Raw genomic sequence first — 57,671 nt, forward strand, 5'->3', positions numbered from 1 at the left:
TTCTCTCCCGGCAAGGGTGCTCCACAACACGGACGTTTGACAGAACCCCTACCCACCTGACCGGCGCACGCTTGCGGTGCCTGTGGTTTGGCCTCGCGTCGCTCATGATCCCATCGACACGGATCATGGCCGTAGCAGAAATCTGAACCCCGAGCGACGTAGGACACACAGGGCGTCCCGTCCTTACGAACGGTGAGACACATTCTCGGCACGGGCTTCATCGGCTTCTGCGCCCAGGGAATCGCGGCCAGTTGTAGATCATGCGGTCACCATCAGCGCACCGCCGGCTTCAATCACGTGAGCTGGTTGGAGATTGCCGTGTGTGTCGTACTTGCGAATGAGCACCTGAGCACCACCGACCTCGTCCGACGCCAGCTCGATTGCCAACGCACTGTCGTCAACGCACCGCAGCAGAGCCCCCATCGGCACCGAGGGTCCTCCATCCTGCGGGTCAAGCCGATGAAAGATCCATACCTCGGCGCATCGCCCGATCATGTCTTCGTAGATCTGTTGCAGCGTCATCTCTGACATCCCTTTCTGTCCGTGACGTTCTGAATCACGTCCTCATAGAGACATCACCCGCGGAGCCAAACGTAACGCGCCGCTCTGGCGCTCGGGTCTGCTGCATGAATCGGTGACATCTCATCTGGCTTGCTCGAGGAGCGGGCCTGGAAGGATGTTGCTATGCCGAAGCCGTACCCGAAGGAGTTCCGCGACGACGTCGTGAGAGTCGCCCAGAACCGTGAGTCGGGGGTGACGCTCGAGCAGATAGCGAAGGACTTCGGGATCCACCCGATGACCCTGTCGAACTGGCTCTCCCAGACCGCCATCGACGCCGGCACCAAACCCGGCAAGACCACCGCGGACAATGCCGAGTTGCGCGAAGCGAACAAGCGGATCCGTCTGTTGGAGCAAGAGAACGAAGTGCTGCGCCGAGCGGCTGCGTATCTGTCGCAGGCGAACCTGCCGGGAAAAGGATCTACCCGCTCGTGACGGAGCTCGCTGCTGATGGGATCCCCGTCACGGTGACGTGTCGGGTGTTGAAGCTCTGCCGCCAGGACTACTACCGATGGCTCCACGAACCCGTCACCGATGCTCTGCTCGACGAGGCGCACCTCACCAACGCGATCTTCGACGCCCACGTCGACGATCCGGAGTTCGGGTATCGGTTCCTCGCCGACGAGGTCCGCTCAGCCGGCTTTGACGCGTGCGACCGGACGGTGTGGCGGATCTGTCGAGACAACGGCTGGTGGTCGGTGTTCGGCAAGAAGAAGAGCAAAGCGGGCAAGCCGGGCACGCCGGCCCATGACGACCTGGTGAAGCGCGACTTCACCGCAGCGGGTCCTGACGAGTTGTGGCTCACGGACATCGAGCGCCACGAGGCGCTTCCCAACCGTGTGGTGATGAAAGGACACCACCGTGTGCTCGTCGCAGCGGGCGCACCGAAGCTGAGGGCAGCCTGATCCGGGGAACGCCGGGGAGGGTGGACAGCAGCCCTGACAACGACGGAACGGGCCAGCACTGCCAGATGGTCCGGGTCCGGCAAGCAAGACGGAAAGGCGTACGTGAGGAACCAGCGACTGAACGCTCCTCAAGAGAGCCAGCAGCTCGAACCTGGTGGATCTGGGCTGCGTAGCAACGCGCACCCGCACGATGTGCGGGGAACTCTGCGGTCGGGTGATGTCGCCGGCCGGGAGGCCACGATGAAGGCCTGCGGCGTAGTCGTGGCGATGTTGCAGGGGCATAGCTGGACGCCGACCCCGTCGAACGGTTGGAGAGTGAACGTGGGAACCATCCCGCTGGTCCCTCCCCGCTGCCCAGCCAGGGTGGCGGGTGGGAAGGCCCGTTGCCGGTTGATGCCGGTGGGGTGGGGCGGAGGACCCGTAGTAGTCCGAGGCCGGGAAAGCCGGTCACATGGCGAAGGGGTCCAGCGTGTTCGCAGCAGACAAGCGGAGCGTGGAGGTCGCTGGTGAATACCGGCGCGCCGTGGCCGAGCCTCGAAGAGGCCGAGCTGCGGGTACGCGTGATGCAGACGAAGCTGCACCACTGGGCGAAGGCCGATCCTGGCCGTCGCTTCGATGACTTGTTCAACCTCGTGTATGACCCGGCGTTCCTCACCGTGGGGTGGCGTCGGGTGCGGGGCAACAAGGGCGCACGAACCGCCGGGGTCGACGGAATCGCACCGCGATCGGTCGTTCTCGGTGTCGAGGAACTGCTGACGGGCATCAGGGATGACCTGAAGGCCCGTCGGTTCGTTCCTCAACGGGTGCGGGAAAGGACGATCCCGAAGGGCAACGGCAAGGTCCGTGCCCTGGGGATCCCGACGACCGCAGACCGGATCGTGCAGTCCTCGTTGAAGCTGGTGCTCGAACCGATCTTCGAGGCGGACTTCAAGCCCTGTTCGTATGGCTTCCGTCCGAAGCGCCGAGCTCAAGACGCGATCGCCGAGATCCACTACCTCGCGTCACCGACCCGGAACTACGGGTGGGTGTTCGAGGCGGACATCGAGGCGTGCTTCGACCAGATCGACCACGCGGCCCTCATGGACCGGGTGCGGAATCGGGTCGGGGACAAACGCGTGCTGGGGTTGGTGAAGGCGTTCCTGCGAGCCGGTGTCCTCTCCGAGGACGGCGCCTGGCGGGAGACGATCACCGGCACACCCCAAGGCGGGATCCTCTCGCCGCTGCTGGCCAACATCGCGTTGTCCGTGCTGGACGAGCACTTCACCCAGAAATGGGACGCGCTCGGAGGGGAATGGACGCGTGCCAAGCGCCGTCGCGCCGGGGAACCGGTCATGAGACTCGTCCGCTACGCGGACGACTTCGTGGTCATGGTCCACGGCACCCGCGACGACGCCGAAGCACTCCGCGACGAAGTCAGCTCGGTGTTGGCCCCGATGGGCTTGCGCCTATCAGACGCCAAGACGAGGGTCTGCCACATCGACGAGGGGTTCGACTTCCTGGGATGGCGCATCCAGCGTCGCGCCTGGCGAGGCCGGACCGGCAAGACCGCTGTCTACACCTACCCGTCCAAGAAGAGCCTGCGCTCGATCATGGACAAGGTGCGACAGCTCACCCGCCGAGCGAAACATCGAACGCTCGCAGACCTGCTGCGCCGACTGAACCCGGTGCTGCGGGGCTGGTGCAACTACTTCAGGCACGGCGTGTCATCACGCACCTTCGGCTACCTCGACCACTTCGCCTTCTGGCGGATCGTCGGCTGGCTGAAGAAGCGACACCTCGGCTTGAACATGCACACCCTCATCCGGCGCTACGTCCCCAACTGGGAGATGCGCGCCGGCGGGATCGACATGTTCCGACCGGAAGCGGTCGCCATCGAGCGCTACCGATACCGGGGCACGAAGATCCCGACCCCATGGGACAGCGAGACCACAGGATCACCCGCACCAGCGGCATGAACACGTGGAGAGCCGGATGCAGTGGAAGCTGCACGTCCGGTTCGGAGGGCGGGCCGGAGAAACCCACCCACCGAAAGGTGGACAGGGCGCTCCGGTCCGACCCCTACACCGAGCACTGGACGCGGGAGGGCAAGCTCTACATGTGTGCGATCAAAGACGTCTGGTCGAACCGGATTGTTGGCTACTCGATCGACAGCCGCATGAAGGCCCGACTCGCCGTCCAGGCGATCGACAACGCCGCTGCTCGACGCGGCGGTGACGTTGCAGGGTGCATTCTGCATTCGGATCGCGGGTCGCAATTTCGTTCACGAAAGGCGCAGCGAGCGCTGGTCCGCCACGGCATGGTCGGCTCGATGGGCCAGGTCGGCTCCGCAGGCGACAACGCCGCGATGGAATCGTTCTTCTCACTCCTGCAGAAGAACGTCCTCAACCGGCGCGCATGGGCGACTCGTGACGAGCTGCGCATCGAGATCGTCACCTGGATCGAACGCACCTACCACCGCCGGCGACGCCAGCCCCGCCTCGGCCGATTGACCCCGATCGAATACGAGACCATCATGACCCCGACCACCAAAGCCGCCTAACAAACCCCATCTGTCACCGAAACGTGCAGCAGACCCCTCAGTTCCGCCACGACGTCTTAGCGGCGAACAGTCACGGTGAAGCTTCGTTGGGTGTCCGTCATGCCCTGCTGCTGTCACACTCGAAAGGTACCGTTTAAGGCCATGCGGGATGAGGACGAGGCCGAAGGGTCGGCGACGGCCCGGCCGCCGGGATCGCTGATCGATCGTCTGCTGTCGTCCCCTGATCACGTGACGGTCGAGGAGGCGAACCTGCTCGTTTTGCGACTCGCTCGTTCCGTCACGAAGTCACTGCCACCGTTGGCGGGCACGACGTGGAATGTCGCGGCGATTGAGGACCTGGTAAACGAGGTGTGGGCTGAAGACATCGTGTTCCGCTGCGCGCAACGCGCCGGTACCGACAAGGACTTCAAGCGGATGTTGAAGGCAGCGGTTCACAACATGACCGTCGACTCGCTTCGCAAGGAGGACGACCTGCCGATCCGCGAACGAGTGCAGGACGTCTTGGACGAGGGCCCGTTCATCTGCGAGATGGACGCGTACGGACTCGATGGCTTCGAACCAGGCCGGCGCTATCAGGACGACGAACGCGAGCTGGTGCGAGTCGCCAACCTGGAACACCTGCCGCTCATCTACCAACGACCCGACGCCAAGAAGCGGTCGCCGTTCGCGAAACGCGCTGACCTCGAACGCGTGCTCACGAAAGTGCTCACCTTCGCGGCGGCATTCGTGATGCTGAACTCCTTGACGGCCGTGATCAAAGCGCGCCTGAACCGTTCTCGGTCATTCGTGCACGTCGAGTGGACCTTCGACGACGAGGAACGCTCTGACCACGCCGAGCGCGACGACTCACAACCCGAAGCCACGGTCATCGCCACCGAGATCTGGGCGTCGCTCACCAAGGACGAGAAGGTCGCGGTGGCATACATCAACCTCCCGACGCGCGAAGCGGCCGCGAAGATGGGTGTGAAGAGCCCCACCACGGCAAGCAAACGCATCGCGAGCGTCCGCGCCGAGCTCGAAGAACAGCTCACCGGGATGGACGAGCTGCAACCTGCCATCGTTGCCGAGTTGCTCCGCCTGCACGGTGAACATTGGACAGAACCGGCAGATGCTTCGTTGGTTGAAGGTGAGGACACCACCAATGGCTGAGCAACATCTGTCGGAACTCGAACTGCTTGACGTCGCCCTGGGCGACGCCTCGTCCGCCGCGCTCGACCACGTCGAGGCGTGCGGCGAGTGCCGGGCCGCTGCTGCGCAACTCGCTGCCGATCTTGAGCGTTCCGGCCAGGAGCGTGCCGTCGAAGTAGCTGAACGCCGCGCTGTCCACGCGCCCACGTCGCCCCGCGAGCCGGCGGCCGGGGATGTGTGGCGAGCGACGTGGGACGACATCGCGCAACTCGTGCTCGTGATCGCTGTCAACGAGGACGACGACATGGTGAAGGTCGCAGCAGTCGGCGAACTCGACGCTGCCGACAACCAGAGCATTCCGATCGACGAACAGGTACTTGGATGGCCGGCCGTGGCACTGCTAGGCGTTCAGGCGAGGATCCCGACCAGAACGCTCTACATGCTGCACGGACAGTCAGTGCCGCTCGAACCACAAGAGGTCGCCGAACCAGTCGTCAGTGCCACTGACCTGCGCTCACTCGAGCACGCGACCTTCCACGAGAACCTCGCGCATCTCACGGAAGCGACGTGGGTGCCAGCACACGCCACAGGATCACTCGCCGAACAACTCCGAGCGATGTGGTCGAGACCGAGCCAACTGGCTCAAGCGCTCGACATCGGGAACACCGAGGCACGTGAACTCATCCAAGGCAAGCGTGCGCCAACGTCAACCGAGGCGGCAGTGCTGGCTGGACTCGGTGTTGACGCATCCGGGGTCGCGCCCCCGCCGGCGAACGCAATCTGGGCTGTTGACCGGCCGCAGTTCAGGCAGCACTGGCGGGACCTAGCTGACACGTCCGGTGTCAGCGAGGCCGACTACCGGTGGACTGCGTACATCGACGGCCAGTTCGCGCTCGCAGCACGGCAAACCGGGGCTGACACCAACAGCCGCGAGACATGGCTCGGCAGGATCAGCGAGGTGCTCGATGGGCTGGCCTGACCCGATCGCGCTGCGCCATCGCGCCGAGGAACTGGTAAGCACCTTCGACGATGACCTCATCGATCAGCTCCGCCATGATCCGGCCGCGGGGGTCGCGGCGTTAGGCATCACCGTCGTCGACACCGCCACCAGCGGAAGCAGCTGTGACCTGGATGCCAGCTACAACCGCCGCACGAACGTGATCTCCGTCTCGGAGCTCGCATCACCCAGCAGGCGTCGCTTCTCGCTGCTGCATGAACTCGGCCACGAGCGCATCAACAAGTCGGCTGTCGGCGGCGGGGTGGCGGACTGGCTCGATGGCTTCGACCGGAATGCCGACGCCGTCGAGGAACGGATCTGCGATGCGTTCGCCGCTCACATCATGTTCAGCGGCGCCGATGTGTCCCTTCCGTCGAACTTCGGCGCTCGCGCCGTGATCGACCTGTGGGAGGCCGGCACGGCGAGCCGTGAGGCGTGTTGTGTGTTCGCCGCTCAGCATCTTGGCGCGCCCGGGATGGTGGTCCTCGCCCGCGACGGTGTGGTGCTGTTCTCGTCGCCTCACTCGCTGCAGTTCCGGATCAGTCGTGGCGTTGAGCAGGACGAGCGATCGGCGATCGCCCGGGCCGGCAACGAAGGGCTCGCGCGAGCGCACCGCGAGCGGCCGACACTGCGCTCGGGTCCGTCGTACACCGATCTTGATGGCGACGCCCGACTGACCGATGACGGCTACGTGTTCGCGGTTCTGCGCGAATCGCGTCAGCGCACGGATCGCCACGGCACACCTGAGCGCCGCCCCTGGACGTGCTCGACGTGCGGCGACGACATCACCGACGAAGACTGGTGCAACGTGTGCCGCCAGCGGATCTGTCCGGAGTGCGGGTGCCGATGCGCTGGACCGCGGCCCGAGCCGAAGGCTGAGCGCAGGTGCGGCGCATGCGGCATGGCCGCTGCTGCGGCGGTGTCGGAGTGCGAGCTGTGCGGCGCTGAGCTGGGCTGACGGCCGCTGGGCACCTCGAATGGACAGATCGGGGCGATCGTCCGTTGTCGATGGGTGACAAACCAAGTTCCCCTCAACGGAGGATTTCACCCATGACCATCAAGACGACCAGCCAGGCGTTCGACGAACTCGACGAGAACCTGAAGCTCGACCCGCGCGAACGCGCCCGCGCCATCAAGATCCACAACGAGATCACCGCCGCACTCATCAAGGTGCAGTTGGCGATTGCCGCCTTCCTGCAGGGCTCGTTCGCCCGCAAGACGATGCTCGCCCCGCTGCGCGACATCGATAAGGTCCTGATCCTGGCCTGGGACCCCAACGACAAGGGGCCTGGCTCCGCGAGCAGGGCCGCTCACAAGGTCGCCGGAACGCTCCGGGACCTGTACCCGAACCACACGGTGACGATCGGGAAGCACTGCGTCAAGCTCGAACTGGACTCGGACGACTTCACGTTCGACATCGTCCCCGCGGTCGAGACCGACGACGGGACCGGCGACGTGTGGATCATCGACACCGAGCAGGACCGCTGGGAGCGTTCCAACACCCGCACCCTCATCTCGATTATCCAGCAGCGGAACCAGGACTGCGATGGCCGTTGGGTGCGCCAGGTCCGCTTCGTGAAGCTGTTCGTACGCGAACAGCTCGACGGGATCGTGCCGGGACTCCACGTCGAGAAGTACACGTGGGACTCCGTCAAGGACAACATGCCCCACGACGGGGCTGTCGCTGCGATCCTCGCCAAAGGCGCCGAGCTGCTCGCCCCTGGGACCACCTACACCGAGCCGACCGGACGGGATCGCATCGATCACCGTCTGTCCACCGTGGACCGTCAGCGCGCCCACACCGAGTTCACCAGGGCCGCTGCGGCCGCTGCGAAGGCCGTGACCCACGCCCGCAACGGCGAGCACAACGCCGCGATCGCCATCTGGCACTCGCTGTTCGGTGACGACTTCTCCAAGCCCGACGAGCGCTCTGCGATCAAGGCGCTCGATCGTGGCGCCGGGATTGCCGGCACCGTCACGTCGACCGCCCCGGTGAAGGCACCGAAGACCCGGTCGTGGAGGCCCGGCGCCTGATGCCGCTCGACAACGACACCGTCCTCGCCGACCCGTGCGCCGCGATCAGCGTCGTACGGGCGGCGATGCCGAACATCGTCGGGACCGTCATCACCGACGCCGACGCCCATCACGTCTCGATGGAGATGCGCCTCGCCCCATCGCTCGAGTTCAAGCCGCACGGCTACCCGGTCGAGTGGGTTCGGATCGTCGTCCGTCGTGGGACGAACCCGCCGGCCGCGTACCCGTTGCGGGCTGGACTCACCTGGTATCACCGCTACCCGACGATCAAGGGTGAGCGGGTGAGCGGGAAGCTGTGCCTGTGGTACCCGAAGGATCCGGAGCACCTGAAGTGGAGGTGGGCGGACGGGTTCGAGCAGTTCATCATGCTCGTCCACAAGCACCTTCTCGGCGAGGAGTACTTCCGCCGCCACGGCGAATGGCCCTGGGTTGACGCCCCGCATGGCGAACGTGCCGATGGGCGTCCGCATCCTGTGCCCGGGAGGTTGATGAGCGCATGATCGCCCAGACCGCACAGACAGCGGCAGACGACTGGGACTGGTTGAAGAACGCCAGCGTCGTCGGCGCCGCCCTCGGGCTCGTCGGCGTCATCGTGACGATGTGGGTCAACTCGCTCATCGCTCGGCGCCGCCAACGACGGGAGCGCTATGCCGACATGGCCGCAACGCTTGCGGCGTGGATCGAAGTGCCGTTCATGATCCGCCGGCGGACCTCGAACGACAAGGCCACGATCGACCACATCGTCACCCACATCCAGGGCCTCCAGCATCAGCTGACCGTCGACCACGCCGAGCTCCGCTCAGACTGTCGATGGCTCGCGAAGTGTCGTGACAAAGCACAACACGCGATCCAGGCCGCCGCCAAGCCGTACATCGACGAGGCGTGGAACCTGCCGCCGATCTCGTCGACGAGCGAGCTCGTCATCGGAGAATGGGGGCCGACCGACGCCCGCTGCTCGGTGGAAGCGTTCGTCGACCACCTCCGCTGGCGGTTCGGCTGGCGATGGGTGCTCAACCCCGTGCGCCGGCTGACAGCCCGGGTCGTACGGCAGGCACGTCGCCGAACGTCTGGGAGCAGTTGACGTCCCAGCTCGTTTGGCGCAGGTGGTCTGGATGCAAGGTTGATCGCGTAGAGCTCGCCACGTTGGGGCTTGTCGCTGTCGCGCTCGGGTCCGGAGGCGGCGAGGGCTGCGATCTGACGCTCGAGGGTGAGCGGCGCATTGCCGGGCCTGTCGTGTCAGGTCTTCGTGCCCACTACCAGATCTCGGACAACGGTGCCTCGATCGGTGCGATCCCAGTGCTCCTGCTCCGGGATCCCTTGCGCGAATCGAGCGGTGAGTAACCGTCGTCGGCGTTTCACGACCGCGTTTCCAGAATCAACAGGACGAACGACGTCGCCGAGTTCAAGCCCAGGCCGACGAGACAAGCTCTGCCTCTGGGTGACGAACTGTGAGTCCGCCGCGATCCGCCGCTCTCGGACAGTCCGGTGCGGTGGCCCTGCCCCTGAATCCCCTGAATCCCCTGAACGCCGGCCCGGTGGCGCGTTGCCGCACGGCCGTGCTGACGCTGCGGCCGGCCTGCCGGATGTGACACCCCTTTGACATGATTGACGGGCATGGGCGACGCGGATGGTCCAGCGCAACATCGGGTATGGCCAGGGGACGTCTCCTCGACGATCAGCTATCCGGTGGCCGACGACCAGGGAACGCTCGTGTGGGCGGACGACCTTGCCGCCGAGCAGCGGCGCCCGACCACGCTTACCTGTATCGGGTGTGGCGGCCGTCTCGTGCTGCGGGCCGGCCAGCGCAACGCCCCGCACTTCGCGCACTACGACGCGAACCAGTGCATCAACACGGAAACTGCGTTGCACCTGGCAGCGAAACGCGTCATCGCTGACTCCATCAACGCCGCCCGGATCGCGAACGGCAGGTATCCCGCACGTTGGTACTGCGGCGGCTGCGAGGATGACCGGGTCGTCAATCTCGCCACCGACCGCGTCACCGCCGCGGTCGTGGAACAGAACCTCGGCGACGTCCAACCCGACATCGCACTCCTGGACGCTGACAAATCCGTCCGCGTCGTCGTCGAGGTGGTCGTCACCCACTGGCCAGAACCCGCAGCCCTCGACTGGTACCAGGCGAACAGCATCGGTGTGCTGTGCGTCGAACCTGGGTGGGACACGCTCACCGACCTTCGTTCGGAGTTCACCGCAGCAGCCGCGCATCACATGACGTGCCGCGGGTGGCGGCACCCGCACCAGCCCGCAAACCGGACATGTCATTGTGGGCAGCCGCTGCGGTCCCTCCGGTTCGAAATCGCGCACGGCGGCACGTGTTGGAGGGACGGGTGCAAACGGCCGCTTCCCGCCCTCGACGTGATCGAAGTCTTCCCCGACGACAGCCAGCACGCACTGCGAGCGTCCGACCCGACACTCGTCGGCATTGCGCACCAAGCCAGGGCGCTCGGGCTGCAACTGCGAGAGAACTCGTCCAAGACCGAGAACCGCCGGTATCTGATGCATCACTGTCCAGCGTGCGGCGCGAAGGCCGGCGACTACTTCCAATATGAGCACTCCGCCGACATGACCCTCGTCGCAGGCAGCGAAGTCCGACATCTGACCATGTGCGCCGCCGGCCACTGGGAGGTCATGCGTGCGTCCCGCGTACCCGACGTCCCACCAACGCGCATCGTCGGTCCGTTCATCAGCCAGCGGCGTAGCGACGACGGATGGGTCGGAGGGGTCGGCGCCGATACGGCGCCCCGTACGTTCACCGCCCGGGATGCGATTCGGATAATGACACGCGGCACGGGATTCTGAGCATCGTCCGCCGTTCCGGGATCGGTGCGTCAGGGCTCAGTCCACCGGCCGTAGCTACCGGCGGCATGCGACCGGCGCGACCCGCTGGGCTTCCAGCCAGACGTTTACTTCGTCGGGGTCGAACCGGATCAGGTGTCCGCATTTGAGGTAGGGGATGCGTCGTTCAGCGACGAGTCGGCGAACGGTGCGGATGCTGACGCCGAGGTGTTGGGCGAGGCCCTCGACGGTGAGCAGCACCGGCACTGGATCGGTGACGATCGTGGTGGAGTTTCTAGGGATCTGTTGGCGTCTCATGGCCAACGACGGTGAACTCTCGATGTCACGGATTACTACCTGTCTCACTTTCGGACTTTGGTCGTGCCGAGGACCCAATCGGGTCGGGAAGTCAGCACCCGGGTTTACCCGACGTCCACGGTGATTGTGGGCTGAGGCCCGGTCGGCTCCGTCACGACGGGTTCGATGCCGTTGTCGGTGGTGATGGCTCGGGCGACGAGTTCGTCGGCGAGGGAGCGGACGTCTCGGGTGACGAGTTGGCCGTTGTCGTGTTGGCGACGGAGTTCGTCGACTACCCATGCGGGTTGGGTGCTGAGCACGTCGTGGGTGAGGGTGGCGACTCGGGTCGTGCGGGCGGCGTCCCAGGTGGTGGGGGCGTACCGCTCGAAGCTGGTGTCGACGCGGCGGGCGCGGCGGGTATCGCGTAGCTCGACGGTGATCGTGGCCAGCTCGGCACGGACGGCCTCGGCTTCGGTGGGGGAGGCGACGTCGACGAGATGTTGGAAGTGGTCGCGTCGGGCTTCCAGTTGGCGCACTGGGTCGGCTTGGGCCTCGGCGTGGTCGATCTCGGCGAGGGTGCGGTCCTCACGGGCATCCAGCGTCGTGGCGAGCGCCCGAAGCTGGTCGAGCGCTTCTTGCACCTCGGCCGGTTGTGCGGCGGGCCAGTGGGCGAGCGGTGACTGCTGGGTGATCAGGGTGGTGATCTGTTCGAGTTCGACGAGGTGTGGCCAGTTCGTGAGGATCCATTCGCGGCGTGCGTCTTGCACGGCCATCGCGGACGTCAGGTAGCCGTGCATCTCGGTGGGGTCCAATCGTGACGTGACGATGCGGTCGATGAAGCTGCGTTGGTCGGCCGGCGCCGTGGCGAGCAGTTGCTCGAGTTCGTGTTGGCGCTCGATGAGCTGGACCGGGGTCAGGGCGGTGCGCGGGAGCGGTTCGGGTCGGTCGTGGGTGGTGAGCCAGAGGCGGTCTTCGAGGGTGCGGACCATGAGGTGGTGCCACTCGGTGGCGACGATCGGATCGGTGGGGCGAGGTCCGAGTCCTTCAGTGTCCGCCGGGAGGTCTCGGTTGGCGCGGTACTCGGCGATGCGGGTGGTGGCGTCGTCCCATACGGCGGCTGCTGCGGGGGTGGTGGGGCGTGGGCCGAGCCAGGTGGTGAGCCACTCGGGTCGGTCGGCGCAGAGTTGGCGGGCGGCGTTGTCGAGGGCGGCGTGTGTGGCGCGGCGGTAGCGGTCGGCGTCGCCGGGGGCGACTCCCCGTTGGGCGAGCGCGTCGGCCCACGCCTGTTCTGCTCGCTCGACGGCTGCCTGGCGTCGGGCGAGCGTGTCGGTGGCGGCTGGGGTGAGGGTGACGGGTGCGGGGTGGTCGATGACGACGAGGTCGGACCAGTCGAGGGTCTTCACGGCGGTGCGGCCGTCGACGCTTTCGAAGTGGACGACGCACGCTCCGGCGTGGTCGTCGATCGACAGGACTTGGCCGACGTTGTCGCGGTCGACCGCGCGTGCTCGGCGCCCGACGGCGACGTGTTCGCGGGTCTCGACGGCGGCGTCGAGCGCGGCCCGCAGGGTTGCTGGGCTGTCGAGGCCACAGGTGAGTTCGGCGTGGGCGGCGTGACGTGCCCGCGCTGCGAGTTCGGGTACGGGGACGTTGGCGGCGAGATCAGCGATGTGCGGGGCTTCGCGGTCGTCGACGAGGACGAGGGTCTTGGCGCCGGTCGTGTCGAGTCGGGCGCGCAGTTCGGCTTCTGGGTCGGGGTCCGGTTCGGTGGGGAGGGGGATTCCGTCGCGGTGTGCTTCGAGGGTTTCGGCGGCTTGTGCGCTGGTGGCGTACACCCGAGAGACGTGGCGGGCGCGGGACATGCCGACGTAGCCGGCTTCGCGGTAGAGACCGGCGGGGCCGACGAGGAGCACGGAGTCGCACGTGACGCCTTGGGCCTTGTGGACGACTACGGCGTAAGCGTGGTCGACCAAACCTCGCTCGAGGTACTCGTGGTCGAGCGCCACGTGGTCGCCGCCGGTCGTGACGAGGGTCATAAGGTCGGGCGAGACGCTGGTGACAGTGCCACGCATGCCGTTGTCGACGCTGAACGGGTCACCGTCCACGAGATGTTGGTGTCCGTCGTTGCGGCACAGCACGACCCGGTCACCGACGACGAAGCCGCGCCCGGCGAACTCGACCTCGCTGGTGAGGTCGAGCAACCCGTTGGCGGCGAGGATCTGGCGGGCGTGGCGATTGAGGAGGCGGGCTTCGGCTTTGGTGCCCGACAGCAGGAGTGTGTCGTGGCCGGCGACCCAGCTGTGGTGCCAGTCACCGAGCACGAGCGCGTGGAGGTCCTCGATAGTGTCGGCGATCACAACACGACCGTGATCGAGGTAGGCGGCGAACGCCCGAGACACGTCGCCCGAGCGGAGTTCGTCGAGGGCAGTACGTTCCCATTCGTTGACTTGGCGGCGGTTGACCGTCAGCTCCACAGTCCGATCGCCGAGCGTGTCGAGCGCGGCGCGGAACGCGCCACCAGCGGCGACTTCGGGGAGTTGATGATGGTCGCCGACCAGCAGCACCTTGGCTCCGGATCGGGTGGCCTGATCGACTAGCGCGGCGAGATCGCGGGTGCCCGCCATGCCGGCCTCGTCGACGACGATCAGTGTCTGCGAGTCCACCTCGACACGGTTGACTCGGTGCCGGGCGATCGTCACCGACTCAATGCCCGAGCCGTCCTGCAACTCGCGTGCAGCGCGGGCCGAGGGGGCGAGCCCGATCACGTTCCAGCCGACCACCTCGTACGCCTCGCGGACGGCGCCGAGCGTGTGCGTCTTGCCCGTACCCGCTCGCCCGACCAGCACCGCCACGCGGTCGCCGCCAGCAGTCAGCACGCGCAGCGCTTCGGCCTGGTCAGGACCGAGCGTCGAGCGCGCCGCCACGGCCTCGACCACGTCGGCCGGCACCAGACCGACGCCGGCGTCGATGCCCACAGCGAGTTCATCGACCAGTGCTTGCTCGACGGCCAGCAGTGAACGCGCCGTGTACAGCAGCTCCCGATCGTCAGCGACGGTCCGATCCGGGGCGTGCATCTCGCGCCGTTCGGCGTCGTGATCGCCGACCCGGACGACGGCGGGGGAGGCGAGAATTCTGTCGACGGTCCGCTCCACTCGTTCCAGCGACGCGCCGGCCGGCGCGTGAGCGGCGACTGCTTGGGCGAGATGAAAGCGGTCAAAGGTGCCGGTCTTCTCGGTCGCGAACGCGGTCAGCAGCCACTCGGCCCACTCCTCGAACGTCACCTCGACCTCGGTCCTGGTGGGCCGCTCGGGGTGCCACTCCCAACTCGGGATCACCCACCGCTCACCCTCGTCGCTCGGCCCGGCCGCTCCCGCCAGAAGCTCGTCGACGTTGGTCGAACCCCAACCCACAGAGTTGGCGCGTTCGTGCCAGTCGGTCTGGAGGGTGCGGAAGTCCTCGAGGGCGTGCTTGCTAGTGCGGGTCTCAAGCAACGCCTGTCGTTCGGCGTCAGGGCCGGACTGTCCGGTGAGATCGAGCCATTCGGCGATCTGCTCGTGGCGCCGTGAGAACTCGCGCAACAGGCGCCCAGGGATGCCGGCGATCTCGGCCGAGTCGTTGTGGATCGGACCCCACTCGATGCCGAGCCGAGCGGTGAGCTCGCGGCGCATCGCGGTCTGGAACAACACACCGACGGAACGCTTGGCGGCGAACAGAGCGGTGCCGTCGAGAGCGGTCCACCGGTTGTCGATCCCGCGGGCCATGTTGGCGACGAGCACGTGCCAGTGCAGGTGCGGGTCGCCGAGCCGGGACGTACGGTGCGGGAACTGGGCGGCGACGAAGCCCTCGGCGACCATCCGTCGTGTACCGAAGTCGGCAGGGTCGCGGACCAGCTCGCGATTGTTCGTCCCCCGGCGGACGAAGCACGCCTCGCGTTCCAGCCACGCCAACGACTCGTTCATGGCGGCTTCGCAGCCGGCGGTGACTTCGGCCTGCACGAGCGGGTCGGCGAGTGCCCACAGCACTGACACCGACTTGGGTACCGAGAAGGTCAGGTCGTAGCCGGGTACCCGTCGAGGATGCGAGACAACCTCGCCGCCGTTCGGTGTGAGCCCGGTGCCGGGAGCGAGCCCGGCCAACACGGCGCGCAGGTCGTCGCCGGCCACCTGGCCGTCGAGGTCGAGCAGCGCCGAGCCGGTCCCGGTCCACACGCCCGGCGCTTCGCCGGCGCCGGTGTAGTACTCGTCGAGGCCGGACGCGATCTGGGCGAGGTAGTACGACTCGACGCCGACGCGAAGCTTCCACAGGCTCATCACACGTGAGACATGCCTCCTGCGAACGGCGTTCGTGACAGGTACGAGCACCCCCGGTGCATATGTGCAGAAGCTGACTATTTCGCGAGTGGGCGAGTGTGTAGGCGGTGGCCGGGGACGCTGGACCGTCGCGGTCGGGCGGTTGCGTCAGATGCACGATTCGGTCGGTGGACGCACGAGCCGGTACGTGGCGAGGCCGCTGACGGAGCACGCGTCTGTGGCGGCGGGTCGGGTGGCGACGAGCACGCGGCGGTGCTGAGGCATCGGGGCGTGTCCAGGCCGGTGGTGGGTAGCGGGAGCACTCGACTCGTCGAGGCGCCGGTTCACGACAACGAGCGCGTCGAGGCGGTGAGCGGGCATGACAAGGCCCGGGTCCGCCGGCGGCGCCGGCTGCGGACGTTGCGGGCGGATGCGTCGTCAGCTGTGGGTGGTGGTCGGAGCGAGTCGCTCGAGAGCGCGCTGAACCGAGCTCCACCAGCCGTCCTGGTCGTCAGACGGCGGCGTGAGGGTCGTATGGCCGTCGAGGCCGATCTCGAGCCACCGGCCATCGGTGGCGGCGATGAGCGCGGAGTGGAAAGGGTGATGACGGGCAACGGCGAGCGCGGTGGCTGCGGCCAGCGTTGGCTCGACGGTCAAGGCGATCGGATGTTGGTCCGGTGTGAGCACACGGAACCGGACCGGCGTCGACGGCGTGTGAGCGACGAACGGCTGCGTCGGAGAGGTGGATGCGCGGCTCACGACCGATCCGTACCGGCACGGTGCCCATCACTACCCGACCGGGTCGGGCAGTGGGACGGCGGAGCGAGCGGGCGGTAGCCCGACCGAGTCGGGTAGTCGAGCCGAGTGGTCATGCTGCCAGCGGAAGGTCGTCGCGCAAGTAGTCGGGCAACCGCTCCAACCACCGAACCGGCAACTGCGGGACCGACGTCCGTACGGCAATTCCGCTCGAACCGATCAGGGCGAACCCGAACCGCCCCAACCTCGACACCGCCTTCGCCGCTCGATTGCCGACCCCGAGACCGAACGTGGCGGCGAACGGCCCGGGTTCCCACACGGTGGGCCCGGCCGTGGCGTAGCGGGCAAGGCGGTGCAGGATGAGCGTCGCGGACGGCCCGAGCACCGGACACAACAGCACGAGCGCCTCGTCGGAGTCGGTGGGCAACCCACCCTCGCAGACGGGATCGACCCAGGGGGTGACTTCGAACGACGGACGGGAGAGAAGCTCGACGGCGAGCGTGCTGTGATCCATCAGGATCTCCGATCTGGCTTGAGTGGGCGTCGCCGGGTCGGCACGTGGGACCGACTTCCCCGATATGTGGGTGCACCGACCCGGCACCACGACACAATCAAAAACCCTCACCCGACCACAAGTGTTTTTGATCATGTTTGTACGGCGCTTGGCGCACTTGTGCGATCTACTGCCTCAGGCGAGTTGTGACCGGTCTGAAAGGCGTCACCGGCCCGGCGTTATGGGACAGTGAAGTCGCTCAGTATGTGTGCCGTTGACGGCGGATGGGCAGAGCCCTCAACCTTGGCCTTTTGTGTTTTTGAGAGGGCGGGGATCGACAACACTGGAGTCGTGCCGATCGACCCAATCTCGATTGCAGCCGAGTTCGCAGCCACGAACGCATTTGCGAGCATCAGCGGCAAACTCCGCGACGCGCTAAAGCGCCGCGAATGCCGACGGCAGCTCGCCGGCAACACTTGGGCCGAGGTCGTCAAGCGGAGCGATGGCCGGCTTCGACGGGCACAGGGGTACCTCGATCTGGACCTGCTGTGGAGGTGGACGCAACAACCCGAGGTCCACGCAGCGCTCCTATCCGCCGATCCGGCCCAGGTCCGCCAGCACGGAGGGACTCTTCGCGAGGTCTGGCGGACCTCGACATATGACGAGACCAACCCGATGTCCGACGCTGACGCCCAACTGGCCGCCGAGACCGTCTTCTTCCTTCTCGTCGTGGACGTCCTCGCAGGGGACGAGTTGCTCTCGACCTACGCGGCGCGCATCCTCGATGCGATCGACGATGTGCACAACGAGTTGGCGCTCGTCTGCGTGACCCTCACCGAGGCTCACGCCGACGCAACAGATGCGACACGCCGTCGCCTGGCCGCCATCTCAGATGGCGTCCTGCGCGTCGCAGATCGAGGCTTGACCGAACCCGGGGGAGACACCTTTCGGATCCGACGTCAGCGCGCCCAAACTGAGCTCACGGAGGCGATCGAAGGCCTCTCGGCGGGAACAGCCCTGGTGGTTGTCGGGCAGCCCGACGTGGGCAAGTCGCACCTGACTTCGACCGTCCTCCGGCAGATGCGACGCGACCGGGACATCTTCGCACTGGACCTCCGACGGCATCAGAATTCGGTGTCGGATTTCGAGTCGTTGCTCGGAGACAACTTCCCAACAGCGATCGCAGCGCCTGGTGACAGCCTGCCGCCCGTCGTAGCACTCGATGGTGCTGAAGTCATTCAGTCGGTTGGGCCGGAATTGATGCAGGCACTCGTCTCGCAGGCGATCGAAGCGGGTTGCTGCGTCGTGATCATCAGTCGATCTGATGCGTATTCGGACATCCGCCAGGCCCTGGCGGCAAGCGGCGTCTCCACGTCGCAGTTCGAGGTGGCACCCTTAGCTCTCGACGATCTCGATTCCGTTCGCGACATGCTGCCCAACGCACAGGCCCTGATGTCTCTGCCCGTTGGAGCCTGGCTCGCTCGTCGTCCCGGGCTCCTGCAGGCGTGGCTCCTGATCGAACCCGACGTGCCCATCAAGAACGAGGGCCATCTCGTTGATCTACTCCGACACCGCTACATCGACTTCCCGGGTGCTGGTCGGCAGGCACGACTTGACGCAGCCAACGGGCTCGCCCGGGCCGAGTTGGGCGACGACCTCGGCGACATTGACCCTGTAGCGGTCGAAGATCTACGCGGTAGCGGGGTTCTGGCCGGACGCAACAACAGTTGGGAGAATCGACTCGCATTCTCTGACGATCTGTGGCGCGACGCGGCGGTCGCTGGGCTCGTCGCCAGTGACCCTGAAGCGCTCGGAGAGTACTCGGCTATTCGACCTGCGATGCGCGCAGCATCGATTGCCTGCCAACTTCGACTCAACGCAGATCCTGAGTCAGTCCGCTCCCTCGTGGCCTCGTTCGAACGGATCGCTGCGCGAACCAACCAGGTTCGATGGGGCGAGGTCCCCTTCGAAGCGATGTCGTCCCTCGGGGGGTCATCGTCCGACTGGACCGCGCTACTCGACCAGCTCGCAACGGGCGGAATGCTCGAACGCTTCCTGTCCACAGCGAGTCGCACGTCCAACTCGCTGATGAGCGACGCACCTCTCGGTATGGCGGGGCTGATCGACGCACTGCTCGACAACCACTCGGACAATCCCCACGCCCGCCCCGTGTTACGGGCGTGGCTCGAGGCTGCCGCGATTCATGCGCCCACCACGACGTCACCGGCCAGGCAACGCGCCTGCAGATTCCTGGTTGGGAGGCCGCCGGGGGGCTATCCGTCAGACCACGACGTTGCCGAGTGGCTGAACGACATCGCGATGTGCGGCGTGGACCTGACACCAGAGGCAGCGGGGATTCTTCGTCGGACCGTGGCCGAACGGCCGAATCACCTTGATGCGATCTTCCGAAGCTTTCGCACCGGATTCGCTCTTGCCGAAGGTCAGCCCGATCTACTTATCGAACTCTCGGAGTCGTATTACGTCGTGCGCGCAGGCTGGTCGATCGAAGCGCTGCGCTCTCCATACCGCGGAATGGGGCCGCGCTTCGGTGCGCTCCACACGCCGCTTCCGCGACTGCTCCGTGTCCGGCCGCCGGAGGCAATGGCGCTCGTGAGTCGCATCCTCGACGCCGCATGCGAGAGAGGATTCGCCGCGCGTCGTTGGCCCGAAGAGTCTGATCATGAACCCGAAACGACATCTCTCGAGTTGCCCGGACGCGGTGAAGCCAGCCTCGTCGGCGGAGTCGATGCGTGGATGTGGTACCGAGGTGGGCTTGCGAGCCCGGCTTCGGCGGTGAGCCTCCTCCTTGCGACCGAACGCTTTGCGGATCAACTCATCGCGACCGGCCGAACCGTCGACGAGGTCACAGAGTTCGTTCTCCGCGAGACGAGCAGCCTGCCGCTTGTCGGGCTGTGTTTTGGCCTCTGCGTACGCCATCTGGACGTCGATTCCCCTAGTGACGCACTCCTCGCCTTCGCGAGTCAGACCGATGTTTGGCACCTTGAGATCGCCCGATTGGGCCAGGAGACGATCGGCTTCGGGATTCTGGACACGAACGAGGTGGCGAACGAGGAGCGGAGGCAGATCCCGATCACCGCGTTGATGCCCCAGCTGTCCGCCGCGGCGGTCCTGCGCAACGATGAGCTACTGAGCGCGAGGCTTGAAGCGGTCTCCGCCGCGCTCGAAGCTGGTAGCCCGGAGGACCCCGTCGTCAGGATGTGGGCGTGGAGCTTCCGTCCTAGCGCGATGCGGGTTGAGGTTGTTGATGGCACCCGAACGGTTGTGATGGAGGCACCGGATGACCTCGCGGACGCGATTGCGGCGCTGCAGGCTGGCACTGAGTCAAACGAAGCTGATTCCATCGCGATGCGCTACGTGTACCGATCCTCATCTGAACTGCCGGCGGATGAACTCGCGGCCGATGTCGCCCGCTGCCGATCCGAGGCCTCGTCCGGGAACCTCTGGGGAGCCGCCCGGATCAACACTGCAGCGGCGGTGGTGCGGGCCGCAGTCTTTGGCGAGGCCGAGCTGACGGTCGACGACTTGCGATGGGCGGTTTCAGAGATCGTCGGTTTTCCTCTGACGGCGCAGGCGGACCCGTCGGACGAGGAGCAAGGCCTCGGCGACATGTGGCGCCCCATTGCGGCGTTGGCGAGTGCCATTCCCCCGATCAGGGCTTCAGCGTTGCGTGGGACCTGTGGTTTCGAGCATGACCGGGTTCTCGCTCAAGCAGAGGTCGTAGCGCGCAACGTCGCTGACCGTGCTGGGGCCGAAATCCTGTGGATCATGTTCGCCCAAAATGCGTCGTTGTGGCAGAACCCTTGCGATGGCGACGCGGACGCGTGTCCGAATCTCATCGTCAAGGAGTTGTGTCACACGATCCTCGACCGTTCGATAGGTGAGATCGCGCGACCGATCGAGCGAGCATTCGATGATCACGGATCAGTCGGTGACGGGCACGCGCTCGAGACCACCCGGTACATCCAGCCGGACATCCTCCTGGCACCGCTGGCGCTCGCCGCTACCACGCTCGAGTTCTGCACGCACGTGAACCTGGATGATGTCCTCGAGCGCGGACTTCCGCTCCACTCGGAGGCATTTCGCGAGCTCGGTCGGTCAGCGCACACAGATGGAAATCACTTTCCTCGGATGGGTCAGGTGTTGTTCTCACTGGTGCGCCGCGGCCGGGTGGAACTCGTCGGGGGATACATCGAACAGCTCGCGCCGAGCTACCAGGCGCAGGCACTTCAAGGATTTCGACAGGTTGCTGGGGACGATCCGACCCTACGTCCCGTGCTCGGAGAGATCTGGCCCCGGGTGGTCTCGCGTCTGCATCGTGTGCTGTTGCACGACGATCGCTGGACGGATGCGCACGCGGAACTCGTCCCCAGTGTCTTCGTAGACGCCTATTCGATGTCACAGCCCGACGCCTGGAACGAGGCGAGCGCAAACTGGGTCGATCCACGAGCGGTTGAAGCGTCATTGGTTGAGTGGTGTGAGACTGCGGCTGGCTGTGGAAAGTGCACAGGTGCATTGGGATCATTCATGTTCACGGCAGATGCGGACTGGCTACGCGACGTCGGCTTGCCGCTGCTCAGTGAACTCGTCGCAACGGTGGCGACTGATGCGCTTAAGGACCGGTCGGCGGCTTGGCTCGCAGATATTCCCAACGAACCGCGGCTGGCCGACGCGCTCAGAGGAAACGAGCACCTGCTCGCCATTGTCGACCGATATGCGCAAGCCGACGACTACTACGCACTCATGGCGCGGGCCGCGCTCGACCCAGGCAACGGCTAGTACGCCGAACATCTTGGACGCACGTGACGCCGACGTGACGGCGGAATGCGATCCCCGCAGCATCGCTGCACAAGGATCGCTGGAGAGTTCGGAATCGGTGGTGCTGACGGGACTCGGTGGACGGTCGCGAGGCTGCGTGACTGTCACGTCGGTCGATCCGGCCTTCTGCCCGTCTGGATGCGTTCGTGATCACGAAACGATCCCGAACCACGGCCGTCGGGGCAGCTGAGGAGTGGCCACGGCGCAGCCTCGCCCCGGCGTTAGGGGGGCAGCATGGCCTTCAGGTGAGATCGTGCTCGCCTGTGGGAGCGAACGTGCTCAGGTCTTCCGAGCTAGCCTCATTCTCGGTGGTCGAATCAGTGAAGAACACCAGCTAGACAGGGCTGCAGGCCCGGGCAGTTCGCGCCGCGACGAATGGCCACACAATCAGCCGACGCAATTGCGCGACACCCCTCCGGCATGATGAACTACATGGTCGGGATTTGGGTGCTCGTGGCGGCAGGAGCTGTGTTCGCCTCGCTGTGGCTGTTCGACACGTTCGGCGGCTTCGACGACATCGGCATCGTGCACCAGGCGATGCTGTGGTCGAGTCGGCTGATGGTGGTGCTCGTCCTCATGACTCCGGCTGCCTTCGCTCTCGGCTTCGACTGGTTCATCGACTGGAAGACCGACCAGATCCTCGAAGACTGGGGACCCGCGCTCAGCAAGCTCGTCGAGCCGCCGACATCCACGACGACGCTTCCCTGAGACCTCCGGAACTCAGGCGCCCAGCTTCTTGAGGGCCGACCACGACATTGCGGCGTCGGCGACGTCCTGCTCGGACACCAGGAGGTAGTGCCACTTCCCCTCCGTCAACGAGTCGGCATTGACGTAGTTGGCCCAACGCTTCGCCGCCTTGCGCTTCGCCTTGACTTCGTCGTTGTTCATGTCGCGGTCAGCCTTGACCTCAACCACCCACCGGTCTTGGGACTTCTCGACCACGACGAGATCTGCGTTGTACTCGCGATTGTCGGAGCGCCACAGCACCGGCATGTCTCCTGTGAGAAGCCGTACCCAGCACAGCACGTCAGGCGAGTCGTCAACGAGGTTCGCTACTGCTCGCTCGGTCGACGAGTCGAACCAGTCCACTGCGTACATGGACCTCTGCCGACTGTTGTAGGCCACCGACCTCGAGAACGGTTCGTGCGGGTCGAGACTGACCCGCCGTTTGGACTTGCGGGTCCCGAAGATTGGGGTGTGCTCAACCACGGTCTCATAGCTCGGGGCGGCGAGATGCTTGCGGTGCTCGTTGGTGACGAGTTCCACCAGCCGGCCAGCAGCTCGGCCGCCGTATGCGGACAGCAGTTCCTCTGCGTCTGCGCCGAGCCCGTCGAGGAATGCGTCGATGATCGGGCCGACAGAGCGCGCCTCCGCAGCACGTGCCGGCACCACAGGTGCAGCCAGGATCGCGTCAGTGAGCTGCTCTCGCAGTGTGCCGAGCGGAAGGCGCTGCGTGGATGCCAGCAACGTGTCGGCGGCGGAGACGGTGACCATTTGGGTCCGTCGAAGGCCGTCGAGCGAGGTGACGACTTGAGCCGTGACCTTGGTTCGCGTGAACTCTTGCTCGGGCTGGGCGGCGAGGCGACGGCCGAGTTCGCGAAATGGATCAAGGTCGACGATGTCGGCGAGCGAGAAGCGTGCTTCGACGCGCGACATAGCCAGGCGTGGGACGCTGATGGCGGGCAAGTCTGCGTTGGGTCCGTACTCGGTGAACAGCACGAGGTCTTCGGACGCTGCCGTTACTTGCTCGGTGCGATCCTCGACTGATGCAACGGCTGGTCGCCCAGGGTGTTCGATCGGCTCAACCTGCCCGCTCGAGGTGGGTACAGGAAGATCGACGACGCTGGCCCCGACCTCAGTGTTTTCTGACACAACGACTGTCTGGCCTGACGAGTTCTGCCGCAGTACTGCGCGGGTGCGATGGTCCACGAACTTCTCGTTGAGGACACCTTTGGCCTTGAGCAGGTCCTCGTACCGTTCGTGCGCGAGGACCTCAAGCGTGTCGAGCATCTCGTTGCCGGTCAGCTTGCCGAACGGGAGGCGCAGTCCTCGGCCGAGCGTCTGCTCCGTGAGGACCACCGAGACCGATGCGCGCATCGAGGCAATCACGTAGACGTTCTTCGCATCCCAACCCTCCTTCAGCATCCCGACGCTGATCACGATCCGCACCGGCGAGTCGGGTGCCTCGATCTTCGCCAGGTCTTCGAGGGCAGTTTCGAGCTCGGACCCCTTCAGCTTCGAGTGAATGGTCAGGATCGAACCAAGCCATTTGCCACCCTCGAATGAAGAGGATTCGAGGATCTTCCGGAACTCGTTTGCCTCGTCCGTGTCGCCGGCGATGACGAGCATCACCGGGTTGACGGCAGGCAGGTCATTCTCGGTCGTGTACGCGTCGAGGAAGTCGGCCTTGTAGCCCAGCATCGTGACGCCGTCGGTGAGTTTGGTCAGGTCGTCCCGTCGATCGTCGCGGCGCCCGACGATCACGGGTGCCTTGACGTACCCATCGGCGATCGCAGCTGCGAGCGGGTACCGGTAGACGATCTGGTCGTCGGGTGTCTTCTTGTCGGGCGTGGCGGTGAGTCCGACCATCATGTGCGGGGTCAGGTCGGCAATCGCCCGCGAGAACGCCTTACCGAAGTAGGTGTGATGCTCGTCGGCGAGCACTACCAGGTCCTCAAGCTCTGCCAGGTGTTCGTAGAAGCCGGCTCCGAGCCCCTCCTGGAACGTATGGGTCTTGCGGCCCTGCTTCGTCGTTGGCTTCGTGAGCGACTGCACGGTGAACACGTGGAGTTTCGTGACGGTGTCGTCGTCGAGCAGAGCCCGGGTCGCCGGCGTGTTGAAGTTGTCGGCGGTGATGATCGCCGGCCGCGATTCCATGGCGCCGGCGATGCTCTTGGCGTTTCCGGGTGTGAAGTTCGCGATGGTCTTCGTGAGGATTGTCCGGTTCGGGCAGATGACTGCGAAGTTGCGGGTGGCGCGAGCGGCGGCGAAGTATTCGATCAGCCCGGCGATGATGTAGGTCTTGCCCACGCCAGTTGCCGAGTCGACGACGCACTCGAACGTCGCCGGTCGCTGCTCGACGTCGAACCAACGGGCGTGTTCGAACACGACGGACTCGAGGGCTTCACGGTTCGGCTGGCGGAGGTCCAGCCGGGCGGCGACCTCCTCGATTCGGTCGACGTCGATCTGCAGGTCAGTCAAGATGCCCGCTCCTCGGCGCGCATGCCGTCCAACACCGACGCCAGCTGCAATTGAGAACGTCTGGACTGGCGGTACTCGTCAAGCAACGAGTCCGGAACCTTGCGGGCAACGGAACCCGGGCGCAACTCCCGGAGCACGGTCTGAACGGCGGGGTCGAGTGCTGTACTCGCAACACACAACTTCTCGATCGGGTGTAGGGCATCGAGGAGCAGCCTGACGACGGACTCGTTGACGAGTCCGTCGATCACGGCGAGCCGCGATCTGCCCTTGCGCCCGCAGAAGGGCGGGTCGAGTTCGTAGGCGTACTTGAGCTGTGCGGCCGTTGCCTCTGCGAGTGCGCCGTTTGCAGCCCAGTCAGCTAGATACACCCGTCCATCGATCTCTTCGAACATCGACGGCCCGATGTCGAGTACGACGAAACCACCACCGCCAGCCCAGACGACCTCCGACTTGCTCCTCCCCGCGGCCCGCAACGCCTTGACGACGGTCCTGACCGAGACGTCGTCCACGTCGAGCACATCGGCCTTTCGAAGCGACTCCAGTGTGGTCGCGGCTGCCTTGCAATCAGCGAACGTCACGTCGTCGGGGATCTCTGTCGCTGCGACTCGAACGGTTGAGATTCCCCCGTCGTCTTCACCCCGGATGACCTTTTTCAACCGTGGGATCGTGTAGTTAGCGACGGTCTCAGCAGATGACTCGATTGTCACCCACCGCCTCCCCAACTTATGCGAGACCGCCGCCGTGGTACCAGATCCGGCGAAGCAATCGAGCACGATGTCGCCCGGGCTCGTAGCGATGTGGATGATTCGCTGCATCAGTTGTTCGGGCTTCGGCGTCGCGAACGGTTCGAGATCCGGGAACATGCGTCGTAGATGGTCACGCTTGGCGGCCTGATTAGTGCCCACCTCGTCGGCGGTCCACCAGGTTCGCGGCACGAGGCCCTGTTGGACATCGGTCAGGTACCGCTTGATGATTGGCATTCGGTCGCCATCTCGTCCGAACCAGACGCGGCCTTCCGCTCGCGCTTCCGCGAGCTTTCTCTCGGAGAACCTCCAGTAGTTGCCCTTGGGGGGTGTTACCACTCGGCCCGATGGCAGCGTGACCGGGAACCTGGCCGATCCCGAACCACTCTTAGCGGTACCATCAGCGCCCTGCAGCCATGGCCCACGCGGGTCGTCGTCTGGGTTCTGGTAGCGGGCGTTCTGAGCGTCGGTCCGCGGCAGCAGGTTGCGGCTCGCGGCCCACTGATCGGGTTCGACGGCGTACACAAGGATCGTGTCATGAACCGTGGATACGTCCGTGTCGTTTCGGCGGCCCTTGTCCTTCTCCCACACGATCGACGCGATGTGCGAACCTGCGCCGAACAACTCATCAAGTACTGAGCGGGCCCGGTGCACCTCCGTGTCGTCGAGATGCACCCAGACCGATCCGTCCTGAGCGAGAAGCGGCCGGATCTGCGCTAGCCGATCCCGGATCATCGTGAGCCACACCGAGTGCTCGAGCGCATCGTCGTACTGGGCGAACGCCTGACCTGTGTTGAAGGGAGGGTCGATGTACGCGAGCCGCACCTTCCCGACGTACGTCTCCGCGAACTCGGGCAGCTCGTTGAGTGCGCGCAGGCCGTGCAGCGCGTCGCCGCGGATGAGCAGATTCGAGCTGGCGCGGTCGGACGGGACCGAACCGACAGAGTCGACGCTGTGCAGAAGGCGGACCTCGGAGACTCGATGGTCGGTGGGCGCGACCCACTCGTAGCCACCGTCCTCCGTCGTTAGCAACGCCTGATGCTTGTTCGTCCAGGTGAGTTCGAGCCGTCCCTTCACGGCGCCCGATGGTAGGACACGAAGTGGCCTGGGCGGATCACCACGGGGCGGCGCCGCCGCTGGTGCTCGTTCATTACCGACCGACGTAGCCGGAGTGCCCACGGTCGAGCCAGTCCTGGCTCACAGGCCGAGGCCGAAGCGGAGGCCGACGCCGAAGAAGCCGATGATGTCAAGCGGTTGATGCGGTTCGGGATGGCCTCGCGAGCGCCGGGCGGACCTGGCTCAGGAGCTGCTGATCACGCTCCGCTGCGGCAGGACACTGTTCCTCGAACCGGACCGACTGGCTCCAGCGTGCCCCGATGTGTCGTCGCTATTCCCCGAATCTTGGCTGACCGAAACGCTGCGAATCTGCGAGCTATCGGGTCGAGCCGGGCCGCGGACGGATCGGTTCGCCAACCTTGAGGAGCCGGTTCCGAACGGTATTGGGACTCACGTCCAACGCCGAGCCAATCATGGCGAAGCTCTCGCCCTTCCGATACCGCTCGACGATCTCGTCGACTGATGCGGTGTCGGCCCTGGGGCTGGGCCGGCCGCGCGCACGAAGCGCAACGTCCGCATCGAGTAGCCATTGCCGAGCGGTCTCGAAGGCCACACCGAGCTCGGTGGCTACACCGGCGACGCTTCCGTGGCGTTTGTACGCTCTCGCCAGGACGTGTTTGCTCGGCCGACTGGACACGGCAATCAAATTAACCTGACATTGCTGGGCGCGAGACGATTGCGCTCTCCCAGTACGTACTGATCGGAAGAGGAGTCGTGTCGTGGGACGTCTTCCCGTTCGGCGAGCCTGCGCCGAATAGCTGATGGATTTGAGCGGCGCGTGTCACGAGCGCGGGTCGCGGGAGGCATGTCTCCGGTGTGGAGCACGATTCTCGCGCCCGCCGGCGCTACTTCGCCCGTGCCGCCTTCCTTGCTTCGGCCTTCTCGCGGCGGTCGAGCTCTGCTTCGAGTGCGCACGCGAGTAGGTCCTGGAGGCTGATCTCGTCGATCGCGGCTCGGATGCGGGCTCGCTTGATCAGGGACTTGGGGAAGCGCACGGACGTGTGCGCCATCGGTTCCGCCCGAGTCTGGAATGACGGCATACCGTCTCCCCTCAGCCCCTCGTCGATTGAGCGTGCGCGGCGGCAGCGTGTGCCCGAACCGCGAATCCATCGTGCGCGCCGCCGACGCGGGCGGTCAAGGTTGACGTTCACCGAACCACCACTCGGCAATTCGGCATTGACACACGCGGCGATCGGGGACACAGTGGAATCTCCGATCCAGCACTCGTGGAGTTGGGAATCGTCCATGAGCGATCCTCGTTTCGATGTTGGGGCGGGGCCGATGGGCGGCCGGACTCGTCCGGATGATTGCCGTGGTACCTCACGGCCCGTAGCACCTCTCGTAGGAGGCTGTGATGGCCGTGATCACTCCTGAAGCCGATACCGCCGAGCCTGCCGATGCCAGGGCGCGGCGCCCTGCTGCTCGTCGGCGACCGCGCCGGCGCTCGCTGTCCGAACGCATCACGCTGAACGTCGTCGTCGGCGTCGTGGCGGCGCTGCTGGCATTCGTGCTGGCCGCCGCGCTGCTCGCCGATCGACGGGAGATGACGACAGTCGCCGTCGCCCGTGACCGGATCGCTGTGGGCGCGCCGATCACGCCGGGCCTCGTCGTGGCAGAGGATCTGCCGGCCGACACCGAGTTCGCCGGCACGCTCCTGACGATCGAACAGCTCGGGGCCGGCGGGTTGGTTGCGACTCGCACTCTCCAGGCGGGCGAGGCCGTTCCGCTGTCGGCGGTCGGTGATGCCGGGTCGGTCCGGCCGAGCCGGGTGATGTCGATCCCGCTCGACCCCGCGCAGGCGGCGAACGGGGCGATCGAGATCGGCGACCAGGTCGACGTGATCGCCACCTCGCGGGAAGGACAGGCTCGGTACGTGTTGCGGTCGGCGCCGGTGGTCGACCGTTCAGCCGGCTCGTCGGGCGGCGGCCTCGTCGGCGCGGGCCGCGAAGGGGAACTTGTGATCAGCGTCGAGGTCGACGAAACCCAGGCCCTCGAACTGGCAGCAGCGATCGACGCCGGGGCGATCACCGTGGTCCGGTCGACTGGTGTGGAGGCGAGCGGGTGAGTTCGTCGTTCACGATCGGGGTGGTGTTATCGCCGCGGGGCTGGTCCGAGTCGTTGCACGCGTTCGTGGCCGACCACGTCCCGGGCGCCGAGTTGGTGGTCGTGCGCGATCGGCGGGCGGCGATCAGCTCGGGTGCGGACGTACTGGTGCTCGATGCGACGACGCCGTGGTTGACGCCCGCTTTCGTCGTCGAGGCCGAGGCGGCCGGGATCCGGCTGGTCGGCGTGTACGACCGACGCGACGGCGGAGTGTCTCGTGACCGACTGGCCGCGCTCGGCCTGACATACCTGCTCGAGGAAGCGATGCCGCCTGAGGACGTGGTGTTCCTCGTCGAGCGACTCCGTCCGGCGGCAACGAACGGGGACCGGCCGAACCGTCAGCCGCTGTCCGATCCGGTCGACATCGACGGGGCGATCGTGCCGGTCGGCGGCCCGTCGGGGTCAGGCGCACGTGAGTTGGCGATCGGGTTGGCGACCCACTGGGGAGAGTCGGGTCTTGCGACGCTGCTGGTCGACGCCAACGAGACCACGCCCGGTGTTGCTCGCCGTCTCGGGCTCGGGCTCCACCCGCACATCCTCAGTGCCGTTGAGCGGTGCGGCGCTGAGGGGCTCGACGGTGTCGGGTCTGCTCTGGCCGACGCGGTGGCGCCGTTGCCCTTCGACGTCGTCGCCGGACTCGCCACCCCACGCGACTGGGATCGACTCACGCCGCACGACGTCATGTCTTTGTTGTCGACGTGCCGTAGAGCGTGGGATCGGGTCGTTGTCACTACCAGCCCATTGGTCGAGGACCTCACTCGGTGGGGTGATCGGTTCGGGACCTCGCGCCGGGTGCTGAACCATGCCGACCTGGTGGTGGGCGCGGTCGAGCCGACACCGCGCGGTGTCCTGCGGTACCTCGACTGGGTCGTCGACGCGGGACTGCTGCGCGGCGACGTCGTGACGGTACTGAACAAGGTTCCGCTTACGAGGCGGGTCGCGTTCGACGCGGCCGAGCAGCTGCGAGACGTCGGCGGTGATCTGGTGGGTGACGTACTCCAGGTGCCGCTCGACCGTGCGGTCGTCGCTGCGGAGTGGGACGGGACGCTCGTGCACCGCGGTCGGTTCCGCAACGCGGTTGCGTCGATCGCAGCAGAGGTCGACAGCCGGCTGGACGAAGTCGAGGCGGAGGCGTTGGTGTCGTGACCCTGTACGAAGCCGGTGCGTCGGTGAACGGCAACGCCCCGGCGTACGAGTCGGTTCGGTCGGCGGTGCTCGACGAGATCGCCCGCTCGAAGGTCGACGGCCGCGACCGCTCCGCGGTCGCCGGCGTGGCGCGGGCGCACGTCGACGACTACCAGCGCAACGCCGAGGCGGGGGTCGGCCGACGGTTCGCCCGACCGGACGTGATCGTGGACCGGTTGGTCCGTTCGGTGTGTGGTGCTGGGCCGTTCGAGAAGTTCTTCCCGCCGTCGGAACTTGCGGTGGAGGTGCTGTTCAAGGGCGGCGTCATCAGCTATGTCACGCCGGCCGGCACGCTCGGCGTCGATACCGAGCCGACGACGGAGGACGAGCTCGTGGCCGTGTGTCAGCGTCTCTTCGCCGAGGCCGGCGCGGCGTTCGACCTGGAGCACCCGGTCGTCGTGCGCCAGGTGTGGGGCAACCAGGTTCGTGCCTCGGTGTCGATCCCGCCGGTGTCGGACTGTCTCGACGGGACGTTCCGGATCTACCGGCCACACCGAACCGACCTAGTCGACCTGGTCGAACTCGACTCCATGACGAGCGCGGCGGCGAACGTGCTCGCCGCTCTGACGCTGGCTCCGACCGGGATTCTGGTCACCGGTGGGCCGGGCAGCGGCAAGTCGACGATCCTGTCGGCGCTGCTGCGAGCGGTACCGGCGACGACGATCACCCGCATCGTGCAAGCGGTGCGAGAGCTCGACGCGCCGCACCTGCCCGGCGGGCGTTGGTCGCCCGAGGCGGTCGACTGCACGATCCGCTTCCTGGTTCAAAAGGCGCTGCAGTTCGCGCCGCAGCTGCTGGTCGTCGGCGAGACGCTGGGGGAGGAGGCGTTCGAGCTGCTCAAGGCCGCCAACGCCGGGTGCGGGTTCATGACCACCCTGCACGCAAACAGTGCCCAGTTGGGGATGCAGTCGCTCGTGACCGCGGCGCTGATGGCGGGCGACAACGTGCCCGAGGCCGTCGTTCGCAAGTCGTTCGCCCGACTGATCGACCTCGTCGTGCACTGCGAGGCGGAACCGCTTCACCGTGTGCCCGACGGCGGCCGTCGCCGCCGCCAGGTGATGGAGATCTGCGCCGTCCCCGCCCAGATCCACCACGACGAGTTCGTGCTCGAGCCCTTGTTCGTGCGCGAGGACTTCGGCCGTCCGCTGGAGTTCGTCGGCCATCACCTTCCCGGCGATCTCGAACGGCGTCTCGACCGCGTCCTGCCCGACGGCCTCGCGATCCGCGACCTCGCCGAGGGATCGGCGGTGATCTTGTGAGGGCCTTGATAGCGCTCCTCGCCGCTGTCGCCGCGTACTCGCTCGTGAGTGGCGCGTTCGACTGGCGTCGTCCGCGCGAGGCCCGCGCCCCGCGCGATCGGCGTCGTGGCCCTGGCCGTCTGCAACAGCGTCTCGATGCGGTCGACGCCGGGGTTAGCGCCGGCCGCTACCGCCTGACCGTCTGCGGCACTGTGGTCGGCGTCGCCGTCGTCGTGTTCGCGGCGACCGGCACCGCATCGCTGGCGATCCCGCCGGCGGTAGCGATCGGACTGACGCCGCGCCTGTACTTCCAGCGCCGCCACGCCAAGGTGCTCCGCGAACGCAGGGCAGCGTGGCCCGAAGCGATCCGCGACGTGCTCGCGCACCTCGGTGCCGGGCAGACACTCCACCGGTCACTGTGTCTGCTCGGCGAGAACGGGCCGATCCCGTTGCGGGCGACCTGGCAACGCTACGAACGCAACGCCGCCGCGCTCGACGTCGGCACGGCGCTCGAACTGGTCCGTTCCGAGTTGGCCGACCCGGTGTCGGATCGCGTGGTCGAAGCCTTCATCGCCGCTCACGAACACGGCCGTGACGTGATCGTGGGCGTCCTGCGTTCGCTGGCCGACAACGTGACCAAGGACCTCCAGGCGGTGGAGCAGATCACCACCAGCCAAACCGATATCCGCTCCCAGGCCGTCGTTGCCGTGATCCTGCCATTCCTCGTGCTGGCGTTCCTCGTGGCGTCGAACGACGCCTACCGGTCCTTCTACCGGACCGGCACCGGCTGGTTCGTCGTGACGATCGGCGTGGTGATGGCGATCGGCGGCTGGAAGCTGATCACGGTCCTCGGTCGCATCCCCTCCGAGGAGCGGGTGCTCGTCGACGGAGGCAGGCAATGAACCCGCAGGTTGCGGCAATCTCCGCGTGCGCAGCCGTCGCTGCGTGGTGCCTCGCCAGAGCAATCGTCCGCCAACCCAAGCCGTTGGCCTCGCGTGTGCAGCCGTACACGACCGCGCATCGCCGGGCGTTCGGCACCTACCGCGCCGGCCTCCCGGTCGAGACGGCGGGCGGCCGATCGGGTGTGGCGCTCGTGTTCGGCCCGCTGGTGCGCAACCTCGCCAACGGCCTCGCAGCGGTCGTCGACGCGTCGAACTCGACGTCGGCCGAGCTGCGGCTCCGTCAGGCCGGTCTCGACCTGACCGTCGAGCAGTACCGCACCCGACAGCTCGCCTACACCGTCGGGGCTGTCGTCGCAGGGGCGGCGATCGGCGTGGTGCTCGGCGGGTCGGCCGGGATAGTTCTGCTCCTCGCGGTTCTGGGTGGGCTTTGGGGAGCGACCCGCTGGCGGGGCCGGGTCGACCGTCTGATCACGAAGCGCCGCGAGCGGATGCGTTCGGAGCTGTACACCATCTGCCAGCTCCTGGCGATCTACCTCCGCACCGGCGACACGCCCGCGGGTGCGGTCGACCGATTGGTCCGCCGCTCACGCGGTGAGGTCGTGGGCGAGCTCGCAGCAGGGGCCGCGCAGGTTCGCAACGGGGTCCCGGTCGCGGTCGCCTTCGAGCGGCTCACGTCGACGACTCCCGAGCCGGCCGCGGCGCGCCTGTACCGGGCGCTTGCCTCGACGTGGGCCGCAGGCGGCGACGACCAGGCCCTGTTCGCCCTCGCGGAGGACATGCGCGCGTCCGCTCGAGAAGACCTCGCCCGCCAGATGGCCAAGCGCGAGACCGCCATGGCGCTCCCGCTCGTCATGGTCATCGGCCCGATCCTGATCCTGTTCGTTGCAGCAGCCATCCCACACATCGTCTTCGGACGCTGATGAGACAAACCAAGGAGCCCACCATGACCAACGACACCGAACCGGTCGACGACCGAAGTGACCTCGGCGCCGTCACCGTCGAACACCTCGGCTGGGCGGCGATGATGACGGTCGCGATCGTCGCCATCGGCCTCGCCCTGCAAACCCTCGGCCTCGACCTCGTCGATTACATCCGCAGCCAACTCGGCCTCTGACCGGTGACGACGCGGCCCGACGATTCTGCCGCGCCTCGCCCCACTGCGGAGCGAGATCGTGGCATGGCGACCGTGTCGCTCATCGTCGCGTCCGGGGTCGTGCTGTTCGTCCTTGCCGGGATCCTGCAAGTGATCGTCTTCCAGTACGGCAAAGGCACGGTGCGTGCCGCCCTCGACGAGGGCGCCCGGGCCGGCTCACGCTCGGCGGAAGCCGTCGAAGTGTGCCAAGCGCGTGCTGCCGACGTGCTCGGAGGATTGCTCGGCGGGCCGATGGGCGCCGGTGTCTCGGTCGTGTGCAGCGACGCTGGGGACCGGGTGGTGGCGACGGCGACCGTCCACTTCGACGGCTGGTTCGGGCGCTTCACCGACTACGACGCCACGCTCACCGCGAGTGCGGCCAAGGAGGGCCAGTGAGGTCGCCCAGCAAACAGCGCGACGCAGGCTCGACACCGATCGAGTTGCCGCTCGCCGTCGGGCTCCTGCTGCTGCCGATCGCGATCGTCGTCATGATGGTGCCGCAGTGGCCGGAGCGCCAGACTGTCGCCCGCGCCGCGGCCAAGGAAGCCGCGACGCTGTACGCCAACGCACCGTCGGCCGCGGCGGGGCAGGAACTCGCCGAGGCGTCAGTAGCCCAGGCCGCCGCCAACCATGGGCTCCCGACGACAGCGATGACGGTCGCGCTCAGTCCGGACTGGTGCCGGGCGTGCACGGTCACCGCCTCGGTCGTCGTCGACATCCCGGCCTGGAGTGTTCCCGGCATCGGCACGGTCGGAGCGTTCACGTACACGGCGACGTCGAGCGCCCACATCGACGACTACCGCTCGATCTCGGCGGAGGCGACGCCATGAGGCGAGCGACGCTGGACGAGGGCTCCGTCACGGTGTGGACGCTCGGAGTGGTGCTGATCGTCATGTTCGTCGGGGCGATCTCGTTCGACCTGTGGAGCGGGTTCGCCACCCGCCGCGAGTACTCCGGCGCTGCCGACCAGGCCGCACAGGCGGGCGCCAACGCGCTGGACGAGAGTCTGTTCCGGTCGACCGGGCAGCGTAAGCTCGACCCGGCGCGAGCCGAACAGCTCGCTGCCGACAACCTCGCCGCACAGGGCCTCGAACAGATCACCGGTGTCGCGATCGACGCCACCACCGATGAGGTGGTCGTCGAGCTCACCACCGAGGTCGACGTCGGGCTGCTGCGCATCTTCGGGGGAGGCGACCCCCTCGTCGTTCACGTCCGCGCGATCGGACAACCACGAGAGGTCACGCCATGAAGCCCCACTCGCTCGTTCTGTCGATCGGGATCCTCGGCATCGTCGTTGCCTGCAGCAGCGGCGATGACGCCGGCGACCCGTCGACCACCACCACGACCGCACCACCAGCTACCAGTTCGACCGTCGCGACCACGGTTGCGTCGACGAGCACCGCCCCGTCCACCGCTGATCCCACGACGACCGCACCCTCCGCGACCGCACCCGCGACCACCGAGCCAACGACGCCAACGACGCCGGCGACCAGTCCGACGACGACGTCCGGACCGCCGACCTCGTACCCGTTCCCGATCACCGACGAGGGGCAGCCCGACTGGGTGCTCATCGCACAGGAGCTGCTCGTGACCGGTACCGGCCTGAGTCTCGAACCCGACGTCGACCGGATCACCGAGTACTGCCTCGAGAACAGCGACTGCTACGTCGACTGGCTCGCCTACATCGAAAACCTGATCGCCGACGACGCCCATGCCGAAGGCCTCGTTCCCGACCGGGTCGTCTCCGTCGAGATCGGCCAAGCACAGGGTGACCGTGACCCGATCGAGACCGGCGCCGTTGTGCTGACGGCTCAGGTCGAAGTCGTCGGCAACGAGGAGGGTGCGCGCGTCGCCGACAGCAACGGCAACACGTTGTACGTGATCACGCGTGAGGCACAGCCCGGCGACGTCGTGGAGATGTCGTACTTCCTGGGCCTGAACCCCGAGAACGAGTGGCGCGTGGTGCAGGAGTCAACTTCGGAGTCGTGATGAGTCGGGGTGCGCGCTTGCTGGTGGCTGTCATGGTGTCGTCGTTGGTGATCGGCGCGCACGGTGGGTCGGCGAGCGCCCAAGAAGCCGAGTGCGAGCAGGTCGGTGTCCGAGTCGAGTGCTACGTCAAGATCTACGGCCAGCCAGGCGGTCCTCCGCTGGAGTCCCCGCTCGGCGAGCACGTCCCGTTCGTCTGGATTCGGCGCCCGTCGAACGGACTGCCGGGTGCAACGTTCTCCTGCTTCCGCGAGTACCCAGGCGTCGACGAGAACGGCGTCGACGTCACCGTCCAGGAGTGGGGGACCGGCTGGGTCATCGTGGTCATCGACCCGTCCGCGGGCGGCAGCTTCGACGACGTCAACACCTGGATCACGTGGACGTTCGACTGCGAGTTCCCGGGTGAGGATCCACCTGCGCCGCCGCCACCACCGCCCACACCCGACCAGGTGCGCGAAGCCTTCGAGGACGCGGTCGTGGTGCCGCCCGAGCTCAATCCGCCTCCAGCCTGGGGTGGCATCACCGGGCTCGATACCTGGTTCTGGTGCACCTCGCCTGGCCAGGTCACGCTCGATCCACCGCTGGTACTCGGCGGGTACACGGTCGACGCGACGATGACCCCGGTCCTGTACACCTGGACCGTCACGGGGCCCGACACGGGCGGCTTCTCAGGGCCCGACTGCGGCTTTGAGCCAGACGACGAGGGCGGCTCCGGGGCTGCGTGGACGTGGACGCCGCAGGCCCAGGGCGACTACACCGTCACCCTGAGGGTCGACTGGACGATGACGTGGTCGCTCACCTACGACTTCGGCGACGGGCCCGTTCAACTGCCACAGACGCTGTACCCGAACCCGATCCCGGTGTTGGGCGACCCGATCGAGTACCCCGTCACCGAGTACCGGGGGGTTCTGACCGGATGACCGACTGGAGGGTTGGCATGAAGCGACTTATTCGCCCCGCGGTGTTCACCGTCGTGTCGTTGGGGGCGCTCGTAGTGTTCCTGCTCGCCGAGCGATGGAGTGTCGACGCGCTCGACTGGCGCGACCTAAACGCGTGGCTCGAGCGCGTCGAGCCGATCGACGCGCTGGTCGAGGTCGCGCGGTGGCTGGGGATCGTCCTCGCCGCGTACGTCGCCGCCGTCTCGGTAGGGGCGCTGCTTGCCGAGTTGTCGTTCGTGGTCCGGATGCCACGCCTCGGTCATCACCTCCGCCGGCTTGTCGGCGCGGTCGCGTTCCCGGCACTGCGACGCCGGTTGGTCGAGGTGACGACCGCGGTGACGATCACGGCATCGTCCATCAACGCCACCCCCGCCCTCGCAGGTGCCCCGACGCCTGCGGTGGCAGCGGTCGTCGACAGCCCGGTGGACGGCGTCCCGGCCGCGCCGATCCGCGGCCAGTTCCAAGGCTTCGAGGGGGTCGGAGGTGCTCCGTTGCCGGCGTCCGGTGGCGACACGCCTGCCGGGACATACGTGGTGGAGTCGGGAGACACGCTCTGGCAGATTCTCGAACGGCACTACGGCTGGGCTGATGCCAACCTTGTACGCCAAGTCGCCGCGGTGTCACAGATCGCAGAACCGGACCGGATCTGGCCAGGAATGGTCGTGACCCTGCCCGCGGCAACGCCGGACGCCGCGCCCGGCCCGCCGGGCGAAGCTAGCTGGGCGGTCGTGACCGTTCGGCTCGGCGACTCGTTGTGGGAAATCACGTCACGCCACTACGGCGACGCTACATCCGAACTCGTGTGGGCGGTCGTCGATGCAAACCCCTGGATCGACGACCCGGGCTTGATCCTGCCCGGCCAGGTGGTCACTCTGCCGCCGGTCAATGGAGCGACGTCCGAGGTTCCCGGACCGCCGGTGGCGGAACCGGCCCCTGAGGTCGACGACGCGCCACTGCCAGCGCCACCCGAGCCGACAGTGGTGACGCCGCCGGCCACGACGCCTGAGACGGTGCCCGACACGACTCCGCCAACGACGACTCCGGCGACACCCCCGACCACGATTCCGGCGGTGGCCGACGTCGTGCCGATCACGACGCAAGCGCCTCGACCGACACCTCCCACCACGGTCGCGTCCGCGGACGTGGTGCTGGAGGACGGCGCCTCCGACGAGGTGAGGTATCCACCGCTCGCCGCGGTCCTCGGCTGGACCGGAGGGGCGGGGCTCGCCGCGGCGCTGATCACGCTGGCGGCCCGACGTCGGCGTCGGTTGCCGACCGCGCAGCGGCACGCCCGGCCGTCGAAGCGTGGGGTCGAACTCGGGGTCGCGTTGCACGAAACGGAGAACCTTCCGCTGGTCGACTGGGCCTCGCTCGCGTTGCGCCACCTCGGAAGTCGACTCCGGCCGCGCTCAGGCGAACCGACCTCCGTACCGCGGCTGCTCCGCTTGGCCGACGACACCGTGGAGGTTGTGTGGGACACACCGAGCAATCCGGTGATCTCGCCGTGGACGTCCGACGACGGCGGTTGGTCGTGGAACCTCCAACGAGGTGAGCACCTCGAAGCGAGCGACGCCAGCGCGCCTTGCCCCGGCCTCGTAACCGTCGGCCGGCGCGACGGAGCCGACGTGTTGCTCAACCTCGAGAGCTGCGGAGTTGTTGCTCTCACCGGTGACGGCGCGCTCCCGATGGTGCGCGCGATCGCCACCGAGGCGGCCACCGGCGTGTTTGGCGACGCACCGACGGTGCTCACGATCGGGGTGCGCCGGCTTCCTGGCGATCCGGACTTCGCGCGCAGCTGTGACGTCACCGAAGCGGTCGGCTGGCTGCGCGACCGAGCCGACTCGGCCGGTGCCTTGCTCGCGCATCGGCGCCTCACGTCGTTGTTCGCGCTACGTGCCCGCTCGAAGCCGCATGAGTCGCACCAGCCGCTGGTGGTGGTCGTGGACGCCGAGTCGGTATTGACCGAGGACCTCGAACGGATCGTCCAACTGGCGAACGGCGACCTCGGCGCGGTGGTGCTGGTGATCGGTGAGCACCCGTCGGTGTCGTGGCGACTGGAGTGTTCCGAGATGACGGTGACGGTTCAGCCGCTCGGCCTGGAACTCGACCCAGTCGGAGTCGTGGAAGAGCTCGACGACCTCGTCGACGAGTTCGTGCCCGAGGTGGATCTCTCCCTCGACGATCCCGGCGAGGACGGGTTCGAGGAGGACGATGAAACCGAAGCCGCGACGGTGCTCACCGACCACCTCGACGCGATCGCGATGCGTCAGGTCGCTCCCGCCGAGCCGGCGACGCAGGAACCGGAGCCAGAACCGGCCGTGGCCGATGTGCTCGACGGAGCTGAACCGGACAAGGGTTGGGACGTCGAGTTGAAGGTGCTCGGGCAGGTCACGAGCGACGGCGCGAAGGCGCCACTCACGCCAACCGAGCTGCATCTGGCGATCTATCTCGCGTTCAATCGAGGCGGGCAGAGCCGCGACACGATCGAGACAATGCTGTGGCCCAACGGTGTGGCGCCGCGGACGGTGACGAACGCCATGGCCGGTCTGCGCCGCAAGCTCGGAACCGGGTCCGACGGCGAACCGCTGTTCCCAACAGGGCGGAACTCGGGACACCTCTACCGCCTGTCGACACGCGTGATCACCGACTGGGACCGGTTCGTCGAACTGGTCCGCAAGTCCGACGAACTGCCGACCGACGAAGCGCTGCCGCTGCTCGACCAGGCGTTGTCGCTGGTTACCGGCCCGCCGTTCCGAGCGAGGTTCGGCTACTCGTGGGCCTTCAGCGACGGCACGATGACGATGATCACCGAAACCATCAACACGGTCGGGGTGTGCTGTGTCGACCTCCACACCGAACGAGGCGAGATCATCGAAGCTGCGGCAGCGATGGCGAGAGTGATGAACGCCACCGGCACCGACGAGTTCGTGTAGCGCGACCGGTGCCGGGATTCGCTCCTCAGAAGCTGCAGCCGTCTGGGCTGAGCGACTCGGGCGTGACGCCGGAGCCGGAGTCGTAGAGCGCGCGGAGGAGCGCTTGGGGGCAGCGCTGCTGGCCGTTGACCTTGATCTCGAGGTGGAGGTGTGGTGCTCCGGACCGGCCAGTGTTGCCAGACCACATCAGCAGCTGGCCGGCCGCAAGCTCGGCGCCGACCTGGATGCCGTTCAGTCGGTTGCCGTGGCAGTACACGTAGCGGGCTCCGTCGTCGCCGTTGATCGACAGTCCGATTCCGCAGGTCTGTTCGCAACGGCCGACTTCCCAGCAGTTGTGGGGCCACTCCACGACGCGGGCGACGGTGCCGCCCCGGACGGCGTAGATGGGCGAGCCGACCGGGATCATCAGGTCGATCGCCGGATAGTCGTGGTGTGGCTCGCCGAGCATCGAGGGCGTGGCGTCGATGAGTGTGCGGTCGATGGGGAGGGCATAGCCGTCGGCTGACACGGCGCCCACGCACGCTGTTGTGGTGGCCTCGGCGTTCTTGGTCTCGTAGACGCTGAGCCAGTGCTCTTGGTACTCGCGCACGGTGAGCCGGTTGCCCGCGCCCGGCATCGGGACGATGTCGAGCTGGGTGGGATCGGTGGCGGCGACCGGCCAGTACCAGATGACGGGCACGTAGGCGACGTCCCCGTAGGTAGCGAGCACCGCTTGGACGTCGGTGGCGGCGCGGGCGTCCTGCGCCTCGGGCGGGGCGAGGTAGGCGGACTGGTAGCCCTCGTAGTCGTCCCATGTGCTGTCGATGTACTGGTACGCGCCTGACGCGCCGCCGCTGTTCTTCGGAGCGGCGTAGTTCCCGCCGGACTCGACGGTTCTGATCGTGTCCAGGATCACGGCCAGTTCACCGCAGCCGGCGGCGACGCTGCCGCCGTTGCCACCGATGACGGCGGGGATGCCGAGTAGGGCGCTGCTGAGGAGTGCGATGGCGGCGAGCGGTGCTTTGAGGATCACGTCCTGACATGCCTGCTCGGCGGGGCATTTGTGACGCGAGGTGTCACGACAGGGCCTCTCGGGAGGCATGTCTCCACCGACGGCCTTCACGGTTCGGCCGGTGAGCAAAGGAGGAAGCCAAATGCAGGTGGTCAAGTGCCTTGGAGGTCGTCGTGTTCAACCCCTGGTGGCCGTCGTCGTCCTTGTGGCGGCGACGGCCGTCGTCGGTGCCGGCCAGCCAGTGCGGGCGGCGCCGGTTGGTGGAGAACCGGACCCGACCGGGATGCCTGGCGCCCAACTCGTGACGCAGCTCATCAACTGGTTGATGTGGGCGTCGCTGATGGCGTGCCTCGGGGCCGTACTGTACGGCGCAGCACTCTGGCGTGGCGGGGCCCGGTTGGGGAACACACCACGTGCTGAGGACGGACGGACCTACGTGGCGGGTGGCGCGGTCGGAGCTCTGTTGGCGGGTCTCGCGGTCGTGTTGATCAACACCCTCTTCGAGGTCGGCCGCGCCGGTGGATGAGCGATGCGACGCGTAGCCGTTCCCCTCTTGATGGTCGGAGTGTGCGCGGCGTGCGTCGGCGACGGCCGGAACGCGGGGGAACCCGTGCCGACCTCGGTCGATGACCCCGCGAACGGTTCGGGACCGCCGTCCGCGTCGGCCGACCCGCAGCCTTCCGATCCGGTCGCCGCAGCCGTTGCGTTCGTGGCGTCGACCGACAACCTGATGGCGCACTCGTCGATCGGGCGCCGTGAGATCTTCCGCAAGCTGGTCGTGCCCGACCAGGTGGCCCCCAACGCAGATGCACTGGAACGGGTTGCGGAGAGCATGGCGGCCACGCTGGACGTTCCGGTGTTCCGCCTGACGTGGGTGGAGGCGCCGCTCACGGCGACTCTCGTTCAATCGTCCGCCGGGCGGGCCACGGTCGACGTGTGGACGGTGTCGGTGCTCGGCGCACCCGATGCGGGCGCACCCCAGCAGGCGTGGCGCACGGTGCACGTCGTGCTGGACCTGGTCGACGGGATGTGGCTGGTGGCCGACTCGTCGGCGGACAGCGGCCCCACCCCGATCGTCAGCGACGTGGCGCTTCCGGCCGACTTCGACGGGTTTGCCGAGGTGGCCGGCTGGCCGGCCGTCGTGCAGGGGGTCGGGCTGTGAGGCGCGGTGTGGTCCTGGCGTTCCCGTGGGGGCCGATCGACGACGTCATCATGGCGCCGTTCACCGCGGCGGCTGGGTGGGCGTGGGACACGGTCATCAACGGGATCACCGATTGGCTGGCGAAGGGCTTCGTTCTGTTGCTCGACTTCGTGTGGTCGATCATGGACCGATCGAGTTCGCCACGGTTGGAGTCGGAGTGGTTTCGCGGCCAGGCCGGTGCCCCCTACGTGACGGCGGTCGCGGCGGCCACCGGACTGTTGGCGATCTTCGTGTTCTGCGCGCTGATCCAGGGCGTGCTTGCCGGTCGTCCGCTTGAGCTGGTGAAGCGGATGGTGTTCGACACACCGGCGGCGGTGGCAGGGATTCTCCTGACGGCTTCGTTCACCCAGGTCGGCGTCGACCTGGTCGACGCGATGTCGGACGGGATCTGGTCGGCGACGCGGCCGAATGCGGTGGACGCGGTCGACGGATTGGTCGTCACGGCCGGGAGCCTGTCGCCGGCCTCGTTTCTCACCCCCCTCTTGCTGCTGCTCGGGATGTTGGCGTTGTTGATGTTGTGGGTGGTGCTCGCGGTGCGAGAGGCGCTGATCTACCTCGTGGTCGCGTTGGCGCCAATGGCGTGGGCGACGAGTGTGTGGCCGGCGGTCGCGCTCGTGCGCCGGCGAACCATCGAGCTACTCGCCGCCTTGGTGTTCTCGAAGCTGGCGATCGCGATGGCGCTCTCCGTCGGCCTTGGCGCACTCGGCGGCCTCGGCGCAACGGGGGAGCCTGGTGCGTCGGCGGTCGACAATGGGCTCGCCGAGTTCAGCACGCTCGTCGTGGGGATCATCACGTTCGGGCTGGCGGCGTTCATGCCGTTCGTCGTGATCAAGCTGATCCCGATCGTCGAGGCCGCCGTGATCGCGCAGGGCATTTCCGGCGCCCCGACCCGGGCGCTGCAGACCGGGCTGCAGTACTCGTACTACTTCCAGGGGATGAACGGGCGGCTGGCCGGTACCGGGCAAGGCGTGGCCGGCGCGGGGCTGGCGGCCGAGGCCGGCGCGCTGGCCAGCGGTCAGAACCGGGCGACCGACCCGGCGACCCGACCGGTCGGAGACCGGCAATGACGGCCACGCCAACCGAGCCGCGCACCTACCGGTTGTCGCAGCTCGTGCGAACCGGCCTGTTCGGATCGATGCCGACCTCGCAGGTGGTGGTGCTCGGTGTCGGTTGCGGCTTGTCGTTCGCGGGTGTCCTGCTGCGGCTGTTCCCTTGGGCGCTGCTTCCGGCGCTGATCGCGGCGGTCGTGGCGTTCAAACGCGTCGGCATCTGGTCGCTACACGAACTGATCCCCCTCAAGGTCAGCTGGTTGGCCCGACGTCGCTCACACGGCTGGTATCGGCGGGTGCCGATGCTCGCGCCGGGTGAGCGCGGTGCGGTGGACCTGCCACCGCCGATGGCCGGACTGGACTTGCTCGACGTCGACGCGTCGTGGGTCGCTGCCCCGGATCGGCTGGCGGGCATCGGCGCGGTTCACGACCAGGACGCGTCCCTCGTCACGGGCGTGCTGCGCGTCACGGGGGACGGCCAGTTCTCGCTGCTGTCGGCCGACACACAGGACACCCGCGTCGGAATGTGGGGTGACGCGCTCGGCGCGTTCTGTCGAGAGCGTGCCGTCGTGTGCAGGATCGCGTGGCAGGAGTGGTCGACGTCGACTCGCCTCGACGCCCCGGTGGAGGACAACCAGCGATCGGGTGCGTTGGCGGTGGCCGCGGCCGACTACACGGAGCTGGTCACTCGGTCGGTGCCGCGGGTGGTCGGGCACGACACGTTGGTGTCCCTCTCGCTCGACCTTGCGAAGGTTCCGGCTCGCCGAGCTCGAGGCGCCGACGTCCTGTCGGCCGGGTTGCAGATGTTGGTGGAGGAGTTGCGGCTGTTCACGGTGCGGCTCGAAGCCGCGGGGCTTTCGGTGGGGGCTCCGCTCAGTCCGGCAGAGATCACCGCAGCGGTACGCCTGCGGTCGTCGCCGTTCGCCGACGCGCAGCAGCGGGCGTTGTCGTCGTCGCTGGCTGCCGGGCTCGGCATCGTGGCGGCGGACTTGGCGCCGATGGCGGTGTCGGAACAGTGGGAGCAGGTTCAGGTCGACGGTGCGCTGCATCGGTCGTGGTGGATCGAAGGGTGGCCACGTTCGGAGGTGCCGGCGGTGTGGATGGACCTGCTGTTGCTCGGCGGCGAGTGCACCCGCACCGTGAGCGTCGTGTTCGAACCGGTCGCTCCGTCCCAGTCGGCCCGCGAGGTCGACGAGGCGTCGGTGTCGCTGGAGTCGGCCGAGGCGGCCAAGTCGAAACGAGGCTTTCGTGTCCGCGCCGGCGATCGGCGGGCGCGGGAGGAGGTCGAGCGGCGTGAGCACGAACTCGTCGCCGGGTACGGCGAGCTGACGTACTGCGGGCTCGTCACGGTGTCGGCGCGCACGCTCGACGAGCTGGAGGACGCGAGCGCCGACTTCGAGCAGTCCGCCGGTCACGCCGGGGTTCAACTGCGTCCGCTGATCGGTCGCCATGGCCAGGGATGGGTGTCGGCACTGCCACTCGGTCGCACCGTCGCGGAGCGGCGACGATGGTGAGGCGGTCGTGGCATCGTCGTCGGCCCGGGCTCGCTCTGCCGCGGCATCGGGGCACGACCGCCAACCTGGCGTCGCTGTACCCGTGGCACACCGGGCCCGGTCCGACCAGCCGCGGGCCGTACCTCGGCGTGAACGTGACCGGCGGCGGGACTGGCTGGTTCTACGATCCGTTCGAGCTCTACGGCGGGGCGCTGACCGACTCCAACGTGCTGATCGCAGGCCGACCCGGCAAGGGCAAGTCGAGCGCGGTCAAGACGTTCCTGTATCGGGAAGTCGGCGTCTACGGCCAGAAGCGGTTCATCGCCGTCAACGACCCCAAGGGCGAGTACGGCGCACTCGGCGAGCGGCTCGGGATGGCGTCCGTCAAGCTCCACCCCGGCGGCACCCACCGCCTCAACCCACTCGACCCAGCGCCCGGCGACCGGGACGACCGCGGGCTGCTCGGCCGCCAGCGGCTTGTCGTCGGAATGCTCTCGGTTGTGCTCGACCGACGGCTCGAACCCGCCGAGGAGTCCCTCACCTCCCAGGCAATCGCCCACCTCGCGTCGACGGGGGAGCGGTTCGATTTGGCCGACCTCGCCCGGGTCGTCGCCGACCCACCGTCGGAACTGCTCGCATCCGACGAGTTCACCGCCATGTCCGAAGTCGAGATGCGCGCCGCCGCGGTACCGGTCCGGTTCGCGCTCGGCAAGCTGCTCGACCGGACGTTGCGCGGCATGTTCGACGGCCCCACCAACGTGTCGGTCGACTGGGAGCAAGGCGCGGGTGTCGTCATCGACCTGTCCGCCGTGTTCCAGGACCGCGAGGCGCTCCCGCTCGTGATGATGGCCGCCACCTCATGGCTCCAGTCAGCGATGACGGCGCTCGCCCCCGGCCGCCGCGGTCTCCAGGTCGACGACGAGGTGTGGGCGCTGCTGGCCAACGAGTGGACCGTGCGCCATCTGCAGGCGCGGCTCAAGCTGTGCCGCCATTGGGGCATCTGCAACATGTTGGTGTGCCACCGCCTGTCCGATCTGCGCGCCCAGGCCGCCGACGGCTCAGCTGCCCAGAAGGTCGCCGCGGGGTTGCTCGGCGACACCGGCACACGGATCTTCTTCCAGCAGGCCCCCGACCAGGTCGCCGACGCCACCGAGCTGCTCGGTCTCACCGTCGCAGAGGCCCGCCACCTCCCACGCCTTGTCAAAGGCAGGGCCCTGTGGCGGGTGGGGGAGCACGCCGCGATCGTGCACCACGTGCTGTCGCCGACCGAAGCCGCGATCTGCGACACCGACCAAGCGATGGCTGCGTGAGTCGGCGTGGCGAACCCGAGGTACGACCGCGACGAGGTGCTCCGCCGGACCGATCTCGCCGCGCTCCTCGACGAGTTGTCCGGTCGGGCGACCGGGCACGGACGATCGGCCCGGTGGCACTGCCCGGTGCCGGATCACGACGACGTACACCCGTCGGTGACGATCCGGGTCGATCGGCGCGGGGTCGAACGCTGGAAGTGCTGGTCGTTCGGACACGGCGGTACCGCCATCGACGCCCTCTCCTACGCCCGCGGCGCGCGTTTCCGTGACGCACTCCAGGAGCTCGCCTGCCGCTCCGGCGTCGCTCCCGACGAAGTGGGAGTACGCACGATCCGTCGGCCGCTCGAACCACGCACTCCCACCCCGCTGCAGCCACCGGCGGTGAAGTACATCGAAGCGTGTGAACGGCTTCTCTGGGAGCCCGCTGGACGGCGTGTTCTCGAGTACCTGATCGACGAACGCGGACTCGACGCCGACGTACTGCGCGCCAACCGCGTCGGAGCCGACCCTGGCACCCGCCAGCTCCGCCGCGCCGGTGGGCTCCCCAAGGACGGCGTCGGTGCGGTGTTCCCGGCGATCGACGCCGACGGGCGGCTCGGCTACTTCCAGACCCGCTACCTCGACCCGCGACCCAACAGATCGAAGTACGGGAACCCAACCAGCCGGCACGGCGACAACCCACGTCACGGATGGACCCGTCCCACCAGCGAACCCAAGCAGCCGGTCGTGATCTGCGAGGGCTACCCAGACGCCTACACCGCAAACGGCGCTGGCTACACGGCCGTCGCAGTGCTCGGCACCGGTAACGCCACCGCTTCGCTTGCCGAACAGATCGCCCCGCGACTGGATGGGCGGCCAGTGATCTTGGCGCTCGACGGCGACGAAGCCGGCCAGGCCGCAACGAAGTATTTCCGATCGGGATTCGAGCGGTGTGGCATCATGGTGGTCGAGCTTCCCGTCCCGTCTGGGATGGACTTGAACAGTTGGGTGCGCGGCGCCCGGCAGGTTCCGGACCTCGGTCGTGGGACACGACCCACTCCATACCCGAACGACACCGCCGCGCCAGCACGGCCCCCGGTGCCGGACCCGGCGATCCCAGGTCGCTGAGGAGGAACCGGATGACAACGCTTCCCGACTACTGGTTCGTGTACATCACGATCAACGACGACCTCGATCGGTCGGAGCTCACGGCCATCACACCGGCCGCGATGAACCGCCGCGAGATGTCGATCAATGGCCGCAAAGTGCTCGCCGCGGTCGAGATGTTCTGCGAAACGAACGACCATGGCAGGGTCGTGTTCCTCGCCGACGTCACTGCCTGGCTGCACTACGACAAGGGGTTCGAGTGGCACGACCTCGACGTCGACCTCGACGAAGCAATCGCCACCCTCCACGAGAGCGGACCCTCGATCGTCCTGCACGCCGACCCCACCGCACTCGCAGTGGCTGCCTGCGGGCGGGCCAACATGGTGCTCCTTGCGCCCGGTCAACCGGAGGAGCGAGCCGGGGACTTCGACGCCGAAGTGCGCGCCGATATCGTCGACGTGCTCACGGCCAACTGGCACGTCGTGGCGCCGGGTGTCGGATGACCTGACGTCCCCGGGCAACGTGAGGCCGGTGGCAGCCGCAAATGGATGCGGACATGCCCCGAGTCGACTCACGGCCGCGCGTTACGAGCGGTGCAGCGGCGAGCAATGTGCCGGTACTGCTCGGGCAGATGGCTTCTCCGTGACGTGGCGATATCGCGCGCTTGTGTCGAAGGGTCGTCAATCTCGGTAGGGCTGCTCAGCTCGACCGATCGCGACGGCGGTGCCGGATGATCCGGTGCCAATGAACCAGAACGTGCCCTCCTCGTCGTAGCTGCCGCCCCGGCCGGGGTTCGGCAATCCGCTGACCCATGACTCGCTGCCGGTCGCGATGTTGATGGCGTGCACATCGGTGCCGACGGGAACGGCGATCATCTCGTCGGAGATCTGGGCGATCAGGTGTGGGCGGGTGGGCCGATCAGGTGTGGCGCAGGAACTCGCAGCGCTGCCAGAGCTGCTCGCCGTCGCGCGCTGTCCATGCGACAAGCGGCGACGCCGACGCCGGGCCGGCGGTAGCGCGGCGACGAACCCAGGGACGGTGTCTTGCCAGACGACCGAGTCGTCGCGGGACACGGACACCTCGATCACTTGTCGAGCAGACCCACCGCCTGCGGTGGACAGCTCCAGACCGTCGGCTTGCGTCGGCGGGATGCCGATGCCGAACGACACCGCATCCGATGTGATCTCATCAGCGTCGGAGGCGTCCTCGCCCGTGGTCGGTTCGACCACCATGATCGGTGTTTCATCAACGGACCCATCGAGTACCCACAACAGGTCGCCGCCGCGCAGCGTCGCCTCCGGTGCGTTCAGCTGCCGCCGCCAGCGCTCCTCACCAGTCGCTGCGTCCAACCCCACAACGGCGTCGCCAGTCAACGCGCCGACCACTGGTCCCGCTGCGGCAATCCCACCGAGGAACTCGACGGCGCCACCATCGAACTCGGAACACCACACGATCTCTCCCGAGTCGATCGCGATGCCGCGCACCACGTGTTCGATGGAGCTGACGACGGCGACGTCGTCAAAGACAGCCGCTCCATCCGGCCAGCCGACAGGCATGGACCATCGTGGTTCGCCGGAGTCGACGTCGAAGCCGACCACACCGCCCGGACCAGTCGCGCCATCTTCGCAGCCCCGATCGGCGACTTCGTCGCCCCCGCAGCCGACCAACGCCAGAGCCGCAATCGAGGCCAACATGGCCGGTCGAGCAACCATCTGACGAGCCTGCCACATCCTCAGATCGTCCGCCTGCTGTCTCGGCGCCGCCACGCATATCGCGCGTCGCCACTGGCGCTCCGCCAGCGCGTGAACGGCACGTCAGGCGGAGCGTTACGGCGACCGAGCCGCTCGATAATCGCGACGGGTCAAGCAGTCTCGACGAGGTGTCCGTAGCGCTGTTGGGCGGCCTGGGCTGACGTGCCGAGGAGTTCGCCGATGCGTTGCCAGGACAGCCCCTTGCTGCGGGCGGCAGTGACGGCTTCGACGATCTGACGCTCGCCGCGAGCCCTCGCGATCGCGGCGCGTTGGATCAGGTACTCCTCGACGGGTCGCTCGTTGCCGGGCTGAGGGTCGTAGTCCTCGAACCGCTTGGCGAGTTCGTCAGCGTGGTCGAGGATCTCTTGGATCGATCGCGGCATCTCAGGTCTCCAGGAACTTGGCTCGAGCGGGCATGGCGTGGACGATGAAGTCGATGCCATCGGATTGGGCGACGCCGATCTCGAGCATTCGGCCGGCGGTGTCCGCGCCGATGAGCATGGTGAGGTCGTCGAGGTCGAACACTCGGATGGGTGTCGGTAGGCGTGCAGCATGTCGGTGTCGGAGATCTGGTGCTTGCGGGCCGAGGGCACGATCACCGGATCCACGCCGTCAACTTACCTTGATGTAGCGGTGGTGTAGTGCTCGGCTGGTTGTCCCTTCACCTCGACAGGAGCAGCACCATGATCAGCACCACGTTCACCAGCCCGTTCGACGCCCCGCCCGCCGGCGACCTCGTCGCCGTTGATCTCGATCCTCGCCGCCAGGTAGCGCATCGCGCGATCGCCGGCTATCTCGCGGGCTACTCGGGCGCGACGCTGGACGCCTATCGGCTCGATCTGCGCCAATGGGTGACCTGGCTCGACGGCAACGGGGTCGACATCCTGAGCGTCCAGCGTGCTCACATCGAGCTGTACGCGAGGTGGTCCGAAGAGCACGGCCTTGCCCGCTCGACGATCAGTCGGAGGCTGTCGACGATCTGTGGCTTCTATCGTTACTGCTCCCAGGAAGCTGTCATCGATCGCGACCCGGCCACCTACGTGCGCCGCCCGAAGATCGACTACGAGTCCCACACGCTCGGTCTCGATCGCAACGAGCTCGGCGCGTTCTTGGTCCAGGCCGGACTGTGCGGCGGCCGCGACCACGCGTTGATGTGCCTGCTGGCGTTGAACGGGCTGCGGATCTCCGAAGCCCTCGGCGCCGACATCGAGAACCTCGACTACCAGCGCGGGCACCGCACACTGTTCGTGCACCGCAAGGGACACAAGACCGCCACCATCCCGCTCGCACCGCGCACGGCGACATCGCTCGACCTGTACATCGGTGAACGCAGCAGTGGACCGATCTTCCTCAACGCCGACGGCACCCGTCGACTCGACCGGCACGCCGCGGCGAGGATCGTGCGACGGTTGGCGAAGGCTGCCGGGATCGACAAGCGGATCAGTCCGCACTCGCTGCGCCACAGCTTCATCACAGCGGCCCTCGACGCCGGCGTCCCGCTCCGTGATGTCCAAGAGGCCGCGTCGCATGCCGACCCGAGAACAACGATGCGCTACGACCGAGGCCGAGGATCACTCGACCGGCACGCCACCTACATCGTTGCCACGTTCGTCGCCGGCGCCAGCCGATGACCACCGTCGGCGGTCAGAGCGGACCGCCGACGTAACGCTCGAGTGCCGGTTCCAGAGTCGGTCTGTGATCGGCGTGCGGCCGTGAATATCGAGCACTCGGTTGGTGAGTCAGTCCTTCATGACTGCTGACGCGTCGACGCACAGCACGCCCGTGTTCCCGTCTTGGTCGGCGATGACGGTCAGGAAGGGTGCTTGGCTGTCGTCGACGACGGTCCCGCCTGCGTCGACGGCGGCGACGATTCGCTGCTCGCGCACTTCGGGTGCGACGTACACCTCGATGTGGAACCGTTGACGTGGGTTCTCGTCGGGGTCTCCGAACCACAGGTTCGGGACGCGGCCCATCCCGTCGCGGATCTCGTCGCTTGGGGTGCCGCGACCCTGGTCGTCCGGGCACCCGGTCAACAGCGCGGCCCACACCGGAGCGATGGTGCCCGAATCCTCCGTGTCAAGGCCGAGCTCGATCACGCTCACCGAGGCCGGATCGGCGCCGAGTCCGTGGTAGGAGGCGATCTCGGTGATTCGTCGCGCGAGATCGATGTCCTGCTGTGTCACCCACTCGACGACGTGTTCTTTTCCTTCGTCGTCGCGGTAGATGGCGTCGTCGCTGACCAACTTGAGGTCGACGAACCCGTCGCCGATCGACACCCGAGGGTGATGTCCGAGCGAATCTCCCGCCTCGCCGACCGCAGCGACGAACCGTGCGGCACCGCTGAAGCCCCCGACGAGATAGCGGGCGTGCAGTCCCTGGGCCAGCTTGCGCCAGTCGGCCAAGCCGGCTTCGGCGATCGTTTCACCCATCAACATGTCCATGAGCAGCGACCGTACCTTGCCTCCCGCCGCTGGCTCGCGCGTCCGGGCTGCGCGATGCGATCGGTCCCGGGCTCGGTCGTGTTCAAGTCCCGATCGTGATGGTCGGGCCGTCGGGGAGGCGATCCCACCACCGTTCGAATCGTGAGAACACGTCCGGCTCCCGGTCGGCGAGGAACCGTCGCAAGTCACGCGCCTCATCCTGCAAGCCCTCCAGGGTCGCATCATCGAGCGGTTCCAGCGCTCGAATCCCGATCGCGTCGGGCGATGCCCGCCAAACACCCCGGACGACACCTCCGACGAGGACAGTCGGCAGGACATCGCCGTTCCGCCGGACGACATGCGGGCGGTGCTCGTCAGGGATCACGCGAGAGCGATCGGCGTACGCGAGCAGCACGCTGTCCCACATGCCCAGCAGTCGTGGCGGCAGCGTTGCCAGCTCGGCGTCGGATCGTGGCTCGCCACCGCTCACATCGAGGAGCTGCGATCCGTCGGGTCCGGCCACGGCGACGACGTCGGCCATCGACGCAACGACTTCCTTGAGAGCAGACCGCTTCAAGATCGTGAACTGCGACACGTCCGCAATCGTCGCGGGGCCGAACGCCGCGAGGTAGCGACGCACGAGCTCTGCGGTCGCAGCGGACTCGTCATCGTCGGCCGGTGTGCAGGGCAAGAAGGCCGGGCGTCGGCCAAACGACCACGGGTCGGCCGTCGCAGCGTGCCGGAAGCCGCCGACGACGCGCAACGCCGACCAGAGTCGAGGCGGGTCGTCGACGTCGGGAACGAGCTCGGACAGCACCCCTTCGATGTCGGCGCTGTCGTGTGGCTCAGCCATCACCGTCGTCAGCCGGTCGAGGAGGTCGTCGACCCGTTCCGCCGTGAGACCGGTGTCGTCGAGGACGTCGTGGTAGCCGGCGTCGCGCACGCGACTCTGCATCGCGGCCCGCACCCACCCGATGTCGTCGGCGTCGACGGCGTGCAGTGTGAACCGGAACAGAGACGCCTTCACGATCGCACCGTCAGCGAAGGCGCGGTCGAGGTCGGTTGCGTCGAAGCCGTCGATGCGATTCCACAACGCCAGATACGGCGCCGCTGGTTCCTGGGCCTGCAACGCCAGCACTGATCGCACGGCGTCGGTCACCCCGACGCGCCACCGCGCCGATAAACCCTGACGAACGTTCGTTTCGAACGTCAACGCTTCTCTGGTCCACGCCGTCACGACCACAACGTAGACGCGATGAGTCACCGACGCGACCGGCGGTCCTTCGGCAATCGCTCGACAATCAACGGAGTCGACTCAGCACACCGGATGTGCTCCGGCCAGATCGCCCACCGGGCGCTCCGTGAGTCGCGCGGGTCAGTTCGAGACCGCCCGAAACCCGCAACACCGGTCCGCGACAGCGCATGTTGTTCGCGACGTCGCCGTCTGACGCGCACGGTGCGGCACATCAATCGGAGCGTTCTCGTCGGTCAAGTACGCGAGAGCGCGCGGCTGAGCGGTAGCTTCTCGACCTGCCACACTCGGCCCGTGTCGGTCGACGTTCGCGTCCTCGCCGCTTCCGAATAGGCGCTGTGGCGGGATGTCACCCTGCAGTCGCTGGCAGACTCGCCCAACGCCTTCCGTCCGACGCTCGCCGAAGCGAGCGTTCAACCCGAAGAGTTCTGGCGAGGGATGGTTGGGCAAACCGTCGAACACGAGCGCTCCAACCTCTGGGTTGCCGTCAGCGGCGATGACCTTGTCGGCAAGCTGTTTGCCCGGATCGACGAGGAGCTCACGACTGTCTACCTCGGCGCAATGTGGGTCGCCCCTGACGCTCGGGGCGCAGGAATTGGCGGTCGCCTCATGCAAGCGGCCGAGGCGTGGGGCGAGGACCGTGGGGTCACCCGGTACGAGCTCTGGGTGACGGAAGCGAACCAGGCAGCCGTCCGCTTCTACGAGTCTCTGGGCTACGTGCCCACAGACGACATTCAGATGCTGCGCGAGGGGTCCGAACTGGTCGTCCGCAAGCTGCAGAGGGCGATCTGATCAGCCACTCCTACGCCGTTTCGTTGGGGCCGTGGCCGTCCCCCGGATGCGCTGGTCGAGCACGCATATCGCTCCGCCCGGCGTGCTGAACGACCCGTCCGAGAACGGCACGTCAAGCGGAGCGTTACGACTGCGTGAGCGCTCGATAATCGCGGCGTCGGATGGCAGCCGGTGGACTGGGCCGGATCGTGGTAGTCGGCTGGATGGCCCCTTCACGAGAGGAGCCCTGCCATGTCCGACACAACTTCTGCTTCCCCGTTCGCGGCCCCGCCTGCTGGCGGACTGATCGCCGTCGACCTCGACCCTCGACGCCAGCTCACTCACCGAGCGATCGCCGGCTACCTGGCCGGCTACTCGGGCGCCACGCTCGACGCCTACCGGCTCGACCTACGACAGTGGGCGACCTGGCTCGACGGCAACGGCGTCGACATCCTGAGCGTCCAGCGCGCCCGCATCGAGCTGTACGCGAGGTGGTCCGAAGAACACGGGCTTGCCCGCTCGACGATCAGTCGGCGGCTGTCGACGATCTGCGGCTTCTACCGCTACTGCTCCCAAGAAGCCGTCATCGACCGCGACCCCGCCGCCTACGTCCGCCGCCCCAAGATCGACTACGAGTCCCACACGCTCGGCCTCGACCGCAACGAACTTGGCGCCTTCCTGGTCCAGGCCGGGCTGTGCGGCGGACGCGACCACGCACTGATGTGCCTGCTGGCCCTGAACGGACTGCGTATCTCCGAAGCCCTCGGCGCCGACATCGAGAACCTCGACTATCAGCGCGGGCATCGAACGTTGTTCGTGCACCGCAAGGGACACAAGACCGCCACCATCCCCTTGGCGCCGCGCACGGCGACATCGCTCGACCTGTACATCGGCGAGCGCACCAGCGGCCCGATCTTCCTCAACGCCGAAGGCACACGACGGCTCGACCGCCACGCCGCAGCGAGGATCGTGCGACGGTTGGCGAAGGCCGCCGGGATCGACAAGCGGATCAGCCCGCACTCGCTGCGTCACAGCTTCATCACCGCCGCCCTCGACGCCGGCGTCCCACTCCGCGATGTCCAAGAGGCAGCGTCGCATGCCGACCCGAGAACCACGATGCGATACGACCGAGGCCGAGGATCACTCGACCGGCACGCCACCTACATCGTCGCCACGTTCGTCGCCGGCGCCAGCCGCTGACCACCCTCGGCGGTTAGCGCGGACCGCCGACGTAACGATCGAGTTGCCGGCTATGAGCGCAATCTCGACGTGCGTATGGGCGTTGTTCTGATCGCAGGTTGACGGTGGATGACGCATCTAGCCGCACGGCGAGCCTCTGATTGCCGAGGCGAGCCGTTGCGCTCACGACAATCATCGTTTATCGTCAATGAACGATGATACTCCGTGCTGATCTCGCCGACGAATACGCCAGCTGGTTCCGTTGCCTCGCGGATGGCACCCGCGTCCAGATCCTCAACTATGTCGCCAACGCCGACGATCCGGTCACCGTCGGCCAGATCGTCGACGCGGTCGGCAAGAGCCAATCGACGGTGTCGCGCCATCTGCAGCTGTTGGCCGACGACCGGTTCATCTTCACTGAGCCCGACGGGGTTCGGACGTTGGTGACGGTCAACACCGACTGCATGACCGCGCTGCCCGCCGCAGCTGCCGCGATCATGGCCAGCGCAGATCGCGCAGTGAGCACGTGATTCGCGACACGCTCTGGCTGCTGATCGAACTCACGGTCTTGTTCTTCGGGGTCGCGTTCATCATCCATCTGTTCCAACGCCGGTTCGGCGCCGAACGGCTGCGCGCCTGGATGGGCGGCACGCCGTTGATGTCGGCGGTGAAGGGCATCGCGGTCGGGTTCGTCACGCCGTTCTGCACCTACTCGGCGATCCCGATGCTGGTCGGGTTCCGCCAAGCCGGCGTCCCTCCCGCTGGCTATGTCGCGTTCATCACTGCCGCTCCCGTCCTCGACCCGGTCCTGTTCGGCGCCCTCGTCGTGATCGTCGGACCACAAGCTGCGTTGATCTACACCGCCGTCGCGTTCGGTGCCGCGATCACGATCGCGCTCGTCGCTCAACGCAGCGACCTCGAACGCCACCTCAAGCCCATCCCCCAAGCCCTTGCCGCCCCGACCCGACACGTCGTCACCGTGCCTGCACCACCGGCCGCCGCGGAGGTCGACGTCGGGATCGAAGGTGTCGTTGATGGCAAGGCGGCCTGTGGCTCCGACGGCTGTGGAACCGGCGACGAGACCCCATGGCGCGGCGCCCGCACCGAGATCGTCGACGCGTCGCGAGCCGCGTTCGGACTCCTCAAGTCCGTCGCCGTGTTGCTACTGGCCGGCATCGCCGTCGGTCTCGTCATCGAATCGATGGTCTCACCGTCCACGGTTGCGACGCTCACCGGTGACAACGGCGTCTGGTCGATCCCGGCGGCCGCCGCACTCGGCACACCCCTGTACGTGCACACCAGCTTGTTCGTCCCCATCGCCGACGCCCTCACCGAAGCTGGCGTCGGGATCGGCGCGATCGTCGCTCTCACCATCGCCGGTGCCGGCGCCAACGTCCCCGAGTTCATCATCCTCACCAAACTCGCCAACCGCGGCATCATCGCCATCTTCTTCACCTACATCTTCACGGTCGCCGTCACCGGCGGCCTCATCGCCCACGTCCTTCTTCAGTAGCCGACCCGCGCCAATCACTACGACGGATCGCACTACGGGCCGTGGTCGGGGCTCGCTCGCCAACGGTGATCGCGCCGACATACCGCTCCAGGGGCGGTTCGTGCGAGCTCCGACCCGGGCCCCACGTCCGGTGCGGTGGGTTTTCCTCGTGCGCTACCGATCTGGCGTGAGGAGTTTGCGCTACCGGGTGCTCCGTCCCGAGCGTGAGTGGCGAACACGTCAGTCGGTTGAATCGGCCCAGTCCGACGCGGTCATGCTGGCCCTGTCGGCGAGTTCCTGGAGAAAGCTGGGGATGCGTCCGGCCCCGTAGTCGTAGAAACGGGCCCAGGTCGGGGTGATCGCGATGCGAGCCATGCGGTCGTACATGCGACGCACGTTCTGTTCGAACTCGGCGGCAGCGTTGGCGCCCATGTTCTTTCGTGCAGCGGCGAGGTACTCCGGAACGACGCCGTCGACGATGTCGACCGTCGCAGCGCCGCGGACCGAAAGCGCGCGGGCGCCACCGGGCGTGTCGCCGGAATCGATGGCCAGCGCTACCGCTGGATTCGCCGAGAGTGCTGCGACCTTGGGTGCGGTGGACGCGGTGGAGACTACGAACTCGGTGCCGGTCCAGTAGAACCCGACTGGAACGACTCGTGGCGACCCGTCGAGGGCGGTGTATGCGAGGTGTGCGGCTGCGGTCGACGCGATCAGGTCCTGAGCGTTGGGGTCGGCGAGTTCGGCGTCGATGCTGGTCTGGTCCATGTTGGTATTCCTGTCGTTGTTGTGGTGCTGATCTCGTATCAGTCCTCGATGACGTCAAGTCCCTCGGCGCGAAGTCGGGCGAGGTTGTCGAGCATGCCTTGGAGCACCTCCGGTGGGTGGGGGTCCCAGGTCTTGATCTCGGCGATCACTCGCACCGGATGCTTGGTGCGGTACGACTGGGTGACGTTGCCGGGGAACCGCTTGTTGGTGACGTTCGGGTCGTCCTCGAACGGTCCGGTGGGTTCCACCCGGTAGATGCGCTCGGTTCCACTGCCGGTCAGAGCAACGGCGAGCTCCGCGCCATAGACGGCGGGCTCCAACAGTGCGGCGAAATACACGTGATTCGAGATCCGGCCGTCGTGGTAGTTGCTCGGGTGCCCAGCGACGATCTCGTCGCCGACGTCGAAGGTGGCCTTGGTGCCGTGGAAGAAGGGTCCGGTCACATGGTGGCAGTGGTCGAAGGTCACCGGGACGTGCTCGACGTCCGCGGATCGGGCGATCGCGTCGGCGATCGACGTGGTGGCATCGGTCAGCTGCCCGGAGTGCAGAGGTTCTCGTCGTATCATTAAGTGGAGGATTATACTCCGTTTCGTGAACGTGGTTGGAGCGAGGCGCATCGGACCGAGGAGGACCCATGCGCGCTGACGCTCAGCGGAATCGGCAGCGGCTGGTCACCGCTGCGATCGAGCTGGTCCTGGAGGTCGGGGGCGAACCGACCCGCGATGCGGTGGCGCAGCGTGCCGGGGTCGGGATCGGCACCCTCTATCGCCACTTCCCCGACTCACAGTCACTACTACGAGCTGTCGCGCTCGAGGCCATCGATCGAGCCATCGAACACGGCAACGCCGCGCTCGCCGAGTCCCCCAACGGTCGCGGTGCGCTCCGCCGCTACCTACACGGCGCGATCGACACCGGACTCGGGGCGGTCAACATCGTCCACCCGTTGCTCAACGATCACGATTGGTCCGACCGACGTGACGCGGCCGAGGACCTGCTCGAGCGGCTGGTCGCTACCGCAGAACAGAACCAGGAGATCAGCACCGACGTCACCTCCGACGAAATCGCGCTCGCAGCGATCCGATTCTGCCGGCCCCTCGCCATCGGCCTCGACCCCGCCCGCGAGCGCTCCATCGCCCATCGCCAACTCGACTGCTACCTCGACGGGCTCGCAACCCACCACTGACGCTCACTGTCAGAACGCCAGGTTCCGGCAGCAGCGAAGGCCACCAACCCGCAACGGGCGGTCGACGCCGACATCCCGAGGGTGATCTGACGACCCCCAGTCGGGAACCGGACCAAGACACCCAAACCCACGGATAGCCCCCTACACGAAAAACCCGGAACCGTTCGCGGGCACACATCACACTCACGCTGGCGACGCCACCGAACCGTCCGAGAGGCAGGTCAGCGGACACGCTACGCCGTCACGACCCGCTCGGCATCGCGATCACCGACGGTGGCGAGTCTCGGAAGTCGGCGTAACGCTCGTCTTGGCCGGTTGCTGAGTGGGGTTGACGTCTTTCGGCCTGTGTGGTTATGCGTGGAAGTTCGGCGGACTGGGCGGCTCGGGAGTCGATGAGCCCCAAGCCCATCCCGAGTGTGACGTCCATCTGCCTGGTCGAGCGATTGGCCTGGTCGAGGGCATCTCGGATCGGCCGAGGCACGTCACGGGACAGTGCGGGGCGGTGGGATGCTGGCGGGGAGTCCACTAGTGCCGATGACGACAACGTCCGTCACAGTCTCGGCGAGTGGGGACTCGATCAGGGCGGGCGTCCAGGTGTCGAAGCCGCCGATGCCGAGCACGGCGAGCAG

The 57,671-nt window shown here is 67.1% G+C and carries 53 protein-coding genes and 1 pseudogene; 38 read left to right on the plus strand and 16 right to left on the minus strand.

The features are described 5' to 3' along the window. Positions 1-258: 258 nt before the first annotated feature. Positions 259-522: a hypothetical protein gene (locus tag R8G01_01340; GenBank protein ID MDW3212613.1), complete on the minus strand. Its 264-nt coding sequence runs from the start codon at positions 520-522 to the stop codon at positions 259-261. 162 nt (positions 523-684) lie between these two features. On the opposite strand from R8G01_01340, the gene R8G01_01345 reads away from it, so the two are divergent. From R8G01_01345 to R8G01_01395, 11 genes and pseudogenes are all read left to right on the plus strand, one after another. Further along, on the plus strand, positions 685-993 hold the full coding sequence (locus R8G01_01345; GenBank protein MDW3212614.1) for a transposase: 309 nt from the start codon (positions 685-687) through the stop codon (positions 991-993). Positions 994-1,037: 44 nt separating this feature from the next. After that, a complete protein-coding gene (locus R8G01_01350) occupies positions 1,038-1,463 on the plus strand; it encodes a hypothetical protein (protein MDW3212615.1) in 426 nt (141 codons plus the stop codon). Between the two features lie 506 nt (positions 1,464-1,969). After that, complete coding sequence (gene ltrA / locus R8G01_01355) at positions 1,970-3,418, plus strand: group II intron reverse transcriptase/maturase (protein ID MDW3212616.1); 1,449 nt, start codon at positions 1,970-1,972, stop codon at positions 3,416-3,418. 107 nt (positions 3,419-3,525) lie between these two features. Continuing rightward, positions 3,526-4,002 (plus strand): annotated as a pseudogene (locus R8G01_01360) (DDE-type integrase/transposase/recombinase). Between the two features lie 90 nt (positions 4,003-4,092). Continuing rightward, positions 4,093-5,151, plus strand: a complete 1,059-nt coding sequence (locus R8G01_01365) for a hypothetical protein (protein MDW3212617.1) — start codon at positions 4,093-4,095, stop codon at positions 5,149-5,151. Continuing rightward, complete coding sequence (locus tag R8G01_01370) at positions 5,063-6,109, plus strand: hypothetical protein (protein ID MDW3212618.1); 1,047 nt, start codon at positions 5,063-5,065, stop codon at positions 6,107-6,109. The genes R8G01_01365 and R8G01_01370 overlap by 89 nt, the downstream gene beginning before the upstream one ends. Continuing rightward, positions 6,096-7,085, plus strand: a complete 990-nt coding sequence (locus tag R8G01_01375; protein ID MDW3212619.1) for an ImmA/IrrE family metallo-endopeptidase — start codon at positions 6,096-6,098, stop codon at positions 7,083-7,085. The genes R8G01_01370 and R8G01_01375 overlap by 14 nt, the downstream gene beginning before the upstream one ends. Before the next feature lie 92 nt (positions 7,086-7,177). Then, the gene (locus R8G01_01380) at positions 7,178-8,161 is read left to right on the plus strand and encodes a nucleotidyltransferase (GenBank protein ID MDW3212620.1); all 984 of its coding nucleotides are present in this window, start codon (positions 7,178-7,180) and stop codon (positions 8,159-8,161) included. Beyond that, on the plus strand, positions 8,143-8,661 hold the full coding sequence (locus tag R8G01_01385; protein ID MDW3212621.1) for a hypothetical protein: 519 nt from the start codon (positions 8,143-8,145) through the stop codon (positions 8,659-8,661). Before R8G01_01380 ends, R8G01_01385 begins: the two co-directional genes overlap by 19 nt. Continuing rightward, the gene (locus tag R8G01_01390; GenBank protein MDW3212622.1) at positions 8,658-9,242 is read left to right on the plus strand and encodes a hypothetical protein; all 585 of its coding nucleotides are present in this window, start codon (positions 8,658-8,660) and stop codon (positions 9,240-9,242) included. The genes R8G01_01385 and R8G01_01390 overlap by 4 nt, the downstream gene beginning before the upstream one ends. Before the next feature lie 605 nt (positions 9,243-9,847). Further along, entirely contained in the window at positions 9,848-10,978 is a 1,131-nt protein-coding gene (locus R8G01_01395) for a competence protein CoiA family protein (GenBank protein MDW3212623.1), read from the plus strand. A gap of 54 nt (positions 10,979-11,032) precedes the next feature. Here R8G01_01395 and R8G01_01400 read toward each other — a convergent pair whose 3' ends face one another. From R8G01_01400 to R8G01_01415, 4 genes are all read right to left on the minus strand, one after another. Further along, the gene (locus tag R8G01_01400) at positions 11,033-11,272 is read right to left on the minus strand and encodes a helix-turn-helix domain-containing protein (protein MDW3212624.1); all 240 of its coding nucleotides are present in this window, start codon (positions 11,270-11,272) and stop codon (positions 11,033-11,035) included. 104 nt (positions 11,273-11,376) lie between these two features. Beyond that, entirely contained in the window at positions 11,377-15,558 is a 4,182-nt protein-coding gene (gene mobF, locus R8G01_01405; GenBank protein ID MDW3212625.1) for a MobF family relaxase, read from the minus strand. 417 nt (positions 15,559-15,975) lie between these two features. Next, entirely contained in the window at positions 15,976-16,296 is a 321-nt protein-coding gene (locus tag R8G01_01410) for a hypothetical protein (protein MDW3212626.1), read from the minus strand. Between the two features lie 109 nt (positions 16,297-16,405). Continuing rightward, positions 16,406-16,807: a hypothetical protein gene (locus R8G01_01415; protein ID MDW3212627.1), complete on the minus strand. Its 402-nt coding sequence runs from the start codon at positions 16,805-16,807 to the stop codon at positions 16,406-16,408. 330 nt (positions 16,808-17,137) lie between these two features. Between R8G01_01415 and R8G01_01420 the strand changes: the two genes are divergently transcribed. Next, positions 17,138-21,583: a hypothetical protein gene (locus tag R8G01_01420; GenBank protein ID MDW3212628.1), complete on the plus strand. Its 4,446-nt coding sequence runs from the start codon at positions 17,138-17,140 to the stop codon at positions 21,581-21,583. Between the two features lie 471 nt (positions 21,584-22,054). After that, a complete protein-coding gene (locus R8G01_01425) occupies positions 22,055-22,330 on the plus strand; it encodes a hypothetical protein (GenBank protein ID MDW3212629.1) in 276 nt (91 codons plus the stop codon). A gap of 12 nt (positions 22,331-22,342) precedes the next feature. On the opposite strand, the gene R8G01_01430 is transcribed toward R8G01_01425, so the two are convergent. The 3 genes from R8G01_01430 to R8G01_01440 form a co-directional block, all read right to left on the minus strand. Further along, positions 22,343-24,730, minus strand: coding sequence for a DEAD/DEAH box helicase family protein (locus R8G01_01430; GenBank protein MDW3212630.1), 2,388 nt, complete (start codon positions 24,728-24,730; stop codon positions 22,343-22,345). A gap of 89 nt (positions 24,731-24,819) precedes the next feature. Then, positions 24,820-26,643 carry a site-specific DNA-methyltransferase gene (locus tag R8G01_01435; GenBank protein ID MDW3212631.1) on the minus strand — a complete coding sequence of 608 codons (1,824 nt, stop codon included), beginning with the start codon at positions 26,641-26,643 and terminating at the stop codon, positions 24,820-24,822. An 884-nt stretch (positions 26,644-27,527) separates the two neighbouring features. After that, the gene (locus R8G01_01440) at positions 27,528-27,692 is read right to left on the minus strand and encodes a hypothetical protein (protein MDW3212632.1); all 165 of its coding nucleotides are present in this window, start codon (positions 27,690-27,692) and stop codon (positions 27,528-27,530) included. Between the two features lie 350 nt (positions 27,693-28,042). Here R8G01_01440 and R8G01_01445 point away from each other — a divergent pair, with 350 nt between their 5' ends. From R8G01_01445 to R8G01_01500, 12 genes are all read left to right on the plus strand, one after another. Then, the gene (locus tag R8G01_01445; protein ID MDW3212633.1) at positions 28,043-28,747 is read left to right on the plus strand and encodes an SAF domain-containing protein; all 705 of its coding nucleotides are present in this window, start codon (positions 28,043-28,045) and stop codon (positions 28,745-28,747) included. Next, positions 28,744-29,931 (plus strand): hypothetical protein, encoded by a 1,188-nt coding sequence (locus R8G01_01450; GenBank protein ID MDW3212634.1) that lies wholly within the window; start codon positions 28,744-28,746, stop codon positions 29,929-29,931. The genes R8G01_01445 and R8G01_01450 overlap by 4 nt, the downstream gene beginning before the upstream one ends. Beyond that, positions 29,928-31,229, plus strand: a complete 1,302-nt coding sequence (locus R8G01_01455; GenBank protein ID MDW3212635.1) for an ATPase, T2SS/T4P/T4SS family — start codon at positions 29,928-29,930, stop codon at positions 31,227-31,229. Before R8G01_01450 ends, R8G01_01455 begins: the two co-directional genes overlap by 4 nt. Beyond that, positions 31,226-32,110 (plus strand): type II secretion system F family protein, encoded by an 885-nt coding sequence (locus tag R8G01_01460; GenBank protein MDW3212636.1) that lies wholly within the window; start codon positions 31,226-31,228, stop codon positions 32,108-32,110. The genes R8G01_01455 and R8G01_01460 overlap by 4 nt, the downstream gene beginning before the upstream one ends. Further along, a complete protein-coding gene (locus tag R8G01_01465) occupies positions 32,107-33,030 on the plus strand; it encodes a type II secretion system F family protein (GenBank protein ID MDW3212637.1) in 924 nt (307 codons plus the stop codon). Before R8G01_01460 ends, R8G01_01465 begins: the two co-directional genes overlap by 4 nt. A gap of 23 nt (positions 33,031-33,053) precedes the next feature. After that, positions 33,054-33,224, plus strand: coding sequence for a hypothetical protein (locus tag R8G01_01470; GenBank protein ID MDW3212638.1), 171 nt, complete (start codon positions 33,054-33,056; stop codon positions 33,222-33,224). 63 nt (positions 33,225-33,287) lie between these two features. Next, positions 33,288-33,638 carry a hypothetical protein gene (locus R8G01_01475; protein ID MDW3212639.1) on the plus strand — a complete coding sequence of 117 codons (351 nt, stop codon included), beginning with the start codon at positions 33,288-33,290 and terminating at the stop codon, positions 33,636-33,638. Next, complete coding sequence (locus R8G01_01480) at positions 33,635-34,072, plus strand: hypothetical protein (GenBank protein ID MDW3212640.1); 438 nt, start codon at positions 33,635-33,637, stop codon at positions 34,070-34,072. Before R8G01_01475 ends, R8G01_01480 begins: the two co-directional genes overlap by 4 nt. Beyond that, positions 34,069-34,491 carry a pilus assembly protein TadG-related protein gene (locus R8G01_01485; GenBank protein MDW3212641.1) on the plus strand — a complete coding sequence of 141 codons (423 nt, stop codon included), beginning with the start codon at positions 34,069-34,071 and terminating at the stop codon, positions 34,489-34,491. Before R8G01_01480 ends, R8G01_01485 begins: the two co-directional genes overlap by 4 nt. Continuing rightward, positions 34,488-35,231, plus strand: coding sequence for a hypothetical protein (locus R8G01_01490; protein MDW3212642.1), 744 nt, complete (start codon positions 34,488-34,490; stop codon positions 35,229-35,231). The genes R8G01_01485 and R8G01_01490 overlap by 4 nt, the downstream gene beginning before the upstream one ends. Positions 35,232-35,248: 17 nt before the next feature. Beyond that, positions 35,249-36,148 carry a hypothetical protein gene (locus R8G01_01495; protein MDW3212643.1) on the plus strand — a complete coding sequence of 300 codons (900 nt, stop codon included), beginning with the start codon at positions 35,249-35,251 and terminating at the stop codon, positions 36,146-36,148. Positions 36,149-36,165: 17 nt separating this feature from the next. Beyond that, the gene (locus R8G01_01500; protein MDW3212644.1) at positions 36,166-39,099 is read left to right on the plus strand and encodes a LysM peptidoglycan-binding domain-containing protein; all 2,934 of its coding nucleotides are present in this window, start codon (positions 36,166-36,168) and stop codon (positions 39,097-39,099) included. A gap of 25 nt (positions 39,100-39,124) precedes the next feature. Here R8G01_01500 and R8G01_01505 read toward each other — a convergent pair whose 3' ends face one another. Further along, complete coding sequence (locus R8G01_01505) at positions 39,125-40,111, minus strand: peptidoglycan DD-metalloendopeptidase family protein (protein MDW3212645.1); 987 nt, start codon at positions 40,109-40,111, stop codon at positions 39,125-39,127. A 262-nt stretch (positions 40,112-40,373) separates the two neighbouring features. Here R8G01_01505 and R8G01_01510 point away from each other — a divergent pair, with 262 nt between their 5' ends. The 7 genes from R8G01_01510 (at position 40,374) to R8G01_01540 (ending at position 46,732) form a co-directional block, all read left to right on the plus strand. Further along, complete coding sequence (locus R8G01_01510) at positions 40,374-40,616, plus strand: hypothetical protein (GenBank protein ID MDW3212646.1); 243 nt, start codon at positions 40,374-40,376, stop codon at positions 40,614-40,616. A gap of 183 nt (positions 40,617-40,799) precedes the next feature. After that, a complete protein-coding gene (locus tag R8G01_01515; protein MDW3212647.1) occupies positions 40,800-41,252 on the plus strand; it encodes a hypothetical protein in 453 nt (150 codons plus the stop codon). After that, positions 41,249-42,358 carry a hypothetical protein gene (locus R8G01_01520; GenBank protein ID MDW3212648.1) on the plus strand — a complete coding sequence of 370 codons (1,110 nt, stop codon included), beginning with the start codon at positions 41,249-41,251 and terminating at the stop codon, positions 42,356-42,358. Before R8G01_01515 ends, R8G01_01520 begins: the two co-directional genes overlap by 4 nt. Then, positions 42,355-43,854: an SCO6880 family protein gene (locus tag R8G01_01525; GenBank protein MDW3212649.1), complete on the plus strand. Its 1,500-nt coding sequence runs from the start codon at positions 42,355-42,357 to the stop codon at positions 43,852-43,854. The genes R8G01_01520 and R8G01_01525 overlap by 4 nt, the downstream gene beginning before the upstream one ends. After that, the gene (locus tag R8G01_01530) at positions 43,848-45,143 is read left to right on the plus strand and encodes a hypothetical protein (GenBank protein ID MDW3212650.1); all 1,296 of its coding nucleotides are present in this window, start codon (positions 43,848-43,850) and stop codon (positions 45,141-45,143) included. The genes R8G01_01525 and R8G01_01530 overlap by 7 nt, the downstream gene beginning before the upstream one ends. Positions 45,144-45,149: 6 nt before the next feature. Then, on the plus strand, positions 45,150-46,250 hold the full coding sequence (locus tag R8G01_01535; GenBank protein MDW3212651.1) for a toprim domain-containing protein: 1,101 nt from the start codon (positions 45,150-45,152) through the stop codon (positions 46,248-46,250). Between the two features lie 11 nt (positions 46,251-46,261). Then, on the plus strand, positions 46,262-46,732 hold the full coding sequence (locus R8G01_01540; GenBank protein ID MDW3212652.1) for a hypothetical protein: 471 nt from the start codon (positions 46,262-46,264) through the stop codon (positions 46,730-46,732). Between the two features lie 177 nt (positions 46,733-46,909). Here the strand turns inward: R8G01_01540 and R8G01_01545 are convergent, their stop codons facing one another. The 3 genes from R8G01_01545 to R8G01_01555 all read right to left on the minus strand — a co-directional run bounded on the left by R8G01_01545 (position 46,910) and on the right by R8G01_01555 (position 48,505). Then, positions 46,910-47,785 carry a PQQ-binding-like beta-propeller repeat protein gene (locus R8G01_01545; protein ID MDW3212653.1) on the minus strand — a complete coding sequence of 292 codons (876 nt, stop codon included), beginning with the start codon at positions 47,783-47,785 and terminating at the stop codon, positions 46,910-46,912. Between the two features lie 305 nt (positions 47,786-48,090). Then, positions 48,091-48,363, minus strand: coding sequence for a hypothetical protein (locus tag R8G01_01550; protein MDW3212654.1), 273 nt, complete (start codon positions 48,361-48,363; stop codon positions 48,091-48,093). A gap of 1 nt (position 48,364) precedes the next feature. Continuing rightward, positions 48,365-48,505 (minus strand): hypothetical protein, encoded by a 141-nt coding sequence (locus R8G01_01555; protein MDW3212655.1) that lies wholly within the window; start codon positions 48,503-48,505, stop codon positions 48,365-48,367. Between the two features lie 158 nt (positions 48,506-48,663). Between R8G01_01555 and R8G01_01560 the strand changes: the two genes are divergently transcribed. Further along, entirely contained in the window at positions 48,664-49,611 is a 948-nt protein-coding gene (locus R8G01_01560) for a tyrosine-type recombinase/integrase (GenBank protein ID MDW3212656.1), read from the plus strand. Between the two features lie 108 nt (positions 49,612-49,719). On the opposite strand, the gene R8G01_01565 is transcribed toward R8G01_01560, so the two are convergent. Both R8G01_01565 and R8G01_01570 read right to left on the minus strand, forming a co-directional pair. After that, the gene (locus R8G01_01565) at positions 49,720-50,421 is read right to left on the minus strand and encodes a 4a-hydroxytetrahydrobiopterin dehydratase (protein MDW3212657.1); all 702 of its coding nucleotides are present in this window, start codon (positions 50,419-50,421) and stop codon (positions 49,720-49,722) included. An 82-nt stretch (positions 50,422-50,503) separates the two neighbouring features. Next, positions 50,504-51,547, minus strand: coding sequence for a winged helix DNA-binding domain-containing protein (locus tag R8G01_01570; GenBank protein MDW3212658.1), 1,044 nt, complete (start codon positions 51,545-51,547; stop codon positions 50,504-50,506). Positions 51,548-52,015: 468 nt separating this feature from the next. Here R8G01_01570 and R8G01_01575 point away from each other — a divergent pair, with 468 nt between their 5' ends. The 4 genes from R8G01_01575 to R8G01_01590 all read left to right on the plus strand — a co-directional run bounded on the left by R8G01_01575 (position 52,016) and on the right by R8G01_01590 (position 55,115). Next, positions 52,016-52,444, plus strand: coding sequence for a GNAT family N-acetyltransferase (locus tag R8G01_01575; GenBank protein ID MDW3212659.1), 429 nt, complete (start codon positions 52,016-52,018; stop codon positions 52,442-52,444). A 231-nt stretch (positions 52,445-52,675) separates the two neighbouring features. Then, entirely contained in the window at positions 52,676-53,623 is a 948-nt protein-coding gene (locus R8G01_01580; GenBank protein ID MDW3212660.1) for a tyrosine-type recombinase/integrase, read from the plus strand. A 194-nt stretch (positions 53,624-53,817) separates the two neighbouring features. Further along, positions 53,818-54,132, plus strand: coding sequence for a winged helix-turn-helix domain-containing protein (locus R8G01_01585; GenBank protein ID MDW3212661.1), 315 nt, complete (start codon positions 53,818-53,820; stop codon positions 54,130-54,132). Then, a complete protein-coding gene (locus tag R8G01_01590; GenBank protein MDW3212662.1) occupies positions 54,129-55,115 on the plus strand; it encodes a permease in 987 nt (328 codons plus the stop codon). The genes R8G01_01585 and R8G01_01590 overlap by 4 nt, the downstream gene beginning before the upstream one ends. Positions 55,116-55,334: 219 nt before the next feature. On the opposite strand, the gene R8G01_01595 is transcribed toward R8G01_01590, so the two are convergent. After that, the gene (locus R8G01_01595) at positions 55,335-55,859 is read right to left on the minus strand and encodes a pyridoxamine 5'-phosphate oxidase family protein (protein MDW3212663.1); all 525 of its coding nucleotides are present in this window, start codon (positions 55,857-55,859) and stop codon (positions 55,335-55,337) included. A gap of 38 nt (positions 55,860-55,897) precedes the next feature. After that, positions 55,898-56,425, minus strand: a complete 528-nt coding sequence (gene arr, locus R8G01_01600; protein MDW3212664.1) for an NAD(+)--rifampin ADP-ribosyltransferase — start codon at positions 56,423-56,425, stop codon at positions 55,898-55,900. Positions 56,426-56,493: 68 nt separating this feature from the next. Here arr and R8G01_01605 point away from each other — a divergent pair, with 68 nt between their 5' ends. Further along, positions 56,494-57,042 carry a TetR/AcrR family transcriptional regulator gene (locus R8G01_01605; protein ID MDW3212665.1) on the plus strand — a complete coding sequence of 183 codons (549 nt, stop codon included), beginning with the start codon at positions 56,494-56,496 and terminating at the stop codon, positions 57,040-57,042. The last annotated feature ends 629 nt before the right edge of the window (positions 57,043-57,671 follow it).

Source organism: Ilumatobacteraceae bacterium (assembly GCA_033344875.1).
GTDB lineage: Bacteria > Actinomycetota > Acidimicrobiia > Acidimicrobiales > Ilumatobacteraceae > Ilumatobacter.

What these genes read in the sequence shown, in the direction of transcription:
- R8G01_01340 (MDW3212613.1), bottom strand. Translation starts at nt 522, where the DNA reads ATGACGCTGCAACAGATCTACGAAGACATGATCGGGCGATGCGCCGAG.
- R8G01_01345 (MDW3212614.1), top strand. Translation starts at nt 685, where the DNA reads ATGCCGAAGCCGTACCCGAAGGAGTTCCGCGACGACGTCGTGAGAGTC.
- R8G01_01375 (MDW3212619.1), top strand. Translation starts at nt 6,096, where the DNA reads ATGGGCTGGCCTGACCCGATCGCGCTGCGCCATCGCGCCGAGGAACTG.
- R8G01_01380 (MDW3212620.1), top strand. Translation starts at nt 7,178, where the DNA reads ATGACCATCAAGACGACCAGCCAGGCGTTCGACGAACTCGACGAGAAC.
- R8G01_01390 (MDW3212622.1), top strand. Translation starts at nt 8,658, where the DNA reads ATGATCGCCCAGACCGCACAGACAGCGGCAGACGACTGGGACTGGTTG.
- R8G01_01400 (MDW3212624.1), bottom strand. Translation starts at nt 11,272, where the DNA reads ATGAGACGCCAACAGATCCCTAGAAACTCCACCACGATCGTCACCGAT.
- mobF (MDW3212625.1), bottom strand. Translation starts at nt 15,558, where the DNA reads ATGAGCCTGTGGAAGCTTCGCGTCGGCGTCGAGTCGTACTACCTCGCC.
- R8G01_01415 (MDW3212627.1), bottom strand. Translation starts at nt 16,807, where the DNA reads ATGGATCACAGCACGCTCGCCGTCGAGCTTCTCTCCCGTCCGTCGTTC.
- R8G01_01425 (MDW3212629.1), top strand. Translation starts at nt 22,055, where the DNA reads ATGGTCGGGATTTGGGTGCTCGTGGCGGCAGGAGCTGTGTTCGCCTCG.
- R8G01_01440 (MDW3212632.1), bottom strand. Translation starts at nt 27,692, where the DNA reads ATGGCGCACACGTCCGTGCGCTTCCCCAAGTCCCTGATCAAGCGAGCC.
- R8G01_01465 (MDW3212637.1), top strand. Translation starts at nt 32,107, where the DNA reads ATGAACCCGCAGGTTGCGGCAATCTCCGCGTGCGCAGCCGTCGCTGCG.
- R8G01_01470 (MDW3212638.1), top strand. Translation starts at nt 33,054, where the DNA reads ATGACCAACGACACCGAACCGGTCGACGACCGAAGTGACCTCGGCGCC.
- R8G01_01475 (MDW3212639.1), top strand. Translation starts at nt 33,288, where the DNA reads ATGGCGACCGTGTCGCTCATCGTCGCGTCCGGGGTCGTGCTGTTCGTC.
- R8G01_01485 (MDW3212641.1), top strand. Translation starts at nt 34,069, where the DNA reads ATGAGGCGAGCGACGCTGGACGAGGGCTCCGTCACGGTGTGGACGCTC.
- R8G01_01490 (MDW3212642.1), top strand. Translation starts at nt 34,488, where the DNA reads ATGAAGCCCCACTCGCTCGTTCTGTCGATCGGGATCCTCGGCATCGTC.
- R8G01_01500 (MDW3212644.1), top strand. Translation starts at nt 36,166, where the DNA reads ATGAAGCGACTTATTCGCCCCGCGGTGTTCACCGTCGTGTCGTTGGGG.
- R8G01_01510 (MDW3212646.1), top strand. Translation starts at nt 40,374, where the DNA reads ATGCCTGGCGCCCAACTCGTGACGCAGCTCATCAACTGGTTGATGTGG.
- R8G01_01525 (MDW3212649.1), top strand. Translation starts at nt 42,355, where the DNA reads ATGACGGCCACGCCAACCGAGCCGCGCACCTACCGGTTGTCGCAGCTC.
- R8G01_01530 (MDW3212650.1), top strand. Translation starts at nt 43,848, where the DNA reads ATGGTGAGGCGGTCGTGGCATCGTCGTCGGCCCGGGCTCGCTCTGCCG.
- R8G01_01540 (MDW3212652.1), top strand. Translation starts at nt 46,262, where the DNA reads ATGACAACGCTTCCCGACTACTGGTTCGTGTACATCACGATCAACGAC.
- R8G01_01545 (MDW3212653.1), bottom strand. Translation starts at nt 47,785, where the DNA reads ATGCCTGTCGGCTGGCCGGATGGAGCGGCTGTCTTTGACGACGTCGCC.
- R8G01_01550 (MDW3212654.1), bottom strand. Translation starts at nt 48,363, where the DNA reads ATGCCGCGATCGATCCAAGAGATCCTCGACCACGCTGACGAACTCGCC.
- R8G01_01560 (MDW3212656.1), top strand. Translation starts at nt 48,664, where the DNA reads ATGATCAGCACCACGTTCACCAGCCCGTTCGACGCCCCGCCCGCCGGC.
- R8G01_01565 (MDW3212657.1), bottom strand. Translation starts at nt 50,421, where the DNA reads ATGGACATGTTGATGGGTGAAACGATCGCCGAAGCCGGCTTGGCCGAC.
- R8G01_01580 (MDW3212660.1), top strand. Translation starts at nt 52,676, where the DNA reads ATGTCCGACACAACTTCTGCTTCCCCGTTCGCGGCCCCGCCTGCTGGC.
- R8G01_01585 (MDW3212661.1), top strand. Translation starts at nt 53,818, where the DNA reads ATGATACTCCGTGCTGATCTCGCCGACGAATACGCCAGCTGGTTCCGT.
- R8G01_01595 (MDW3212663.1), bottom strand. Translation starts at nt 55,859, where the DNA reads ATGGACCAGACCAGCATCGACGCCGAACTCGCCGACCCCAACGCTCAG.
- arr (MDW3212664.1), bottom strand. Translation starts at nt 56,425, where the DNA reads ATGATACGACGAGAACCTCTGCACTCCGGGCAGCTGACCGATGCCACC.
- R8G01_01605 (MDW3212665.1), top strand. Translation starts at nt 56,494, where the DNA reads ATGCGCGCTGACGCTCAGCGGAATCGGCAGCGGCTGGTCACCGCTGCG.